The following is a 57,671-nucleotide window of genomic DNA, read 5'->3' as shown; positions in this document are numbered from 1 at the left end:
ATAGAGAATCAGCGCGTCCAAATCGTTCGCCGACAAATGGGAAGTCTTTCCGTGGGTGTCCTTGATCACCTGGATGTTGTTCGCGGCCAGCGCGGGATTGATCTGTCCACCGGTCACGAGCGGGATGAGATTGCTCGTTCCCAGTTGATCGATCTGCGCACGACCATCCGGGTTTGTGACAAAGGGACTGTCGAGGCTGACCAGGATCTCTCCTTTGGCATCGCCGGCCAGGGCGCCCGAGCTATCGGCGAAGCTGATCGGGACCTGGGTGGGCAGGACCACCGCGGGCCCGCCGAGGAAGCTGGTTGCCGTTGGCCGGCTGTGATCGGTCCGGACAGTCCGGAAATTAAAGCCGCGTTCACCGGGCGCGAGCAGAGGCGAATCTGGCGTGAGCAAAACTTCACGCAGCGTGTGGGCCGCGCCGTAGTGCAAATATTTCGGGACCGCATCCCAAACCGCGCGGAGATGTTTGGTGTTCCGGCTGCTGAAATTCTGCGGCGTCCCGACATCCTGGGGTGGCGCGAACGGTTCGAAAAAGTAATCGTTGCCAGGCCGGAAGAAAGGGCCTTCCCCGTCCACGGTATCTTCGCTGATCACGCCCGGTTCATGAATGTTGTAGTCCTGGAAAGTGTCGTCCAGGATCCCGTTCGTAAATTTGTTCCCGTTGTGATGGCAATCCGCGCAGCCGGCGCCGCCCTGTGAGACTTTGCCGGTAAAGATCTGCCGGCCCCGCTCGACTTTCGCCGCCTCCGAAGAGCTCGGAACTTGCGCAAGAGGATTCGGGAAGAGCCGGGTTTCGTTCTGCGACCAGAGAATTTGGAGGTATGCCAGTTCGTTGTAACCGACCTTGAAAGCCTTTCCATTCAACTCCGGCCGGCCGATTGCCCGCGAGTTCTCTTCTGTCTTGCGCAAAACATAATCCTCCCGCGCGTGCATCCGCTCCGCCATGTCGGTCTGCGGGAAAAGCGGAGTGGGCGCGCGTTCACCGAGCAGCACTTCGCCATTGCAAGCCGAGGCGTAGGCCATGAAATCGTTATTCAAACCCTCGTACCATTCCGGCCAGTTATCGGAGATGTCTTTGTTTTGCGGGCAAACTTTGACGCCGCCCACCGCGTTCGCGGCCACATTCCATTGGCAGCCATCCTGCCGGCCATCCCAATGACAAAAGCCGCAGGATTTTTGCGCGTCGAACCCGCCGGGAGTCACGCCGGCGACCGGTCCGTCATCGGCATACGCAGAAGAGAAGAACCAGCGCAGCCCCACTTCTTCATCGGTCGCGAATAATCCGGAGCCATTCCCGCCCCTCGATGGGTCAGGGGTGCTTGGCGTAACCCCGACCGCCAGATAACCCTGGCGAGAAAGGACCCCGTTTTGGTCCACGCTCAGAAAGGAAATGTCCTCCGTCTGCAAATGGGCCGCGTAAACCGTCCGGCCATCAGGAGAGACTTCAATGCCTTCCGGGGTAATGCCACCGGTGAACTCGAATCCGAGCGGCGTTAGAATTCCGGACACATCCGCCGGGGCTTGATTGATCCGAAAAACTTCGACCTTGTCCGAGTGGATCATGGTGACGAAAAGCAGTCCGTTTCTGACCGTCATCTGTTCCGGCCCGCTTCCGCGAATGATCTTCTGCGCCTCGGTATGGTCGTGCAGGTCCACGATTTGCCCGGGAGTGACGAGCTGCGAGAAATCCCGGCCCTTGTCGACGTAGCGAAAGATAAACCGGTTCGTCTGGGTATCGAAGATGTTTAGCTCGCTGCCGATGTCGTCGAACGTTGTCGCCTTGGTCGCATCGCTCATCACCGGCGTGTAGCCAAGGGGCTGGCCATTATTTCTGATGGCCACGCCGTTCACGATGGTCGGCACTCCATGTCCGGTCTCTTTCTCATTCAGCACCGTGTTTGTTTCCTGGCCGGACACGATCCCCCAGCGACCACTGATCTTTACGTCCGTGGCCAGACCGCCCACGTTCAGGTTGCCGATCAGCGTGTTGGCGTCGTTCGCGACATTGATCGCGGCGATGGTGTGCCCGAGCGTGTTCGCCACGTAAAGGGTCCGTCCATCCGCGCTCAAATCCAGATCACGCGGATTCGCTCGCTCAAGCTCCGTCATTCCCGTTGGGATCTCGGCGATTTGAGTAAACCGCGGACCCGCATCGATGCGAAAAGCGCGCACCTGATCCTTGAACCGGTCCGTCAGGTAGAGCCGGGTTCCGTTGCTGTTGAAGATCGCTTTCTCTCCGTAGGTGCCGGTGGGAAAATCGCCGAGGACGGTATCGGTGCCGGTGTCGATGACCGAGGCGAAATTGCCATATTGATTCAGGACAACGGCGTAAGGCCGCGGATAAATCGCCGGGTTGAGCGGAGAGATTTTCACGCTGATCGGGCGCAGACCGGCGGCCACTCCGGGCGGCCGCAGATCGATCCACTTCAGCACGCGGCGGGTGGCGGTATCGACCACGGAAACCCGCCAGTCGGGATATCCTTCGCGGCCAGGCAGTGCGACGTAAAGTTTAGTCCCGTCGGGAGTCAAAGCGATGGAGCGAGGTTGACTCCGGAACGGCTGCTCGCGATTCGGCCAGAGCTGACTGCCACTGTGGACCTGCGGATTATTCGGATCGATTCGGGTGCCGGGATCGGGCCGGCCGTTAATATAATCCGCGCCGAACATGATCTTGGTGAACCGCTGCATTCCGCCGCGTTCTCCGGCCGCTTCGGGCCCCACGATTTCCTTCACCGGATCGCTGGTCGGTCCGGTGATGACGCGGCCCCGCGAATCCGCTTTGACCGCGGTCGTGAAGAAACGCAATGCCAGCGGCGCTTCGGCGCTGGTGGAAAGGACCTGCATGGTGAACGGAGCCGAAAGTTGCGGGCGGGAAGGGGTCGCAGCTCGGGATTTGGAAACCGACACCCAGATCAACGGACAAAGGGCGAGAGTGATTGCTGCACCGATGAGGGGCCACGTGGTTCTCTTTGGCTTCGTCATACCCGCGGAAAATAGGGAGCCGACTAAGCACGCGCGAGCAGTGAAATGTAACGGAGTTGTTACCTTGCCGGCGGAGGTGGGCGCATCCCATTATCCTTTCAGGCGCGCCCGCCTTTCGCTAAATCTTCCGTATGAAAACAGCCCTGTTCGCCTTCCTCTTTGCCGCTGCCACCGCGTTCTGCGCGGAACCCGCTTCCGGCCCGATCAAGATCGGAGCGTTCAGCTTTGTCGTGCCCGAAGGCTGGAGACAGGTGACGCCGTCGTCGCCGATGCGGAAAGCGCAGCTCGAGATCGCCCGCGGTCCTGCGAAAGCGGAGGTGACGTTCTTCCAGTTTGGCGGCAGCGAAGGCGGTTCAGCGGCGGACAACGTCGCCCGGTGGTTCGCCCAGTTCCCCGGCAGCGATGACAAACACATCACCGAGCAGGCCCAGGTCGGGGCGGTGAAAATCACTTTCGCCATGACCGAGGGAACGTTTAGCAGCGGCATGCCCGGTGGACCCACCACCCCGATGGAGGCTTACGCGCTGTGCGGCGCCATCCTGGAAAGCGTGGACGGCAATGTTTTCATAAAAATGACCGGCCCGAATGCCGTCGTGAAAGAATCAACCGAGGCGTTCAAGAAAATGGTTTCAGAAGCCGCGAAAGGCGCCGGGCCGAAAGCTTAAACGAATTCAATTCCCTAAAATCAAAACCCTAATTCCCATGAAACATCTCGTAACTCTGTTGGTGGCGATGACCATCGCCGTGCTGACGGCCAGTGCCGCGGCGGCAAGTTCAATCGGGCAGGCGCTCGCCGACCTCGAATCTCACATCAAATGGAGCGCGGTGGACGAGGCCTGGAAAGGCCTGCGGCCAGACTGGGTCCGAGCTACGGCGGCCTGTGACGAAGCGGCCTGTGTCGCGGCTCAGATGCTGAAGCTGGAACAGAACGTGAAGTGGAAAGCGGTGGATACAGCCTGGCGCGACCGAAGGGCCGGCTGGGTCAACGACTGCAAAGGCGCAATCACGGACAAGGCGGTAGCCAAACTGTTGCTGGAATTCGAAGCGAACGTCCGCTGGCGCGCGGTCGACGAGGAATGGAAAACCCGCCGGGAAAGCTGGGTTACCGAGCTGAAAGCCGACTAATTCAAATCCGTCCTGCTCCCCAGACCCTGGCCGCCCCAGCTCACGGTTATTTCTCCGAAAGAAGTTCCTGGAACCGCGGATCGTTTCGCAGCGGTATCCAGGCGGGGTCGAGCCGGAGCAAAGCGGGCGTTAAGACGATCTGCTCTGGTCCGATGTATTTCGTCGAAAGCAGGCGCCGCAAATCGGCGATCGCCGCGTCGTTTTCACCGAAACGCGCTTTGACCCGCGCGAACGCTTCGTCGAACGAAGCGCCAACCACGGCATCGACCGAGGGCCGAAGCGCGATCGCTTTTTGCGCCGCGGAAAAGGCCGGGTCTTTCTCTCCCAGCCCGGCCAGGGCTAAGGCCAGATACAAATGGGCTTCGGCGGAGGCGGGCTGCGCTTCGAGAACTTTCATGAGTTCCGCGCGAGCAGTTTCATAAGCAGCGCGCGCCCCCGTCGCATCGCCCGCCAGTTCCTTGGCGAAGCCGAGTTGATAGCGATATTTGCCCGCGAAAAAGCCGGCCGGCGCCGGGGGGTGGGCGAATGCATTTTCGATCAATTTGATTGCCTCGGCGTGCAGGCCCGCAATCAAGGGGAGCCGCAATTGAATCTCGAAGATGTAATCGGTGCTCGGTGATGGCGGCACGGAACGCATCGCCTTTTCGGCCGCTTCCAGGTTTCCCTCCGCCAGGTTGAGCCGTGCGAGCCCGGCGAGAACCTGCGGGTTTTCCGGGGCAAGGCCGAGAAGCCGGTCGACGATCGTGTGCGCATCCGCGAACCGTTTCAGGGCGAAATAAGTAATGCCGAGTTGGGAAAGCACCGGGACACTCTGGGGATCGAGCCGCGCCGCCTGTTCCTGATGCGCGACCGCCTCTGCCCAGAGCGCTTTTCGGCGTTCGATGAGGCTAAGGGCCACGAGCGTGTCCGTGTTATTCGGCAGGCGGGCCAGCGCTTCCTTGAAAGCGGCTGCGGCCGCGTCGTAATCGCGTGAGATCATGTATTCGAAATAGCCGCTCGCCAGGAAGGTTTCGCCCGTGCCGGGCGCCAACTCGCGCGCTTTCTCCGCGGCCAGCTTCGCTTTTTCCACGCGCGCCGGGGTGCGGTCGTAGCTGGCCCAATACATGCGGCTGTGCGCGACCGAAGCGCGGGCCCAGGCCTGGGCGAACTTCGGATCGAGGCGGACCGCCGCGTCGAAGTAGTCCGCCGCGCTCGTAAAGGCTTCGACACTCTCCCGATTGCTCGCCACGACGGCGAGCCCGCGGAGATAGGCATCGTAGGCCGCCGGGTTTTCCGTTGCTTTCGTCGCGATGGCCACCTTTTCCAGGCCGGTCAATTTCGCCCGCAACGAATCGGCGACGCGTTGGGCGACCTCGCTTTCCACCGCGAAAAGATCGGTAACGGTGCGATCGAAAGTTTCGGCCCAGAGATGGGTGTCGGTCTCCGCGTTGATCAATTGCACGTTGATCCGGACGCGGTCGCCGGACTTTTGGACACTTCCCTCGAGAATATGCGCGACACCAAGTTCCTTCGCGATCGCCGTCAGATTTTCCGGCGTGCTTTTGTAGCGTAAGGTGGAAGTGCGCGAGATCACCTTGAGCTCACCGATGTTGGCGAGCCGCGTCAGGATTTCGTCCTGGATTCCTTCCGCGAAATAAGCATTGGCCTTGTCTTCGCTCAACGACGCGAACGGCAGAACGGCGATTGATTTGCCGCCGGTCTCCCCGCGCTGCTCCGGACCGGTCATTCCGAAGAATCTTTGACGCAAATTCGGGCCGCCAAGGAAAAGCCAGGCGACGATTGCAAGGACGACAATGATCGGCACGATCCATCCAAGGCGCTTCCGGGCGGGAACGCCCTGGCCGCCGACGCTGACGGTTCGTTTTATTCCCTCGGGAGTCATTTCGAAGGCCCAGGCGAGGACCAGCGCAATCGGGAACCCAAGCAACACGAGAACGACGACGAGCCGCATTGCCCAGGCCGGGATTTGCAAGACCGGAAAGGTCGATGTTGCCACCTGGATGACGAGCCAGCCGACGGCGGCGTACCCGACGGCGGCCTTGTAAACGTTCCGCCGCCTCAGTTCGGAAAAGAAATTACGCGGATCCATGGGGCGCCCTTTGTCTTAAATCAGCGGGCCAAGATAGCGACCCATGATCACGACGTCGTGTTCGACGCTGTCCACTTTTGCGACCCGCGGCAGAACTCCCCAGCGTTCGAAGCCGGCTTGTTCGAAGAGACGCAGGCTTGCCTCATTGTGGGCGAAAATGCTCCCGACCAGCGCGCTCAAGGCCAGGCTGGGCGCCCGCGCGATGGCCAACTCGAGAAGAATCCGCCCCACGCCGGCGCGACGGAATTGCTCGTGCACGTAGACGCCGATTTCCGCAGTGCCGCGGTAAGCGCTTCGTTTCTTGAACGGTTGGAAGCTGAGCCAACCGGCCACGCGACCATTCTTCTCCGCGATCCACAACGGATGGGTGCCGGACGAATGCTCGCGAAACCACGGCAGCTGTTGTTCGACCGAAACTTCCTCGAGCTGCGCGGTGGCAATCCGGCCGCGGATGGCGGCGTTGTAGATTTCGACAATCGCGGGGAGATCCGTTTCCGCCGCATCGCGGATGATCACGTCCTGGAGCGGCGCGCGGTGACCGTCGACCGGCCTTTGATCTGCAACGGCGGCGGTCATGAAACCGCCCCTAGACAGCGATGGCCTTGGTTTCGAAGAAAATGTTTTCGAACGTCGGCTGGAATGCGCGCCCCTTGGTTTCGCCGATCCGGAACCGGACACTGATTTCAGTCTGCGCGGCGCAATGCACTTCGACGTCGTTTCGTCCGCGCTCCGCGAGCATGGCGCGGATCGCGCCGGCCGCCAGTTCGGGTGTGTTGCAATCCCGGCTGAGGTGGCCGAGCACGACCCGTTCGAGTTTCCCGCTCAACAACTGTTCGATGACGGTGGCGGCCGCCTTATTCGAAAGATGACCGTGGCGCGACTGGATCCGTTGTTTCACCGGCCAGGGCCGATGCGGATCGTCCTGCAACAGCTTCTCGTCATGGTTGGTCTCGATCACGAGGGTGTGCACTTTGCGCAACCGTTCGACCACCATCTTGGTCGCGTAACCGAGATCGGTAATGAACCCGAGCGAGCTTTCACCGGAGTGGAATGCGTACCCGACCGGGTCGACCGCATCGTGCGGGACGGCAAAAGTTTGGACATGGATATCGCAGATGGTGAATTCCGCGCCGGTCTGGAAAAGCCGCCAGTTCCGGTGTTCGCCCAGCGAACCGCACCGGACTGCTTCGGCGGTGAGCGAATTGCAATAGATCGGGACATGAAATTTCCGGCAGAGCACTTCGAGACCACAAACGTGATCGCCATGCTCGTGGGTGAGGAGGACACCATCGAGTTGCGCGGGGGTGATTCCGCATTGGGCAAGGCGCAGGACGATCTGGCGGGCGCTCAATCCGCCGTCGACCAGGAGACGGCAATGATCGGTGGCGACGAGGGCGGCGTTTCCGGCGCTGCCGCTGCCGAGCATGGTCAAGGTGAACACGCTTTGATTAGTAACGGACAGAGCTTCGTTTCACAAATCGGAAATGATTTTCGCGCGGAAAAAGCGCGCGCGCGTCGCTGATTACTCCAGTAACCCGGCGATTTTCGTATTCATCAACGCGAGAATGCGCTGCTTCTTCGCGCCGTAATCGAGAGAACGAAAAGCGCGGATCTCATCGAGCCGCCGCATGCCGTTGAGGGTATCGAGAAAGTTCGTGTAAGTCGCCGCCAGTTCCGTCGTCTCGAGATAACGTCCCCGGAGATTGGCGGACTGAAACGCACCCGGATCCTCCGAAGCGAAAAGGTGAAAGCGCAGCCAACGCCGGTCGGTTCGCGAAACCTTTTGCGTCTTCCGGAAAAAAGCGACGAAAAGGAGGAGGACCAGATACGTATCCACGCGGGCCTGGAGCTCGAGGTTGCGCGCGAAATCTTCCGAGGCGATCTCGCGCTCTCCCTTCTTGAACTGCAACGCCGCGTGCAAAGCGTGGTTGATCTCTTCCACGAAAGCGATGAGCGACCGGATGTTGCGATCGCTCAGGCCAGCGCGCGGATCGTGGCGCTCGAGCTGTTCGATCAGCCACCGGGAATAATAAATCCCGACGTAAAGCTGATCGTCGGCGCGACGAAGAAACGTCCGGGCGAGCTCGCTCAGTTCGCGCGCATTCGCGCCCGCCAGGCGGGAAAGCTGCGCGCAGCGGCGCGAATCGATCAGGCAATCCTCGAGGTTGATCCCGACCTGGGCGTAAGTGCGCTCGAACAGCTTTTGGATTTGGCTGAACAGGGTTTCGTTCATTGGTAGGGACAGCGCGCTGCGCTGTCCGATTCGCGCCACCAGGTCGGACGCCGCAGCGCGGCGTCCCTACCAAAGCGAAAGAGCGTCTCGTTCATCGCGGAAGATCACAAATGCAGCGCGGCGCTGTCGTCGTCCAAGTTGAGAATCGAATCCGAGAGCCGGTTCAAGGCACAGCGGACTTCGCGAAAGCGATCGGCCAGATTTTCGTAAACATCGCTCAGCTCGCACCGGCGCGCGGTCGCGTGCGAGGCGACAAGCTGGTAGTTCGTCCGCCCGACCTGCTCGTAAAAGGCGAGGTCGGGCGCGCCGCGAAGACTGCGCCGTTGCGTGTTCTCGTGGAAAATTCCGCTCAGGAAGAGGGAGTAATTGCCGACGTGCGCCCGGAGCAGAAACGCCTGCTCCGAGGTGGCGCGGGTCAGCGCGATCAACATGTCGGAAACGTATTGCCGCCCGGCCTCGTCGCTCATGTGGGGCGCCTGCAAACCGCTGACGCGCGAAAATGTTTCCAGAAGCGAGGCGACATAATCGCACAGTTTGCGGTCCGTGATTCCGGCGTCGCGCAGAACGTGGCGGGCGAGCACGTAGAAATAAAAGTGGGACGAGATCCGGAGCTGATCGGCGTTGGAAAGGATCGCATCCACCAGGCGCGGATGATCGAGCACTGCATCGCGGGTTTCGGCGTCGCTGAGGAGATCGACGAGGGAGACATGGTCCGTCTGGGACCGGGAAAGGGTGCGCACGACAAAATCAAAATCCGCCGCCGTGAAGCGCGCCCGACAATTCGCCTGGATCATCGGGAACCCATCATGAGCATCAGCAATGCCGTGTTCAAGCCTGCATCCTTCCGCGTCCCGCAAACCGATCGCGCTTTAGCTCCATCCCGATAGGAAGCAGGATGCGCCAAGTTCTTTCGTTCGACATCCAACTAGTCCACATGCCGGCGCGTATTTTGCTAGGCGAATATTCCACATTGGACGAATTGTATTGACATGTCGTCTAACTAGTCCACTCTCGCAATATGGCACGACCCGATCTTGATCCGCTCACACAACTTTCTGATGACATCGTTCGACTCGCTCGGCTGGCGCTGACGGGCCGAGCGCAGGATGTGCAAATGTTTGTGCGACGCCTGGCCCGTCGATATCAGGCAACGCTTCCAGGATTAGCGACTCCCCTAACCGCTCTAATGCGCGAAGTCCCTTCGCGCGAATCTCCGCTCCGCCGCGATCACGCTGCAGCGATCCCGGTCGATGTAGATTCTCGATTCCAGCTTCTCAGGTTTGAGCACACAACCGAGCTAGAATTGGAACCGATATTTCGTCCATCTATTCAACATGCCCTAACTCACCTGGTACAAGAAAGGAAGCATAGCGCACGATTAGACACGGCTGGGCTTTCCGCCACGCGGTCGGTCCTTTTTACTGGGCCGCCCGGTGTCGGCAAAACACTAGCTGCTCGCTGGTTGGCATCTCAGCTAAGAAAGCCACTTCTCACCTTAGATTTGTCAGCAGTGATGAGCAGCTACTTGGGGCGCACGGGTAGCAACGTTCGTCATGTCCTCGACTACGCCAAAGGAGCTGATGCCATTTTGTTTCTCGACGAATTCGACGCAGTCGCAAAGCGCCGGGATGATGCGGCAGAGATCGGTGAACTAAAGCGCCTCGTAACTGTTCTTCTGCAAGAAATAGACGACTGGCCGCCATCGGGATTATTACTTGCTGCGACGAACCACCCAAACTTGCTCGATCCCGCTGTGTGGCGCCGCTTCGAGATGGTTTTGGACTTTCCGCTGCCAACGAAGGAAGAAGCTGCCGCGGCGATACGGCAATGGCTGCCGACTGTTAATGAAACGCTCATTCTGGCGCTGGGCGCAGCCTTTGCCGGAAGATCGTTTAGCGACGCAGAAAGAGAGATCATGTTTCTTCGACGCACTGCAGCGATGCGAGATGAAGCGATTGATGAACACGTGAAGGCTCTAATTGCCTCGCATATGTCCAATTTAAGGCGATCCGATCGCCAGGATATTGCAGTTCAACTTGTGCGTAGTGGAATCACATCGCAACGCGAGGCGCGGACACTTACTGGTGTTAGTAGAGACACCATTCGTAAAGCAGGCCGTGCTCCCGCGAAACCTCGACCCGTATTAAGCAATGCCAGATAAGATCAATTTTCTTCTCGGACACGGAGAACGGTTAACCAAAAAAATATCGGCGCCTCCTACGAATCCAGACAAGGCCCAACCATATTCCTTCGAGGAAGCGAGGGGTCGGCTTGCTCCCATGTTAGTGGCCTCGGCAGCAACAATTAGAAGATTACCTCAATTGGCATGTCCGAGGGACGAGGCGGTCGCCATCTTGCGCATGCATCCCGAGTTTGTCGCCAAAAGCTATTTTCCAGGGCGGCTACTTCAAGACGTTGGTCTGGAGGCCATCGGAAGTCGTCCTACGCGCGCGAGACCAGCAAAGTGGACGCGAAAAGGCGAACCGGACGTCGTTGAAACCACCGATCTTTTCGTTGCCGCCCCGCGCGCTGTTTTCGAACGGTGGGCGCACAGTTTGCCCGAATGGGGTGAACAACAGGTGTCCGCTCCTGACCTCTCACACATCGAAGCAATTCGACCGCAGGAGTCAACGGATCGAATTCAGCCGATCAACACCACGGACGAGCGCATATTCTTGGAGGTTGTCCTTCATGCTTCTGCCGACCGCCGCTCCGAATTCATCATTGAGGCATTTGAAGCGTGGCTGAAGTCGCTTGATTCCATGCCTTTGATCGACCGGCGATTGCACGTTGGTGGACTATGTTTTTTGCCCGTTTCCGCACCGACCGAGAAGTTGTCAGCCATTGCGGAATTCACCTTCATCCGCACCGTTCGCCAAATGCCGCGACTTCGTATGTTGAAGCCGCCAATTATCCGAACTGTACGGCCGCGAAGATCGTGTCAGTTGCCGACGGCCAACGCACTTAGTGCAACATCAAGCGTGGCAATTTTTGATGGCGGCATGTCCCCGACGTCACCTCTGACAAAGTGGATCACGCCGGTGGATCCCCCAGGAATTGGTCCAAGTGTTCCAGAGTATCTGGAGCACGGGCACCAAGTATCATCAGCTTTGCTCTTCGGTGGAATCGACGTCACTGGTAAGCCTGAGATACCATTTTCTACGGCTACTCATTACCGCGTCCTGGATTCAGATTCGCCTTCAGATCCGCTAGAACTATATGACGTACTTCAGCGAATCCGAAATGTGTTAGGGAGTCAACGCTACGACTTCATTAACCTGAGTATCGGTCCAGAGTTGCCGATTGAGGATACGGATGTGCACGCTTGGACGGCTTTTCTTGATGAACACCTTGAAGACGGAAATGTGCTTGCAGCAATTGCTGTTGGAAACGGAGGGGAAAACGACCGGGAGACTGGAAACGCACGCATTCAAGTTCCCTCGGATAGCGTGAACGGTCTTGCGATTGGGGCATGTGACTCGCCATCGATTGGCTGGTCACGCGCATTGTACAGTTCCTTCGGGCCCGGAAGGAGTCCGGGTATGGTTAAGCCGGATTGCGTAGATTTCGGCGGGTCCGAGAGCGAGCCATTTAACGTAGTTGATAGCACCGACCCTACGCGGTTGGATGTAACCATGGGTACTAGCTTCGCTACGCCTGCAGCATTACGGACGGCGATTGGTATCAGGAGCTACCTCGGACCCATCATGACCCCCTTGGCTCTAAAGGCGTTGCTGATTCACTGCACCGAATGCGACACTGACGATCGCACTGAATGTGGCTGGGGACGGGTCGCTCAAAGTATTGAAGACCACATTATTTGCCCAGATGGAACAGCCCGTATCATCTATCAGGGCGAACTCACCCCAGCTCAGTTTTTGCGTGCGCAGATACCGGTCCCCACTTCAGAAATGAAAGGCAAGGTAGGTATTCGCGCGACGTTTTGTTACGCAACCCGAACCGATCCTGAGCATCCCGGAAATTACACGCGCAGCGGTTTGGATGTGAAATTCCGACCCCATGATCAACGTTTTACAGTTCGACCCGGAGCGGATGTTGCGCCGGGCCAGCCTGACAGCAAACCGTTCTTCCAGCTGCGAGAGTTCTCGAACGAAAGCGAACTACGCCGGGATGCGCACAAATGGGAAACCACTCTTCATCGGGCGAAATTTTTTAAGCCTCAAAGTCTGCGCAATCCCGTCTTCGATATTCACTATGTCGCGCGAGAAGGCGGCGCTCCCGTTAACGTAGCGCAGAAGATACGCTATGCTCTCGTTGTGACCGTTTCGGCTCCGAAGACCGCGGACCTGTATGACAATATCAGACGACGGTATTCAACAATCCTCGTCCCGCTTCGCCCGGTGATCTCGGTTCCTCTCTACGTTTGATCGACGTCTTTAAGAATAGGCGCGGCCAACCTGTTCTGGGTGCACTTTTGATTCTAGGCTTGCGAGAATATCCATCTTGTTCAAGGCGGGTCGTCTACCATACGATCACCGACAGATGATCTGGATTCGCGTTTTGATGGCAGCTGTTTTTTTCATTCTCCTCAGCGCGCACCTGTTTGGGAATGGCGGTGCATGGCAGACCGGGGTGCCGCTCACCGGCAACGGCGCGGCCAGCGACCAAAAGAAAACGACCAACGTCACGATCGAGGATGAGAAACTGACGATCGATCTCCATCAGGAATTCGCGGCGGTGGAAGTCCGTTACCGGATGAAGAACACCGGCGGCCAGGTGGAGCAGGATTTCGTTTTTCCGGTGGAACGCTGGGCCGAATCAGATTCGGGCGAAGGAGGCGATACCCCGACCGATCTGGAGGGTTACGCGATCAAGGCGGACGGGACCGATCTGAAGGTCGAAAACGTGGACGCGAAGGGCGAAAAACCGAAAGCGGAAAAGGATCCGAGCTGGGGCGATTTCCCGCCCGGGAGACGGCTCTGGAAGAAGTCGAGCATCCCGTTCACCCAGGGTCAGACCCGGGAAATTCTGATTCGGTATCGCTCGCCTTACGCGGCGAACCAGAGCTCCGTCTCAGACGATTCGCATTCGGCCGCGCTCTATTTTCGTTATTCGCTCTCGCCGGCTGCGACCTGGAAAGGGCCGATCGGGAAAGGAAAAATCACGGTCAATTATCTTCACCCACGCCCGGAAGAAATTTCGATCGCGAAACCGAAGGACCGATTCAGGAAAGTGACCGACACCCAGTTCGTCTGGGAATTCCAGAACCTGAAGCCAACCCTGGCGGACGACATGAAGATTATCGTCCATCCCGAGTACAACACCTATCCGGCGCACGGCGAATTCCAGGTGAACTACGAAGACCAGAAATTCCGGGCCGAGTACGTCATCGAAAAAAACCGCTACTTCGTTCAGCACAGCGACTACGACGCGGTGGCGAGCTCGACCCGCAAACCGCTCCCGGCGCCGACGCCCGACCCTGGCAAGAAGGAATCGGACGACGCGGAAGCGGAGAGCGAGCGCACGTTCGAGGTCGAACACATCAAGGGCATGTCCTCCGGCACGTGGGCGGAAGGCGTGGAGGGCGATGGGATCGGCGAAAACATTACGCTCACGGTGCACAAACCGAAGCCGCTCGACGCGATCATGATCATGCCGGGATACAAGGCTTACGACGCCACGCTCTGGGCGAAAAACAATCGCGTGGCTGAACTGGAGGTCACGTTGAACGGCGAACACACCTTTACCGTGGCGATCCCGGATGAACCATTCAGCGCGCTCTATCCGATCCCGGTCCGCGGTTACACCAAACCGGTCAGCAGCGTGAAGCTGGTCATCAAGAAAGTGCACGCCGGGACGAGCGGCGACACCTGCATCTCGCACGTCGAGCTGCGAACGATCCTTTCCCAAAAACCGAAGATCCAAGGCGCCCGGTGAACTGGCGTTGGCTCGGGATTGCGCTGTTTGCCGCCACCTCGCGGTGGGCCGGGGCGGGGCCGATCACGCTTCCCATTTATTTCGAGGACAACCACGCCGGGTCGTTCTACTGGCTGGCCGGTCAGCTCGATCTCGACGAGGAACACACGCTCGTTCATTTCGACGCGCACACCGATGCGTCCGGGATTTTCGATTCGGATCAAATTCGGGAACGCCTGCGCCGGGTAGGTTCGCTGGAGGAACGGCGGGAGCTCCTGGAACGCTGGCGAAAGAAAGGCGCGGTCCAATGCTTCAACTGGATCGAGCCGCTCATGCCGGCGCCGGTCTCCAACGTGCTTTGGGTGCGGCGGAACGGGACCAGCGAAAATGAAGCGCGCGAACAACTCGATGGGCACCTCGAAGCGGCCCCGCGTGTGGCCGGTTCGTTTCGCGACCGTTACCGCGTCGTTGAGTTGGATCGTCTCCGCGCCCAGCTGAAGGATGCGCCGCCGGTCATCGTCACGATCGACCTCGATTATTTTGCGGACGTGCCAGCGAATCGGCGCGCCGCGGAATTCGAGCGGGTTTGGAGGTTCGTGGTGGAATGCAAAAATCTGCGCGCGGTCACCATCGCCATTTCCCGGCCTTACCTGAAAAGCGACGAACAGGCGGACGACCTGGTGCGCCTGGCGCTGGCGGCTTCTTTATCGTTACCGACGGCGACGATTCAATTCGAGCCGTTCACCAGCGTCGCGAACGATCGGTCGTTGCGCGCGCGGGAATTTCAAAGGCGAAAGGAGGAAATCCCGGCCTTCCGTCTCGCGAACGCATCAAAAGAATTGCGCGCTCTTCTCCTTGCGAACCGTAACCGGATCGCGGTGCGGACAATGCCGGACCTCTGGGACCAGCAGCTCGAGGCATGGGAGAAGGAGACGCCGGTTGTTCGACTCGCGGTCAAAGATCATGAGCCGTCGACCGATCGGATTTGGCGGGTTCCAGCGGGCGAAGGGACCGAAATCGAAGTTGAAACGGACGCGGCGATTTCGCGGATCGAATGGGTCGCGCTCGTGCCGGAATACAAGCGGTGCAACCTGACCGACGACGGTTCGGACAAGAGCCGATTCGCAGTCGGGGCGCCGCCGCGACCGAGGTGGCGCGAGGTCCGGTTGCCGGGAACGGAGCGGACGATTTCTCTCGCCGTCGCCTGGAGGGCGATGGCTACAGAAGACTTTGGCGCGGTGAGACTAAAAGCGCACGTGGAGATGGACGGCCACCTCCGGGAAACTCCGCCGATCGAGGTGCGGCGGTTCGCAGGTTCCGGTTTTCGCGCGGCAATTACAGAACAATTTGGGTTGCCGTATCTTTTCGGGAGCGGGGAACTGCGAGCGGGCGGCGAGACCGGCCCTGAGACCGGGTTCGGCGCGGATTGCGCGAACTTCGTCGTCTACGCTTTGCGCCGGCAAGGCTATCCGGCGGCCTGGTCCAATCCGAAGCAATTGCAGAAATATCTCGAACCAGTCGCCCGGAATGTCCGGCCCGGGCAAGGAAAGGTCGACTCGTCGGCACTCGAAAACGGCTTAATCGTTCACCTGGGAAGTCACGTCGCGGTGGTGATGGAAGATCGGCCGCCGCTCGGTGTTCTGGATAGCGGCGACCGGGTCGCGCATCAACTGGAAGGAATCCCGGAGATCCTGTCGTTAGGTCGACTCCTCGCCTCGCGCAAGGCGGACCGGTTCGATCTTTGGCAGGTCCCGAAGAAGCGCGAACAAATCGACCTGTTGGTGGGTGGTGACGTGATGCTGGGCCGCGGGGTGGGGGACGAGATCGCGCGCGGCGCGGATCCACTCGACGGGGTTCGGGCCCTGTTCGATCAGGCCTTCACGAGGATTGTTAATCTGGAGTGCGTGGTTTCCGACAAGGGAACAGCGATTGCCGGAAAACGTTATTGCTTCCGAGCGCCGCTCGAGGCCATGCGAGTCCTGACGGCCGCAGGGATTAGCGGCGTCAGTCTGGCGAACAATCATGCCGGCGACTTCGGACCAGAGGGATTACGGGATGCGATTGCTCGCCTGCAGGCGAACAACGTGTCCGTGATCGGAGCGAACGGACCGGAGATTTACAAGACGCGGACTGGCCTGAACGCCGCGGTCATCGCGCTCGACGATACGAACGACGAGAACGCCCTCGATCGAGATCGCGTTGCGGCTGTGATCGTGGAAGCGCGGCGGCGGGCCTCATTCGTTTTGGTTTTCATGCATTGGGGTGAGGAAAACAGCGACGGGGTGACCGGGCGGCAACGTGAGCTGGCCCGGTGCTTGATCGATCACGGTGCGGACGCGATCGCCGGGAGTCATTCGCATTGTCTCCAGCCGTTCGACGCTTATCGCGGCCGGCCCATCCTCTATTCGTTAGGCAACCTCGTCTTCGACGGCGCCCCGACGTTGCCGAGCTGGAACCGAGGACAGCTTCTGGCTTTCGATCTGGGCGGAGTCCGTCCTTCCTTTCAGCTGGTCCCGGTGCAGCTCGACGCCCGCGGCTTCCCGCAAATCCCGGAATCCGAGACCAAGGAGCGGCGGTTTACAAACCGCCGAACGAAAACAGACGGCGGTGTGGACAGCGCCGCTCCTTGATTACTGCTGCGACGCCGAGAAAATTTTCGCCACCGCAGGTCCTGCTTTCTCGCGCAGCCGCGTGCAGGGCGCTTCAAAGAAACGGTAGAGCAGCGCGCTGAGCAAAATCGAGCCGCCTATCTGGAGGGCGAAAGAAAAAAGCGCCTTAGGCAACCGCATCGGCGCGTCGGGCCCGAGTCCTGCGCGGGTGACGAGGAGGAAAACCGGGAGGTGGACCAGGTAAAGACTGTAAGACCAAAGCGCGATCTTCCGCACACTCATGCTGGCGAAATTTTCCGCCGCCAGTCTCAGGGCCGACGCCCAGGGAAGGAGCAGAGCGAACCCGAGCGAGACGAGCGTGAACCGAAACGTTCGCGCAAAAAAATTGTCGTCGCCAAAGGCGAGATGGCCGTTCTCGAATTTCCACAGGGTGGCGTACATGGCGATGAGCAGGATCGAACCGCAGAGAGCACAGAGGAACGCAGAGCGAAGCCAGGTTCTTTCGAAACGGATGGATAACCACGCCGCGATCATGCCGATCATCAGGGCGTCGAACCGGTAGATGACGACCATGCGCATTTGTTCGGACCAGGTCACATCCGGCGCGCCGGCCCCTAGGGTGCGCGCGGTGGTGGAAAAGGCGAAGAAGGCGAAAGCAGCGGAGAGAAAAACGGCGTCAAACCGTTTCGTGAATTTCAGTCCGAGCCAGAGCGCGGCCGGGAAGAGGAGGTAAAACCATTCTTCGATCGCGAGGCTCCATGATTCCGGAAAGAACGTCATCCGGAATGCGGTCAGGTTCCGAAGGAAAAATCCGTGCCCGAGCGCTTCGCCGAGCCCGACATCGTGCGCCCGAAACGCTCGCTCGAAGAGAACATTGACGGCGAGAAAAAGAAAAAAGAGGGGCAACGTTCGGAACCAGCGGCGGACATAGAAAACCGCGACCGCCCCGTCCTGGCCCAACCCCGCGCCCTGCCCGATCAGAATCCGGCCGATCAGGAAGCCGCTGAGGACGAAAAACAGTTCCACGCCGTAAAAGCCGCCGTGGCCGAAGACCCCGAGGGGTTCGCCGAAGTGCGGGTAGAGCACGACGAAACCGTGGGCGCAGATCACCATCATGATGGCCGCGGCCCGGAGAAGATCGAGGCCGAAAACACGGCCGGTGGCGCTCACGATTTTCAATTCTTTTTCCGATGCCCCACCATCTCGCTCTCCCAGGTTCTTCGGTCGACCCGGGTGAGGTTCTTCTCCAGTCCGCGCCGAAGGAGCGGCCGATGTGGAATATCGACGAGATACTCGGCGATGAACCAGACCCCTTTCTCCGCTGTCATCCAGCCCCGGCGATCGAACCGGGCCAGGTCCACCGGTTGGGAATAGCGCCGCAGAGTGCGTTCGCCGCGCAGGTTGAAGTAAGTGTGGAAATAACTGAGGGCCAATTCGCGCAAGGTCCGATAGACCGGTTCGCGATACCGGCAGCCGGAAAAATTCGATTTCGCGATCGCACCCCAATGCCCGTGGATTTTGAAGAGGGCCAGGACATGATCGGTGTCCTGGTCGGCCTCGAGATCGAGGAGCAAAGGCGGAAATCCGAGGACGCGGAGTGCGGCGGCCGCGAAGATCGCCCCTTCAAGGCAATGCGCCGTCTTCTCGTGCAGGACCTTTCGCGGAGACCAGGCGGTCCCCGCGAGGTGATACGGGATCTCGTCGAGGAAACGCTGGATGCCCGCAGGCGTTTTAAGGGCCCGCAGCTGGCGAAGTTCAGCAGCAGTGAAATCGGTGGAAGTCGGCATCGGAGAATGGTGAGCGGGACAAAGCTGTCTTCAGCGCCGGGCGGCGTCGCGACGTCGACATTTGGCTCGGGAAGGTTTTCTCACGTCAGCGGGTAACCTGAAGCACCTATTGCATCACGTGGGTTGTGTTACACCACGGACCGGGAAAACGCAGCGGAATAAATGATCCGGCGGCTGTTCCGGGTTGCGCGTCAGTCAGGTTTTTGTTTTGCTGGGCGGCGTCGGGAATCGCATGCCCTCCACTGTTACCTTCCCCGGGGTTTTTATCGAAGAAGTAAGCAGCGGCGTGCACCCGATCGAGGGTATCCCGACAGCGACGACCGCATTTGTTGGTTGGGCGCGGAAAGGGCCGCGGAATAAGCCGACCAAAATTGTCAGCTTTGACCACTACGAGCGGATCTTCGGTGGCCTCTGGCGGTTCAGCACGATGAGCTACGCGGTGCGGCATCTTCCTCAACGGCGGCTCGGAAGCGACGCGAGAAGCGGGGTCTGGAAGGCGCCCGCCGGTTTGGAAGCTTCGGCCAGCGGAGTAACAGGCGGCGATCGTCGGGACTGAGGCGGAAAATGAGGCGTTGAATCCGCTCCGCATCAATTGTCTCCGGAGTATTGCCGGCTCGGCCGCGGTGGTTTGGGGAGCGCGAACGCTCGCCGGAACGGACAGCTCGATGACGGAATGGAAATACATTCCGGTCCGCCGGACGGCGAGATTCGGCTGAACGCAGGCGCGTTCATGCACAAGCTCTTTCGGCAGGGCGCCTTCCAGGGCCAGACCCCGACCGAGGCTTACTTCGTGAAGTGCGACCAAACGACGACCACGCAGGACGATATCAACGCCGGCGTGGTCAATATCGTGGTCGGCTTCGCGCCGCTTAACGAGCCGAGTTCGTCGTGATCAAGCTCCAGCAGTTGACCGGACAGACGGCCACCTGATTGTGGCGGAAGGGGTGGGATTCGAACCCACGGTGAGTTTAACCCCACGCTCGATTTCGAGTCGAGTGCCTTAAACCGGACTCAGCCACCCTTCCTTCGGCACGCCGGTCACCCGGCGTTCGCAACCGCCATTATGGGGTGGGCGATTGCGTTTGTAAACCGCGTCTCAGAACCCGCGGAGCGGCGGTATTTGATCATTCCGGGTCTAGCCGTTAACCGCTGATTTTCAGGGCCTCGGACATGCGAGGAGCATGAGCGTTTCTCGGCGGCCATGGAATGAAACATCTGTTGAAGACAGACATCGAATAATCCGGGTCAGTACTCGATTTTCGGATCCGGTTCGATAAATGCCCGGATCGACCCGGGTATCGCGACAGCGCTTTTGCGCGCTTCGGTCGAACGCCGCATTAAGCGTCAGTCGCCTTTAACGCAACGCGATATCATCGTTGAAGCTCTATCCGACTGACTGAAAAAACACGGACATCTCAATTGGCATCGTTCGAGGAGCGTAATATCCCCAAAAAACGACAGACGCCGTCTACAAATCCGCTTTTCTGAAAGTTGCTTGACCAAAGACTCTAACTTTGTGAACGATTATGGGTTGTTCCCCATATGTACAGGACGCGAAGTAATCCCTTTTCGATGATCGCAGCCGCAACTGCGGCAAGCGCCATTGGTTTGTTTTTGGGCCTCTGGGGCGATCCGAAATGTAGAAGCGTCCCGCTCGCATTGTCGTTCGCCCTTCTGAGATCGTCTCCAGCAAGCACCGATCAAATTTTGACTTTCCTTGCTGCTCGTCAAACCGAAGGATAACAGAGGATTATGTCTCAAATTGGTCCAGCAACTCCCAGATTCCAACCAACTACCAGCCTAGACAGAAGCAACGAGAGTTTTCAGGGCGTCCTCTTTGCGGATTTTGATTTTCTCGAGGAGCAACAGCCGATCTCGTTTTTTCGGGGCGACTTCCGCCGGGCTAAAATTGACAACGTTCGTTTTTGGAAAAGCGATTTTAATCGAGCCGATTTCATCGATGCTTTTATACGCTTATCGCAGTTTGAAAACTGCCGATTCGGAACGGATTTTTTGAATACCTACTTCGATGAAGTTCACTTTTCACGCAATGATTCCGACACGTGTACACTTACAGATTGCGTTTATGAGAATTGCACGTTCTCATACGAAACCATAATTAACTCAACACTAAGCGCTTGCCGCTACAGGAATTGTGTCTTCGACAGCTGCGATCTTCGCACGAATACTGCCGACACGTTAGCCTTCACGAAATGCACGTTCCGTAATGTTGACTTCTCGAATATGACAGCGACGAATTTTCAATTTGCTGACTGCCAATTCGAGAATGTTCGCCTGGATCCAGATTATCTGGGAACATACTTATTCAAGGGCTCAGCGCCTGAAAACATTCATCTTACATATCGCGGCGAAACGTTACAACTGAATGCGGAGTATCTTTCATCCCTTGAAGTCCTGATGGATTCCTATGCAGCTGCGACGCGTTACTATGAGGTCTTTAATTGCGCCGTACTGTACAATTATCTAGCCCAGCGAGGTAAGGCCTTACTGCCGCTATTTCGTGGGGTAATCCATTCTATTAACAGCGAACCGCCATTCATCAGGAAGAACTCGGCCGAACGCATAATAGGTCTCCTTAGCTTCTATGCCGACAGCCCTGCTGTCGCTACAAATGAGTTATTCGCATTAGTAAGTGCCTTAGATGACATTGATCTGGAAGAAATATCTCTAGTGGACCGTCTGCAAATCGAAAGCAAAGTGTCATTTCTCAAGAATTGGATACAGGCAATTCTCTTGCAATGGCAATCGCCACGACCACCTGAAGCAGGGGCTTTGTATTTTGAACTGACTATTGAAGAGTGGGATCGCGAAAGGGTCAAAACCTCTTTGGAGGGCTTCTTCCAAGACCAGGCAATGGAAGCGGCCGGACTGGTGGTACTCGGCGAAAGACATGGTTCGTTAATCCTCGAATGTATTGGACACGGCGCCACCGTCTTTGCCCTAGCCATTTGCCTGCGTGAAGTATCGTCAACATTAGTCCGCATCGTTCTCGAGTTCCAATTGTCGGCGAAGTATGTTGGCCTTTTGCGAGACGCATCTACGGTAAAGGATGTCGCAAGACTTCACAAGGAAATCCGTCCTTTGTTGACCCCTCCTTCCGCACGGTCTTATGAGAACGCTCGAAAACTAGCGGAATGCATCAAGGAGCTCCGGATCTTCAGTGAGAGCACGATTAAGGGGGATTAGAAATGCCGACACATCATTCATAAGATTGATGCGTACACCAAAATGATTTCTCCCGTAGTAGGAAAAGTGCTCTGAAGGGAGCACATAAAGCCCGTGCTCCCAAAGAAGGCGCTTAACGATGCGCTTGGTGTTGGCGTTCTCGATGCGGCGGTGTTTATGGCATAGCATTGTAAAGTGGCCGCTATTTGAGGAATATGTGTAGAAGGCTGTCCCGAGGAGGCTGGACTGGAGCGATGCGAAATTGGCTTCGATACGAAGGCGGTTACCTTCCATGTAAGCCACTATGCCCGTTTGATTGTTGGGATCATAGAGTGCCTTGAGAACAGATAATTGGGTGGAACAGAAGCCACCCGACATGCGCGAAGCCAAATCGTGAATTAAATTGGTGACGTTGCTTGATGCAACGACCGCCGCATGTTTCATTCCGTTCAGAAATAGCCGCTTCGGTGGAGACTCAATGTAGATAAACCGCTCCAAGCTGGATAAAGCAGACAGTTTTGCGGCGTCAAGTAGTCGCGTCGGCGGCCTGTGCCAGAAAAGCCCTCCGAGCGCGTAGTCACACAGGAGCCATATGTGATGCTCATTACAGATCGCAGAAAGGCCGCTATAAGCCGAAATGTCATGCTCAATACCGGCGCTGTAGACCGGATCGGTTAGGATGATTGCATCGATTTGTTGCCATTCCACTGCTCGGCGAATCGCCTTAAGGTCGAGGAAAAAGGCCTCTTCATCAAGAAGGTGATGATAGATGACGCTAGAGCCAAATGAATCCAGCGTTTCGATGACAGAATAATAGGTCGGAGTAATTACCAAGAAACGATTGACCCCCAGCCGCTTCAGCGCGTGAAGGCTAAGGTAAAGCGCGTTTGTGGCGTTCAGTGTTACCGCGATATTTCGCGGCTGAAGATTTACATTTCCGCTTCGGGCAAGCAGGCCCAGAAAGCACGAGATTTCTTCGGTGAGATCTTCACCATACGCATAGTCTGAGAAGGCACGAGCGGATGTCGTTGTCGCAGATGCTATGATGTTGCCCAACAGGCTTTGGTTGCCAGGATCAGAATCCCAGTTCGAGACGAAGACGGGCGGGCGACCGACTCGCTCAACATAGTTTCTCACATCGTCCAGCTGCCAGTCGCTTGAGTAAATATGGATAATCCTCTGTTATCCTTCAGTGATTTCTCACCGATCGGGCTCCTGGCCAGCGGCGCGGGCCATCCAACAATGAAAGGGAGAGGTACAGTCGAGAAACTCGCTTCCGTTGCCACTTAACGCCAGCCGGCGGCTACCGAATCGCCCCCTGCATTTCTCGCTTGACACGGAAAATGCGAATGTCCATCATCAACGTTGGCTGCAAACCTGTTACTCCGAAGGATCCTCCCGTCCCGTGTTAGCCTTTTCAACTGTTCGCTATTCCAAAAAATATACCTCGCTCTTAGCGTTCAATCCAAGGAGCGAAGGATAACTAAAAATTATTCTTCATGTCAGTTCGAGAGACGAAGGGTTTTTTGGGGCTGGAATTGACGAGCGAGTGGTGGCTTCAGAATCACTTTCGCGCAAAACTGCCTCGCCGCTTTCAGCAGCTATCCAATCTGCCGATCGGTGCGGGGGATCGTATCCTTGATCTTTGTTGTGGCCCTGGGCACTACGCCGAGTACTACGCTCAGATGGTCGGCACAACGGGAACGGTCCACGCCGTAGACAAAGATCCCGCTCTCATTGACGCTGCTGAATCAAGGCAACGACAACTTCTCCTCGGAGACAATATTCGATATTTTTGTGCAGATGTGGGTCAAGTTCAATCGATAATCGGCAACGAACGCTACGACGTAATTCTCTTCTTCAACTGCCTATCGTATTTCAGAGACCCCAAGAGCACCATCCACCAATATCTTGCTCTTCTTCGGCAAGGAGGTCGCTTAATCCTTAAGGACTCAGACTTTGGACACCTTCTCATCTCGCCCCTCGACGCTGGCTTGCTGCATCGCGTCGTCGAGGCAGCGCAAGAGTCTCCCCCGTTGAGTTTTGACAATTTCCTTGGTCGTCGTCTGCCTGCGTTAGCCGCGTCGCTTGGTATGTCGTCCTCCAGAATCGAGATCTGGTCCTATCCAATGCATAGTCCTCTCTCTTCGGCGGAACATTTCTATGTATCCGAGAATCTCATGAGTTTGATGCGCCAAGGCCAAAAACTGCTTAGCACCGACGATGTACGGCGCTGGACAACGATGTTCTCGCCAGATAGTGCCGACGCATTATTTTTGAGGACAGACTTCCTGTTCTTGATGCACGAAATACTTACAATTAATGTGCTGTGACCGACCGTGTTAGGCGACGGCGGTCCTTATCTTATCGATGAATGGATAGAAGGTCGGTGAACGAAAACGCCTAACTACTCTCTTCGTCCTACGGTTCAGAAAGTCGGCGAAAGGCTTCAATAGAGATTTCGCAAACGCGGAGATTCCAGGCACAAGCCCGCAATAACCTACTACGTCTGAGAGAAAATTCGTGAAGTACGTGACATCAATTGACGCGGGAAGATCACGAATGGTTTCTGCCATGATTGTTTCGAAGGCACTATCAATCGTCTCGAATGCCTTGAAACCCTCGAGAAGTTGGATTCTCCATAACACTTTCGAGCACGCCTCTAGATAAGTATGGTAGTGTTCCCGGAATATCTGCCAATCTCCATTACGAAGTTGGATCAACCGGTTGCAAGGTAGGTTGATCAGCCGATAATACTCGTCCTTTGTCACGAACCGAAGTAGAAATGCCTGGAAATATTCCGGGGAGAGCAGGATTGAGGCCAAGGCTTGGGACGCATCCCCTTCTTTTGGAATAGCGCGAAACACATTCAGCCGAAGCCGAGGTATTTCATAGGTTGCGATTGGATAGTATCGTTCCGCTGCGTAGTCAATCCAAGCGTCGAAGTACGTTTCATGGACTTGCTTCCTCAGCGCCGGATTCAGATCTGCTAATTGAGGAAAAAATTCAAGTGTGCCCAAATAGCCGGCGCGGTCGTGGACTGAGCACGAGAGACTCTCGATGCGCCGCCACTCCTCTGGATGTTGAGATCTCTCGGAGCGCATTCTGAGTCTCTTGAGGAAGGTATCAATGAAATCTTCTTCCCCGGACGATTCCTCCCGCACTAAGAGTTCGCCAGCGGAAATTGTTTGGCGCAGCTGATGAACTATGTCCGCTTCTTTCAATTCCGGTCGGTAGATTCGGGAGTAGTCAACTTGGTTTTGCAGCATGTCACCTGAGCCGCGTGTCCCCCAGCCACAAAAGATGATGACGCCCGACTCGCAAAAGGTACTAAACAGGCGATCAGCGATAACTTCGAGGACAATCGCGCGTGTCGTATAATTCGTAAAATTCAGCAAGTTGCCTGTCATTATTACGATATGGTCGAAGTAAAGCGAGAGCAGACGCAGATTGCGAAGGTGATAGCGGCGCTCCACTTCGAGTGGCCATAAGGCGTCTTCTCCAGTCGGTACTGCGTAGACTGGATTCATGTTGCTGAGCTCATCGTAGAACACGCTCCTTTGAGTTAGGCCCCATTTGACGAGCGACTCTCGCATTTCAAATACGATAATTTTTAGTTATCCTTCAGTTGCATCAGTATGGTGTCTGAGCAGCGACCCAAGCAGGCGGCGGGGATGGCGGTCATTGAGGATTTGCCGCTGCGATTTATCGTTAACGTGTGCGTAAATCGTTGTCGTAACGATCGAACTGTGGCCCAGAAAGGACTGGATGAAGCGAAGATCGACACCCTGCTCAAGGAGCATTGTGGCGACGGTGTGTCGGAACATGTGAGGCGTGATTTTCTCGAGTCCCGCGGCTTTGGCGTGTCGTTTCAACGCCATCCGGATCGATTGCTCCGAAAGCCGTCGTCCGAAACGGTTCGCGAAGAAATATGCGGTTTCTGCACGTTCCGTCCGCAGATTGGCGACGTAAGCGGCCAAGGCAGACTGCACTTCCTGATCGCAGATGGGGATAAAACGCTCTTTGTTTCCCTTGCCACGAATTAGCACAGCGCTCCGTTCGAGATCCACTGTTGAAACTCGAAGATTTGAGATTTCTGAAACCCGCATCCCCGAGGAAAATAGCAGTTCGAACAGCGCCACATCACGGATTGCCAAGTCGCGAGATTGATCGCTCCTTAGATGCAAGCTCCTTTTCCGGTAAAGTTGCTGGAAAAATGCTCGCAGGGCTCCAAAGCTCATGGTTCGAGGCAGGAGGCGTCCAAGCCGAATATCGAGCCGTATGCTACGCGTCGGGTTCGACTCGATGTGTTCTTCGCGCTCCAGAAATCCGAAAAACGATTTTACAGATGCGAGCTTTCGTCGCTGGGTTCGTGGGCTGTAATGATGGAGGCTCTGAGCGTATTCACGCACGACGGAACGATGGATCGTCGAGACGTCAGTTGTCGGAGTCTTCGCGAGCGTGAACCGTGCAAATTGCGCCAGATCAAGTCTATACGCTTTTGTTGTATGTCCGCTGAAGTTCCTTTCGAATTCGCAGTGATTGAGAAAGAGAGCAATACAGTCGTGTAAGGTTTGCATGGTGCGCTTTTTGACGTGTCGTGCTATTGCGTGACAAGCGATGAATTGCCCCGGTGGATCCAATCGCGTTCTGCGACGAGCCATCAGGGGAGGCGAAGGGCTGAAAAAGCACGAACAACCGAACAGAGAGGTCCGCGATTTTATACGGCCGATTTATGCGGTCGGGGATCAAACTTGCGCATAACAGCGCAACGCCATGAAAACGGAAGCGCTCCAACGACGGCGGTTTTCCATGGTGCGGGAGCGATTTGCAAAGCAGTGCGAAACTGCGCAAACGCCGTTTTGCAATTTCGAGTCGAGTGCCTTAAACCGGACTCAGCCACCCTTCCCCAGGTCTGTGTTGCGACTTGCCGGCGATTCGCAACGGGCATTATGCGGCGGGCGGCTGGGTTTGTAAACTGGCCGCGAATCGACCAAAACGTGGGGCCAAATGAGGGTCGGCAGCCGCGCTTAACTGCCTCAAAGGAAAGGCCTAAAAATGTTACAATTTTCGACTTGCCGCCGGCCGCCAGAGCACTCCATCTTGTATATCCGCCATGACAACTCCGCTAGTAATGGTTGTTGGATGTAGTTCGCTCTCATTCACAACTTATTAGCTGGGCTGTTCACTATTATTCTCCGTCTATTCCCAAACTCCGCTCGACCTGCCGCCATGATCCAACTCAAACCCGGTCTCACACCATCCTCGCTCAATCGCCCTCACAAATCCTCGGTTCGGACCAAAAATCGCGTGAGCAAAAAGAAGAATAAAGGGCTGCGCTTCGAGCGCGTCTTCAGCGACGCCGACGCGGCGCCGTTCGAGCAGATCGATTGGGAACGGCGCACGGCGGAGATCACCGACGACAGCGGCAAGGTGATTTTCAAGCAGGAGAACATCGAGGTGCCGAAAGGCTGGAGCGCGCTCGCGACCAAGATCGCGGTCTCGAAATATTTCTACGGCGACATCGCGAACGGGACCGATCCGCACCAGGGCGGCCGGGAAACCTCGGTGCGGCAACTGGTCCATCGGGTGACGCGAACGATCGCGGACTGGGGAATCTCCGATGGCTATTTCGCCAATGCGGAAGCCGCCGAGGTTTTTTACGATGAGCTGACCTGGCTTTGTGTGAATCAGCACGGCGCTTTCAATTCGCCGGTCTGGTTCAATGTCGGCCTGCATCACCAGTACGGCGTGGGCCGGGATGGCGGGCCCGGCAATTATTTCTACAACCGCACGACCGGCCAGGCGGAGCGGGCCGCGACCCAGTACGAATATCCGCAGGGGAGCGCCTGCTTCATCCAGAGCGTGGCCGACACGATGGAAGACATTATGCGCCTGGCGATGAGCGAGGCGATGCTCTTCAAATACGGCAGCGGCACCGGCAGCGATCTTTCCCCGCTGCGGAGCACGCGGGAAAAGCTGAGCGGCGGCGGGAAGCCGAGCGGGCCGCTATCGTTCCTGAAAGTTTACGATCAGGTAGCGAACGTGGTGAAGAGCGGCGGCAAAACCCGGCGCGCGGCGAAGATGAACACGCTTAAGGATTGGCATCCGGACATCGAAGAGTTCATCGACGCCAAGCAAAAGGAAGAGAAGAAAGCGTGGGCCCTGATCGAGCAGGGATACGACGGCAGTTACAACGGCGACGCTTACGGCTCAGTCATGTATCAGAACGAAAATCTGAGCGTCCGGGTGAGCGACGAGTTCATGGACGCGGCGGTGGAAGGCCGCGAATGGTGGACGAAGCGGGTGCGCGACGGGAAACCGTGCGAACGGAAGGAAGCGCGCTCGTTACTGCGGAAGATCGCGGAAGGAACCTACATCTGCGGCGATCCCGGGATGCAATTCGATTCCACCATCCACAAATGGCATACCTGCAAGGGAACCGACCGGCAGCATTCCACGAATCCCTGCTCGGAATATCTCTTCCTCGACAACACGGCGTGCAATCTCGCCTCGTTGAACCTGATGAAATTCAAGGGAGAAGACGGCGTCTTCGACGTCGATCGTTTCAAGGCCGCCGCGAGGGTTTTCATCACGGCGCAGGAAATCCTGGTCGACAACGCGAGTTACCCGATCAAGGAGATTGCGGAGAACTCGCACATTTTCCGCACCCTCGGCCTCGGCTACGCGAACCTCGGCTCGCTGATCATGAGTTACGGCTACGGCTACGACAGCGTGGAAGGCCGCGCCATCTGCGGAGCGATTACCTCAATCATGACCGGCGAAGCCTACGAGCAGAGCGCCCGGATCGCGCGCGCCATGGGACCATTCCCCGGATATCGCGATGCGCGTTGCAGCGGGGTGTCGAAGCCAGTCGCGAAAAACAACGTCGCGCCGATGCAGGAAGTGATTGAGCTCCATCGCTCCGCCGTGAGCGAGATCGCGGCGAACGAGGAATTCGCCTATCTGAAAGAAGAAGCGGCGAAGGTCTGGGACAGCGCCGCTGAGTTGGGCAAAAAATACGGATACCGCAACGCGCAGGTCACCGTCCTCGCGCCGACCGGCACGATCAGTTTCCTGATGGATTGCGACACGACGGGAATCGAGCCCGACATCGCCCTGGTGAAATACAAATTGCTGGCCGGCGGCGGGATGCTGAAAATCGTCAACCAAACCGTCACGCCGGCGCTGGAAAAGCTCGGTTACAATTCCGAAGAGATTGAGCGGATCATCGCGCACATCGACGCGTTCGACACGATCGAAGACGTGACCGACACCGACGGCTCGGCCATTACCTCCGGGTTAAAGCCGGAGCACCTCGCAATTTTCGATTGCGCGTTCAAGGCTTACAAAGGGCAGCGCAGTCTCGGTTACATGGCGCATCTGCGAATGATGGCGGCGGCGCAGCCGTTCCTGAGCGGCGCGATTTCCAAGACGGTGAATATGCCCGAGACCGCGAGCGTCGAGGAGATCATGAACACCTACATCGAGGGATGGCGCCTCGGCCTGAAAGCGATCGCGATTTATCGCGACGGCTCGAAGCGGTCCGCGCCATTGAACACGCGCAAGACCAAGGACATGGGCGGCACGAGCGCGGAGATTTCGCTCGACGTCTCAGTGGAGCCAGTCGAATTGCAGAAGCGAATTCTGGAACTCGAGGCCGAGATCGGAATGTTGCGCAGCCGGATGAACCAGCCAGTGCGGCATCGGATGCAGGACACCCGGATGTCGTTGACCCACCGGTTCGAGATTGCGGGCCACGAAGGCTACATCACGGTCGGTCTCTACGAAGACGGCCAGCCAGGCGAACTCTTCATTACGATGGCGAAGGAAGGAAGCACCATCGGTGGATTGATGGACACCGTCGGGACGTTGACGTCGATCGCGCTCCAGTACTGCGTCCCGCTGGAAAGCCTGGTGAAGAAGTTCGCCTATCAGCGATTTGAGCCGAGCGGGTTCACGAAAAATCCGGATATCCGGAACGCGACCAGCATCACCGATTACGTTTTCCGCTGGCTCGGCTGCCAGTTCATCAAGGGCTACAAGGAAGCGACTTCACCGTCGCGCAGCCAGGCGGAATTGCCGATGAAAGAGATCAGCGACATGGAAAAGAAGGCGGTGAACCGCCCTGTCTCGGATCTTCCCCGGACCGCCGACAAAGACCTGATCGATGTCGTGGCGGGTCACATCCCGAACGAGGGGAGTCCGCACGTCGCGACCAACGGCCACACGCACGCCGACCGCGTCGCCGAGGCGCTCGGCAACATGTTCATGGACATCACCTGCTCTCATTGCGGCAGCAACAAGGTCGTGCGCGCGGGCGCCTGCGGCGTTTGCACCGAGTGCGGGACGAGCCAGGGCTGCAGTTAGGCTGCGGAAGGTATGCCTCTTCAGGGGGTGGACCCCGTTACCAGCATTGCGATGGAGTTGATCCCTGAACGTTATCTTGAGGACCTTAGTCATCGTCGGACGGTCCGCCTCAGGCCCCGAAGGCTAGCTAGTTACAACTCCCTGAAGAATGTCTTGAATCGAGGCCGGGTGATCTGCAAGATGGGTGGATGAAAGAGTTCCCTCCTCGCTTTCCCGCTGCCCTCATCGCGTTCCCGTTCTCGTTAATTGCATTCGCCAGGGTCGCGGCTCTTGCCGGCGGTTGCAGAGATGCTTTCACGCCCTTGACCGAGCCTCTCGTCACCCGTTCTTGACGGAGGATCAGTCTTACACTTTCCGCCGCCCATGCTTGAAGATTATGCGGCCTTGTTCGGCATGCTCAGCACGATTGTGACGTTCGTGACTCTGATTATCCGCCTCCCGTGAGTATTCGCACGTTTGAGTCAACCGCTCGGACGAGAGGTGCCGGGTGAAAACACTGCTTCTGTTGGGATTCACTCTGAGCCTCGACAGCTTTCGGGTCTCGCTCGGCCTGGGGGCGATCAAGTTACGTCGCATCCCGCATGCTCAAATCGCCCTCGCGTTCGGGCTGTGCGATGCGTTAGCCCCTCTGGTCGGGCTGTTGCTTGGCAAGTTGCTCGTCAAATATACGGGCGCATGGGTTGAATCGCTCGGCCCGCTCGTGCTCTGCGCGTATGGAGTTTACGTCATCTACGTGGCGCGGCTCTGCGAGGGAAAAGAAGCGCAGGAAGAAACCCGCTGGATCGTATTCGGCCTTCCGCTCTCGATGAGTCTAGACAATCTAATCGCGGGGGCGAGTCTGGGGATGATTGGTTTTCCGTTGTTGCTTTCGGTCGCAGTGGTCGGCGCGATGAGCGCGTTGATGTCCCTGGCCGGTCTGTGGCTGGGAAGCATCAGCGTCAGCTTTCTCGAGATTAAAACGGACTTGCTCGGCGGCATGGGGCTCATCCTGATTGGGCTTACGCTTGCCCTCAATAAGTGAGGAGCGAGTTACTGTTTGTTAGAGGAGATCCCTGCGAGGGGCCGGGCGAGACAGCAGCCCGTGGGATGGCCGCCCTGCCCGCGGGGGAGATGCGCTGCCTTTACCTTGATTCTTACGGGCTGGAACGGAAGTCCTTCGCAGCCCGCGTCGCGCTTACGGCTGACAGCCGTCGAGGATCCATTGTCCGAAGAGTTGAATCTGATCCTCGGTGAGAGGGTCGAAAGGCGGCGGCGGCATCGGGCCGTAGGTGGCTGCGTTAGCCAGACGGTTGTTGATGATTGAGGCGTTAGCCTTCACCTGCTCGTAGTTGGTCAGGTCAAAGCGCCACATCATTTGCCCTCTGAATTGATTGAACAGGGGCTGGATGTCATTGCTGAAAGAAACAGCCATTATCGTCCTCCTCATTTTCGTTTGTCATTTTCGGCCTCATTGCCGGTAAGATACGCGCGGTCATCGCGATTATTGCCGCGCGCTCGTTGGGGTTGATTGCGGCGGCAAGCCGTAAATTTTCAGCAGGCCGCCCCCTTCTCTCCCGAAGACCAGCGCGCCCGCTACGACGAAATTCTTCCAGATGGCGGGACCGAGGCAGAAGCCGTAACCGCCGTTGTAGCCGTCAGTCTGCATACCGAGGTCGTCGTACCAGAGCAGGGTGCCGTCGCTGACGGCGAAAGCGTAGATGGCGATCTTGCTCGTCGTGGCGAAGACTACGTCGTTGACGACGGCCGGCGAACTGATGCCGCTCTCGCCCGCCGTCGTGTACATCCCCACCGGCGTGTTGATGTTCGGGTCGGTGAACGAGGTGTTGACGTAGCGCTGCGGGTCGCCGTCGTCGAGTGGCCAGGCGTCCCGGAATTGGTTTGTCCGGGGGTCAATCTTCGAGAGGTCGATGGCCCGCATGAAGGGCGTGGAGTTGTAGTCGATGCCGGGGGCCTGCGAGTGGTAGTTCGGCCCGCCCATGCCGAAGAAGATGCGCGGCGAGATCGTCTGCGGATTGTCGCCCGAGCCGGGGTAGACGGCGGGCGTGTTGAAAACGCCCGAATAGTTTTCGTTCGGTATCTGGTTGGAGACCGCGTTGGGAATTTGCGGGTTGATGCTGCTGTCGGTCACAGGGTCCGGGTGCGGGTCGACGGTCGCGATCCACTTCTCGGGCGTCGGCGGGTTGTGATACGGGAGGAGTTGGCGCTGCGCGAGCAGGTCGAGGCTTATGGGGTCGAGCACGAAGAAGCTGCCGTTCTTGCAGCCCAAGCCGACGGCCTTCTGGACGGCGTTCCCGTTGTCCCACATGAAGATGATGGGCGCGCCGCCCACGTCGATGTCAATGTCGGAGGGGCGGTAGTTGCTCTCGGGCGGCACCTGAAAGAAGGCTTGGAACTGGCCTGTGTCGGCGTCGAGCGCGAGCACGCCGTTCGAATAGCCGGGGCTCGGCAGCTCGGGCTTGAAGGCGGGCGCCGTCCCCTGGTAGTTCCAGCCCGGCCAGTTGGCGTTGGGCTCGGGCGCCTGGTTGCCGGTCGGGCAATAGATGCGGTTGAGGTCCGAGTCGTAGGCGATTGCGCCCCACACCGAGCAGCCCATCTGTTTGGTGGGCGGATTGTTGGCTGCCGTGTACTGCGGCGGCAGCGTGCCCACGTCCACGGCCGCGGCGGGCAGGAAGTTCGGCAGGTTGTCGCACCCGGCGTCGAACTTGTTGGTGCAGTAAATCCAGTTGACGTTGCCCGTGGCCGTGTCGAGGCAGAAGACGAAGCTGTAGAGCTGTGGGTTCTCACCCTCGCCGCAGCCGACGAAGAGCTTCGACCCGTCGGCCGAGAGGACGGGCGACGACCAGACGACGGCGGCCGGCGCGCCGCCTGCGACGCCCGCGTTGTTCGTGATGGGCTGGTTGTGGGCGGGGTCGGCCAGCCGCAGGTCTGTGACCCAGACCGGTTGCAGCGTATCTTCGTCGAGGCAGTAGAGCTTGCCGTTGAAGGCGCCGAAGTAGACGCGGCCGTAGGCGACCGCCGGTGTGCAGCCCATCCCCGTGAAGCTGTGGATGTCGCGCGTGTCGGTGCCAAGGTTCCAGGCGAAGGTCTGGACGATTGAGCCCGTCGTTATGTCTATCTTATGCAAGGCCCCGCCGTTGCCGCTGCCGTCCGGCGCGTTTTGGTAGTTCGCAAGGCCGACGTAGACGAAGCCGTTCGAGACGGCGGGCACGGAGAGCACTGGGCCTTCGAGCGGCAGCGTGAAGAGAGTATTAAACGGCGGCTGGACAGTGCCCTTCTGGGTGTTGACGTTGGTGCTGTTGATGGCGCTGTCCGAGACGTAGCCCGTGTGTGCAGGGTCGCCGTGATACATCCACCAGCCCGTGGGTGGTTGACCCGCAGGCTTGGCCGTTGGTGCTGCCGACGCAGCCGTTGGAGTCGCCGTCAGGGCAGCGGGGGCGGCCGAGGCCGCCTCCGGTTGAGGGGGCCTTTGGCCCGTGCGCAGCGAGATTTCGGTCTTCTTATCCATCGTGTGCCCTCCGGTTAAGGCCCCAGCTAAAGTCCGACTGGCCCGCCCTGTAGTGGCAGCTCATGCAACTGTTGCCGCCCGCCCCGGCCGCGTCGTTCTGGTCTTGGAAGTAGGTCTCCATCGTCGTGTTGACCGCGCCGTTGACGGGGAAGGCAGCGCCCGCGTCGCGCGGGTAGACGCCGCCGTTTTGCATCAAGACGAAGCTGTCGAGCCCGGGGTTGAAGGGCCACTGCGTCACGACTAACTCGTAGTACTGCCAGACCGTCCCCTTCAGGAGTTGCTGGTAGTAGGCGTTGAAGTCGCGCGTGGAGGCTCCCTGCGGGGTGTCGGGTATAGGGTTGACGCGCGTCACCTGCACGGGCGTACCCGGCGAAGGCTGCACGGCGGGCGCTGGCTGCACGGACGTCGCGACTGCCGGTTTGTAGTCGTAGCCGTTGGGCGTGGCGGGCGTGGCCGTGCCGTTGTTGAAGGAGTAGCCGTTGGGCGGCGGCTGCCGCGTCGGCGTCACGCCAGCGTCCGCGGGCACGTTGTCCACCTGCTCGAAGGTGGACCAGACCCACTCGGTGAACGGGGAGACTTTGTGCGCGATGTGGAGGCCGACGAGCAGCACGGTAGTCTGCGTGCAGCTCTGCTTCAGCGGGTCGTAAATCTGCGCGGTCGTCGAGTAGTAGCGGGTCGCGTCGTCCTTGTCCGTCTTGATGCGCCACGCCGCCTTGACCATGATCGAGCCGAGCGTGCTCGGCGGCGAGCTCCCAGGCATCTGCAAGCCCTTCGGCACGTTCTCCGCGGGCATGAGGTTCTTCAGCAGGTAGAGCCACGAGGACGGCTTGCCGTCATCCCCGCGGATGAAGTTGTACTGGGCCTCGTCATAGCGTATGTCGTAGTAGACGAAGTTGCCGCGCTGGTCGATGAGCGGGAAGGAGAACGCCTGCGAGGTCTGCATCAGCGGCGTGTTCCCCTTGGAGAGAAAGGCGAGCGTCTTCTGGCCGGGCTGCCCGCCGGGGCAGGGGGCGACGGCCATGTCCGTCGAGTTCCACGGCGTCGGCCTTTGCCCCATCTGGCCGAACAACTCGAAGGAGTCTTTGTAGGTGCCCCACACGAGGGGCGTCCCCGGCGCGGCCTTGAGGAAAACGTCCGGGTTGCCGGGTTGGTTCGGGACGCCGCGCGAACCGGTCGCCGCAGGCCAGTTTAGCGCGATGAATGATTGCCATGAGAAGTAGTCGAAGTCGGGGCGTATCTGCACGGGCGAATTAATCTGTTGGGGCAAAGGGACGGAAAGAGGGATGTTGCCGCTCAGGCTCGCGGGCGGCAACTCCGGCGGAAAGGCCGGCGGCCAGGGCGGTATAACCACCTGCGAGACAGCAGCGGTGGGCGATGGGGTCCCACTATCGTTGTTCGCATTATTTGTCGGTGTTGGCCGTCGTTGGCAGCTACCATTAATGAGAGTAACGAAAGCAACCGCGGCGATGACGACAAGGGCCCTGTTATGTCGAGTCAGACTGTAGCCCATAGTTCGCTCCTTAATTTGCCTTTCACGGTAGGGGTAGGGGTAGGGGTGAATCGGGGTTGATCCGCTGTGCGGCGGAATGGTCGAGGCATCTTGTTTGATGCGCCGCGGCGAAGTCAAGGGTTAACATGAAGAGGCACGCATTTTTGACGTTGAACCGGCATCCATAACGGCAAAATCGGCGCGCATTTTCTTTCGCCCCAGCCTGCCACCAAATCTGCCTCCATTGACGAGGGGGCGCCCCAGACGTACCGTTCCAGCTTCATGGACAAACAGGAACCGGCACATCCGCACAGCAGCCGCGCCATTGAGGCAATCGTCGGTGTCTGGAGACTAGTCTCCGCCGACAATTGGGACTCGGCGGCGAACAGCTGGACGCCCTACGTCTTCGGCAATCCGCCGAGCGGTTATTTCTTCTTCGACCCCACGGGCCACGCATCGGTGCAGATCATGACGACACCGCCCGTCGCCATCGCCAGCCCCGACAATCCGACGCCGGCCGAGGCGCTCGATATCTTCAACAATTACATTGGCTATTACGGCACTTACACGCTCGACGCCGGCAACATCCATGTTCTTGTCGAAGGCGCCTGGGATCCCTCGCAGGTTGGCACGGACCAGGTGCGGCCTTACGAGCTGTGCGGCGACACGATGATTATCGGCGACCAAGTCACCTATCGGCGCACGCTGCAGCGGGTCGTGGGGGCGACGCATCCGTCTTTCTCGTCCGCGTAGCCACGACGACGAGCCCGGCCTTGTTCGGTAACCACGTCTTGATCAGTGGCGATCTCCAAAGTTGAGCCGGCATCTAATCGTTCGAAAACCTGCGGCGGCCAATGATCCAGAAGAACCCTGCGATCGCGATAACCAGGATAAACATGAGGACGGTATTTTGAAACTGGCTGGCCGAGGCGCCGGCGACAGCGTAGAGAAAGGCCGGCGGGAGCGAGCCGGCGAGCGCGGCCAGGATCGTTCGACTCCATCCCATCGGTGACGCGCCGGCCATGATCGCCACCGTCTCGGCTAGTAACGGAACCGGGCGCGTTATGATGATGGCGAGCGAGCCCCAGCGTTTGAGAAGCCGGTCGGCCCGCTCTCGTTCTTCTGCGCTCACCAGGCGATTCAACAACGGCCCGCCGCGCCGCCCGATCCAGAATCCGAAGACAGCGGCGCCAGTGCTCCCAGCCAGCGACAGTAGCGTGCCGACCCAGACGCCAAAAAGCGCGCCGTGCGCGGCCATGACCAGACTGGACGGGACCGGCAGCAGGACGTCGGCGATGAGCAGCCCGACTCCGAGCACTGCGGCCCAGAGACCGCCGTGATTCAACCACGGTGTGGGATCGACCAGGATCGGGACGCCGAGATATTCCACGAGAAAAAAAAGCGCGAGGAAAAACGCGACCATTCCGCCCATCACAGTCAAATAACGTTTCATTTCATTTTCTCCCAAGATAGGGAGCGTTCATAACCGTAGCCGGAACTCCACCCCGAAAGTGCGCGGCGGTGCCGGAGTGCCGACACCCGCGTAGGTAATTTTCTGCGTAAAGAAACGGGTGTCCGAGATGTTATCGCAATGGACAGAAACGCCGAAGCGGTTGTCTTCGTATCCGACGCGGAGGTTGCCCTGGGCATGGGGGCCTTCCCTCATTTCTGCGGTATTCGCCTCGTCGTAAAATGTCTGGCCACTCGCCATCACTTCGGCCTGGGCAAAGATGCTCCGATAACTGTAGCGCACCTCAAAACTTGCGGTCCAATTGGGCGCGAATGGCGTTTGGTTACCGCGGTAGCTCGCATCCGTGAAAGGATCGCGATATTCGCGGAATTCGCTATGGGTATATCCCGCCGCGGCCCGCAACTGGAGGCCGTTTACCGGCCGCGCGTTTATTTCCATCTCACCCCCCCAGGCGAGGACCGATGGCGCGTTGAACACTGTAATGTCGGGTGGCACCGCCGGGCGTTCGACCTGGTAATCTTCTATGCGATTAACGAATCCGGCCCACCGCACCTCCAGCCGGTGATCGAAGAAATCGCCGCGCACTCCTGCTTCATTCGACCAAACGCGCTCGCGATCGAAGCTGGCCAGCCGCGGATCGGTCTCGAAGTAGGAAAACCCGCTGTTTTTGTAGCCATAGGTGGAAACGAAATACACGCTGGTTTCCTCGGAGCAACGATAGGCGAGTGCGATTCTGGGTTGCACGTTCCATGCGGCGCGGGTCGAATCGAAAGCTGTAGCCGGGGCCACAGACAATTGCCGCCGGCGCGTGATCGACTCGGTATCGTAGGCCAGCCGCATCCCGCCGGTTAACTCAAAAGCCTGGCCAAAGCGGCGGGTAGCGCGGCCAAAAATAGCGAGCTCAAATTCGTCGTCTTCGAATTTGATTTCCTTCAGCAATCCCGGAAGCGCAAAAAGTTCGGTGCCGTTACTTAGCACCTGGTCGGTGAACAGCCCCACCCGATACCTCCAGGGAGCGTCATTTGCGGTGGACTCGAAACGTATCTCCTGGGCGACCTGCCTCTGCTCCAACTGGATCTTGCCTCGAACGATCGGCGCCGGCGAATAATCCAGGTCGGCCTCGTACGGATCCAGGGTCCAGTCCCGATGACTGGTAATGAAGGTCAGGCGCCCTGCCTCGACCCGGTGAGAGATGGTGAGCGATTCGACGTTGCCTTGGATGTCCGTCCGTCCGTCGAAATCAAACGCCACCCGGAAGGGATCGGGTGCGAAGACCGGCACGAATCTTTGCACTCCATCGCGAGCGCGGTGGATTTCGGCGGAGAAGACAAAATCCCAATCCTCGGCGGGAGTCATCCGGAAAGTCCCGCGGGCAAAGCCATGCTCCTGGAAATCGGGACGTGTGCCCAGGAATACGTTCTCAAGAAAACCATCGCGGCTCAGATAGCTGCCTTCGATCTTGGCCAGGATCTGGTCGTTCGCGACCGGTCCAGCCAGCAAGAGTTTCACGTTAGCTGAGTCGTAGCTGCCGACTGTGGCCGCGACTACTCTCTGCGGAACTGTTCCGGGCGCGACCGTGGTTATCTCGACAACTCCCGCCTCGGAGTTCTTCCCAAAAAAGTCTCCCTGTGGGCCGCGGAACACGGTGACTTGCTCCAGCTCTCCCAGCTCCGTGAAGTTCGTGGACGTGCTTGAGCTAGGAACGCCGTCCAGATAAAGAGTGACCGCTTGTTTGCTGAAGTTCGGCGTGTTGCCCAGGCCGCGAATACTATAAACGTCCAAATAAGAGTTTGCTCCCGCGGCATTAATAGTTGCATTCGGAACACGCTGGATGGCCGCTGCGAGCTTATCCTGGGAGGTCAGTTCGTCGCCTTCCAGATCGGTCCGGGGCACGCTTTCGATCCAATCCCTGCCGTAAACAAAAACGGGCTCAGATGTTGCCTGCTGTCCGAACGCTCGCGAAACGGCGATGGCCAAAAGCACCGCGCAGCACGCCCGGGCCTTGCCAAGGTTTTGCCAATTAGTCGCGGGATCTCGGCGGGCCAATGATTCGGAGCGGCTGGAGAGCGGCGCCTGTAGATTCGTCCGGGGTGAAGTTGCGCGGGGAATCATTGTTCCAGTCGCCGTCCTCCAGTTGAGGAGAGGAATGCAACCGCGGGTGATGCTGAGGAACCGGGCAAAACATGCAAGTAAATTTCGGCAGATTGGTCATACCCGTGGAAACATCCCGATTCTGAACTTGGGTTGGGTCTAAACTCGATTATTGTCTGGCGGCCGAACTCGCTGATCATGCAACTGGAAATCTTCACGCTTTGTGATGCGGCGACGGAACACGCTGGGAAGCTGAACATCATCGGGACGTTCGACTCATTGCGTGCGTTTGAAGCGCCGGTGGCTCATCCGCAATGCGCCATTGCCGGCCGGCTGCGGTTCGAAGCGATCGAGGAGGGCGATCACAGGGTAAGCCTGACGTTTGCGGATGAAGACGGGAACATCGTCATGCCCAAGTTCGACTCCACCCTGGCGGTAAATTTTCAAGCCGGACAGCGCACGGTTACTTCCCATTTTGTCATGGTGATCCAGCAGATCCGTCTGCCGAAGTTTGGTGAATACACGATCGACCTGGCGGTCGACGGGCGGCAGTTGGGATCGATTCCCCTTTACGTGACGCAAGTAGAGCGGCCGGCGCAACCCGGGTAACGCGCCGCGCTACGGCGTCCATCAACTCGGGCGCGTTTTTCAGCTCGCGGACGGCGCCGCGCGCCGTCCCTACCAAAAAATATCGGTTGTCAGAGGGGCCGGCATCCACGATTTAGTCACGCCGCAATTGAGCCGGGCTCTTGCAGCAACCCCCGTTTCCAAAAGGAACGGGCCGGCGTTAACTTTCACAGCGATTGACGATTGGAGTTTATGAACGAAGCGGAGATTCAGCGGCAGAAGGAGATCAAGGAGGCAGAGGAGCTTCTTTTTACGGGACCACAGGCGCTCGGGTTCGCGAAAGGGTTGTTCCTCGGCCGTTTCGTTTCCGATTGGGCGATGCCTTATCCGCGGATCGCGGCGACGCAGCAGGCGGAACTGGACAAATCGCTCATCGAGATCCGGGAGTTTTTGGATCAACAGCTGGACCCCGTTGCGATCGATCGCTCGGCTGACATTCCGCGCCACATTATCGACGGCTTGGCTCACATCGGGGTCCTCGGGATGACGGCTCCGAAGGAATATGGCGGCCGGGGATTTTCCCAAAGAGCTTACTGCAAGATGTTGGAAGAAATCGGCGCCCGCTGCGCCTCGACCTCGGTTTTCACGAATGCGCATCACTCGATCGGGATCCGGGCGTTGCTCCTGTTCGGGACGCGCGAACAGAAACAGCGCTGGCTGCCGCCGCTGGTTACGGGCGAGCAACTGGCCGCCTTCGCGCTGACGGAAGAGCAGGCTGGTTCCGACGCGGCGAATGTTCAGACAACGGCGACGCCGAGCCCGGACGGTTCGCACTATATTTTGAATGGCGAAAAGCGTTACATCACGAACGCCTCGATCGCGCACGTGCTGACCGTCATGGCGCGGACGCCGGTGCCGGGTTCGGACAAGACGGCGATCACGGCGTTTCTCGTAACTCCGGATATGCCGGGCTTCACAATGCTCGAGCCGCGGATGGAGAAACTCGGCATCAAAGGCACGGCCACAGGGCGTTTCGCCTTGCGCGACGTGGCGGTGCCGAAGGAGAATATCCTGGGCCCGATCGGGAAGGGCCTGAAGGTCGCACTCACCGTCCTCGATTTTGGCCGGACAACCTTCGGCGCCTGTTGCACAGGCGCGGCGCGGAGTTGTCTGCAACTGGCGGTGGACCACGCGAACAAGCGCCGCCAATTCAAAAAGACGCTGGGCGATTTCGACCTGGTGAAGAAAAAGATCGGGCGGATGGCGGCCGATCTTTACGCCATGGAAGCGATGACGGCGGTGACGGCGTCGCTGATCGATCGCGGGCTCGAGGATTACATGATCGAGACGGCGATGCTCAAAGTGTTCACGACAGAACGACTCTGGGAAGCGGTCAACGACGCGTTCCAGATTTATGGCGGCTCGGCTTACTTCACCGATCTGCCGCTCGAACGGATGTTGCGCGACGCGCGGATCAACCAGATCGGCGAAGGCAGTAACGAAGTGTTGACCTCATTCATCGCGCTCGTCGGGATGCGGGGACCCGGCATGGAGTTCAAGGAAATTTACGACACGATGTTCAATCCTTCGCGCGGTTTGGGCAAGGCCTGGAGCGCGGGAATGAACCGACTCGGCGCGGCGGTGAAAATCCCGAACGTGCCAGTAAAGAGCGAGAGCCTGCGCTCGCAGGCCGCCCAACTCGGGCGTTTGATCTGGCGTTTCAATTTGAGCGTGAACAAAGCGCTTATTAAATACCGCGAACCGGTCATGGACATGCAGCTGATCCAGGAACGAATTGCGGGCGTGGCGATGGAAATGTTCGCGTCGGCCTGCGTGCTTAGCCGGCTGGATTCTCAGTTGCAGGGTGTCTCTCAAAACGGCGCCTCAAGCCCGGAGAGCCGCCGAGCGGCCGAGCTTTTCCTTCGCCAATCGTTCCACCGGATTCGCCGTTTCCTGGCGGAATTGACCGATAATGATGACGAGGCCCTCCTGGCCACGGCCAATTCGGTTCTGGGCAAAAGCGAGCCGCGGGCGGGGTTGAACGGGAAATAAGCGCCTCTGCCTGGCGGGGTTGACGGTTGGCGGCCAGGGCCCGGGTTGAGTCAACCCTCTGGCCTAATTCTAGCTCTAACCGAGGCATGCACCTCGCGGAGCTGGAACCTGCCGCGCCTGATCGAATCGATCTGGGACGCAAGCGGCTGCTCATTTTCATCGTCGCTTACAACGCGCAAACGACGATCGAAAAAGTCCTGAGCCGTATCCCGCCCAGCCTTCAAAGTGCGGAGGTCGAGGTCCTGATCATCGACGATTCGTCCACGGACAACACTTTCCTGAACGGGCTGCGCTACCAGCGGCGGAATTCAGCCTTCAAAATCACCGTCCTCCGCACCCCGGAAAATCAGGGTTACGGCGGAAACCAGAAGCTCGGTTATCGCTATGCGATCGACAACGGCTTCGACATCGTCGCCCTGATCCATGGGGACGGGCAATACGCTCCGGAGAAACTGCCAGCGTTGCTTGGCCCGTTGGTGCAGGGCGAAGCCGACGCCGTTTTTGGCTCCCGCATGATCGACAAGAAGGCGGCGCGCCAGGGTGGGATGCCCGCTTACAAATGGGTCGGCAACCAGATTCTGACGACGTTCCAAAACCGGATGCTGAGGACCGCGCTGTCGGAATTCCATTCAGGTTACCGGCTCTATTCCACCGCGGCTCTCGCCCAGATTCCGTTCGAGAAGAACACCAACGACTTCCATTTCGACACCGAGATCATTGTTCAGCTGGTGATGAAAAATCTGCGGATCTGTGAACTGCCGATCCCGACTTATTACGGCGACGAGATTTGCCACGTCAATGGGATGAAGTACGCCTGGGACGTCTTTCGGACGATGCTCCGCGCGAAATTCCACGAGATGAACCTGCTCTTCGACCGCAAGTTCGACGTGCATCCGCCGGAGGAAAATTACGATCTCAAGCTTGGCTATCCGTCCTCACATTCGGCGGCCATCGAGGCGGCACGCCCGAACAATCGCGTTCTCGATATCGGTTGCGGCCAGGGCTATGTCGCCCGTGAGTTTGCGGCCAAGGGATGCCAGGTGACCGGCATGGACCAGTACATTCCGGATTCCCCGAACGCAGCTGGCCTCGATTTCATTCGGTGGAACCTCGATCGAACCGAGTTTCCCGTGAATGTCTCCGGGTTCGACCAGATCATGATGCTCGACATTATCGAGCACCTGAAAGAGCCGGAAAAATTCATGGACGAGCTGCGTTTCGCGGCGGTCTGCAAACGGCCGGAGGTGATCATCACGACGGCTAACATCGGGTTTTTCGTGACGCGCCTGATGCTTTTCTTCGGGCAATTCAACTACGGGAAGAAAGGCATTTTGGACGCGACTCACACGCGTCTCTTTACCTTCCGGTCGTTGGGCGCGCTCCTGGACCAATCCGGTTACAAAATTCTTGAGGTGCGCGGGATCCCGGCGCCGTTCCCGAAAGCTATCGGCGACAATTTCGTGTCTCGTTTTCTTCTCCGCTTGAACCAGGGACTCATTGCCGTCAGCAAAGGGCTGTTTTCCTATCAAATCTTTGTCCGGGCGGAGGCAAAGCCGACGGTGCAAAACCTGTTGACTGAGACGATCGATTCCAGCGATCAACTTCGGCAATCGGTCCTCGAGATCGCCTGCTAAGGCGTTCGCTTTTCCCGCTACTTCAGAATCAGAAGAGCGCGCAGCAATCCGGCTGTGACCAGCTCGTAGAGGTCGTGCTGGACGAAGAAGATGTAATACTGGCGCAAGTCGATGGCGCAGAGGAGCAAGATCACGATCGCCAGAATCAGGCCTCTGCGCCGGCCGAGAAAGCCTGCTAGATCACCCAGGCAGGTGACGGCGAGAAAACGGAGCGGCATGTCCCACATGTTGGTGTAACGCAGGTTCATGCCGTAGGGGATGTTGCACATGAGGGCGTAGGTCGCGACCACGAAGGTGACCAGGTAAAGGGCGGCTTTGTTCTCCAGCTTGAGTCGAACGATGGCACCCCACGCCAGGAGCAAGATGACGGGGCTGGCGAGCAATAGATCGACAAGATATCGGTACCACGGTCCGTCCCCGGTCGCGATGGCGTAAGGCAAAACGGATGCTTTCGCGGCGAGGAGCCGGTAGGTGAGAATGAAGGTTTGGGCGCTGCCGCAGAGGAAAATAAGGCCGACCAAGCCAGCGAGCGGACCGGCAACCGCGACCAAAAGCAGGCTGCGCGTGACCGTGCCGAAACGGAGCCAGCGGTTCATGCCGATCAGGGCCAGTAATCCGACGTAGGCGAAGAGAGCGTTCTCTTTCGTCAGCACCATGAGGGCAAGGCACACGCCGAAAAGAGAAAGTCTCACCGCATCATTGGGCCGCCGCAGGTTCTCCCACAAACACCAAACGCATAACGTGGCCCAGAAGGCGAAGAAGCCGTCAATGAGGGCATGTTGCGCCATGTGGATCTGGGTCGGGGCGCAAGCCATCAAAGCGAGCACGGCCAGGCCCATCGCCGTTCCAGCCAGGCGCCAGGCAAAGGCGGCCGCGGCAAAAAACAGCAGAATACTGAATAGACAGGAAACATGATGGAGAGCCGCGAGCGCTTCCGCACCGGTCACCTGGTGCCAGAGATAAGCAGAAAAAATGTAGAGGAAACGGGTCGGAGGCAGGATGGCGGCGGGCAGTTTTTCCTGGCGCTCTACGTAATGCTCGGCGAACTCCGGGTAGCTTCCGAGGCCGTAGGAAATCAGATTATTGACGTAGCCGCGGTAAAGTCCTTCATCGTATCCGATCCCTTTAAAACCGGCGGAGGGATAAACTCGCAGGCCGATTCCGGCGAGGCCGATGAGAGCGACCGCGATTAGAGAAACGAGGCTGAACCGTGAGGAATGTGGTGATTCGGTCTCGTTATTCACTGATCGCGACGGGTTGAATTGCCTTCAAACTGAGGAAACGAAAATGCGGCTTCTGCCGCCGGGCATTCAAGCCAAACGCGACCAAGCCAACCAGAAGGGTTAGCCACGGAATCAGGGCCCAATGCGCGCAGATGGCGCTCAGTTTGTTTGAAGCGTGGGCAAAATACCAAGGGAAACCGCCTGAAGTGATCGTGTACAAGGCGAAGAGAAAGACCGAACTGCCGGCGACCAGAAATCCGTAAAACGTCGGGGAGAGAAAGAGAACAAAGGGCGCCAGCCAGACGAGGTATTGAGCCGCTACTCCGGGCGAGACGACGAAGAAAATCATCCACGCATATCCGATTGAGGGGAACAGGGCGGGCGCGGGCAGTTTTCGCCGCCGCCAGGCGAGAATCAGGATGCTGAGAACGACGGCGACTTTCAGAACCATCATGATCGCATTCTGTAACGCAGAAAGGTTGAAGAACGAAGTCTTGTTGAATTCGTCCAGCCCGGTCATCCGGAGACAGTAGGTTAATCCCCAAACTCCCCAAAAGCTGCCATAAGCGAGCACGTTCCTGGCGAACATGACTGGCGATTTTAGCAACGGTTCGAGGCAAAAGATAAGCGAACTTACGAGCAACGAACCCAGAAACAGGCACGCCTGGCGCCGCTCGATCCAGAAGAAGAAAAAGATGGGGAGGAGGAGCAGGGGAATTATTTTCACCTGGCAGGCGACGGCGAGGAAAAGTCCGCAGAGCGCCGGACGGCCATCGACGGCCATGATCGTGGCAACGAGAAGGAAGAGCACCAGAAAGGGGTCAGTGTTGCCATGAAATCCGGTGATCATGATCGACACCGGACTGGCGGCAAAGAGGAAGAGGGCCCAGCGGGGCCGGCGTAGATCGGGCTGCTTTCGAGCAACCGAAAGGACGAGGATCACGACAGCGAAATCGGCAAGGATGCCGGGGAGCCGAAGAAAAAAGGGAAAGGTAAGGCCGTTTTGTTGCCAGAATGCCTGTTGTTCGAGCCGGGCCAGCCCCCCCAAAAAATAACCGACAAGCGGAGGGTGATTAAACAGGATGCTGTGTTCGTAGAGCCAGGTCAGGCCGTGGGCGTCGACTGCCTTCGCAAATTGGTAGAAAGCAAGGACGTCGTTGGTTCCCAAACTGGTCAAGGCGATGGCAACCTTGAGGAGGGAGGCCACCACCGCCACCGCGATGATCGGGCCCGAACGAAAAGCCGTAGCGTCCTCGACGCGAGCACCGTCGAGAGGCAGAGGCTGGGACTCAATCGGGCGCAGCGACATGCGGCGAGAGTCTAGCATTTCCCAGGCGAAGACAATGCCCCCGGGAGCCGCAGGGGGACGCTGGCACCGGATTTGCTCAGATTTAGGGAGAAAATGACCCTGTCCGTCATCATTCCCTGCTTCAACGAACGCCGCACGATCCGAATGATCGTGGAGAAGGTGAAGGCCGTCGTCGCCGCCGGGACGGAAATCATCATCGTGGATGACGCCTCGACCGATGGGACCGACGCAATCGTCGATAAATTGGCCCTCGAGGGGATCGTAGTGGTGCATCACCGGGTCAATCGGGGCAAAGGCGCCGCGATGGAGACCGGTTTCCGGCACGCCACCGGAGATATCGTTCTGGTGCAGGACGCCGACCTCGAATACGACCCAAGAGATTACGCCGAATTGCTCAGCCCGATTGAGAATGGGGAAGCGGATGTAGTTTTTGGCTCCCGTTTCATGGGTGGCCGCCCCCACCGGGTGGTTTATTTCTGGCACATGGTTGGAAATCGAATTTTGACCCTGCTTTCGAATATCTTCACGAACATCAACCTGAGTGACATGGAGACGGGCTACAAAGTCTTTCGCAGAGATGCTCTTAAGGATTTGTGCATTGAAGAGGCGCGATTCGGTTTCGAACCGGAGATCACGGCTAAGCTGGCCCAGCGCCGCTGCCGATTCTACGAAGTTGGAATTTCTTATTACGGGCGGACCTACGAAGAGGGGAAGAAGATCGGGTGGCGCGACGGAGTCCGTGCTCTTTACGCGATCCTGAAGTATAACCTCTGGAAACGCGAAGCCTATGTCTTCCAAGCCAGCGCCACTTCAGCCCTCCCGACTCTCGAGTCCCATTTCCCAATTCCAGTATCGAGGACATGACATCCTCGATCTGCTGAAGGACGCCCGGCATTACAATCGCTGGTTGGTTGACCAGGTCGTTGCCGCGAAGCCGCCGCAAGCTGCAGAAATAGTCGATCTCGGTGCCGGCCGGGGCACATTCGCCAAAGCTCTTCGCGAGCGGGGCTGGGAAGTGACCTGTGTAGAGCCCGACCCGGAAAATCAAGTCGCGCTCCGCGAAGAAGGTTTTCCGGTCCAGGCCGGGATGGAAGAGCGCGATCCGGAGTCGTGCGATTACGTTTACACTTTGAACGTGCTCGAGCACGTGCCCGACGACGAAGCGCTCGTCCGCATCGTCTTCTCGCGACTGCGGAAGGGGAACCGTTTTTTTATCTTTGTGCCGGCATTCCCGATCCTGTGGTCGTCTCTGGACGACCATGTCGAACACCAACGGCGCTATCGCCGCGCCCCGATGGTCGCGATGCTTCGCCGGGCCGGGTTTGTCGTGGAGCGGTCGCGGTATGCAGATTGCCTGGGTTTCTTTGCTGCCCTGTTATTTGGACGAAGTGCCGACGCCAAAATTTCGCCGCGCAGTGTCTGGGTTTACGACCGGTTACTCTTCCCGGTGAGCAGGTTCCTCGATCCGATCCTGGGCCATTTTTTCGGGAAGAACCTCGCGGTTCTATGCCGCAAGCCCTAGTTTCCCGGGTCTCGCTCAAAACCGGCAGACGACGATAGGTGTCTGGTCAGGGTCGCCTCTGATTTCGGTCCGGGTCCCGCACATTTCGCGTTCAACATTGCCGATCCATTGCTGGCGTGGTCCGGAACTGTCCGCCGAGAAAATCGCGAGCCGGGTCGGCGCCATCTTCTTCGCGGCGTCCGTCAGTTTTCGCGCTTCGGCCGGATCGAGAAATTCTCTCGAGATAGGGACAATCCGGAGGTTCGGAAAGCGTTTCGCGCGGTAGACCTCAAGCGCTGTCCCGGGATTACCCCACTGCGCATCGGTAAAGATAATTCCGGGCCCTCTCTCCTTTTCCAGCATCGCCACGATTTCTTTTACGCCAAAGCCGGTTGACCAGCTCTTGAGGTAATTGGCGCGAGCCCATGCTGACCTTCGGTTGATGTAATCCCCCGCGGAAATGCTCATCCGGATGTCCTGGTAGCCCCAAAAGCCGAAGGTAAGCACCGCGCAAAGCAGTAGCGCCCGGCGAAGCAGCTCTCCCTTCCTCGTCTGGGTGAATTGACCGACGAGGACAATCATTCTCGCCAGGAGAGGCAAGAGTGCCGTGATCACGGCGGTGTTGAAGAGATATTCGTTAAAGCCGCGGAGTAGAAATGTGATTCCAATTCCGCCCACCACGCACATGATGAGAAGGGTCAGTTCCGCAAGATTCCTTCTCCGGAGTGCGAACCAACAAGAAACGCAAAAGAGCGCGACTGCGATCCAGGAATAGAACGAGCCGATGTAGTCGGCGACCAGGACCAAATTCGCGCGCCAAGTATCGATGGGGAGATTGAACAGCTCTCGAAGCGACAAGACCCAGCGGCTATTAAAGTGCTCCCGGGCGGCGTTGAACTCCGACGGAAGCACTGCATTCGCAGCAAGGCGGCAACAAACAATCACCGCGATAATCAGGAGGACATTCCTGGCGAACTCCCTCCAGTTCCGCTCGCCGCCAGATTGTCTTGTGGATTTGTCTTCCTTCGTAACGTCTTCCCTGTCCCGCAATCGCGCGAAGGGCAGGAAAATCGAGACAACCAGGAGCAAGAACCCCGACTGTTTGAAGAGAAGAAGTGCCGTTCCCAATAATGTTGCGACCAGCGCCCAAACCCAAGCCGGCTTGCCTGGCTTGATTAGTTTCAAGACCGCCCAATAAAACAGTGGCGCCGCCGAAAACAGGAAAGTCTCCGCCGTGAACTGGTTGTTGTGGAACAGCACAGTGGGGCAAAGCACGTAAAGAAACGCGGCAAAAACGCCCTCCCTTTCGCTGAACAGCTCCTTCGAGAAGAAGTAGGAACCGAAAAGTCCCGCGATTGAGGCGAGGCACGCAACAAGGCGGCCGGCGACGAGAGGATCGTTTCCCCATCCGACGAACGGCGCCGCCATCCAATATTGAAGCGGTGGTTTCCAGTCGGTGAACTCGCCGTTCATCGAGACGAATTTATTCTTTTCCCAATCTTCGTGAATTTTCTGGGAATACTGCAGGTAAATGGCCTCGTCGTTGAAGATGGGAAAGGCAGTCAGGGTTAAAAGACGGGTGAAAAGGAAAAGCCCGAGCGCGACGAAGAGTGCTGTGCGCCACCGATCCGCGATCAGCCCTGGCCGGGTCACGGTAGTTGAAGCTCGTAAAGGTAAGGGGCGCGCTGGACGAACTTGAAACGCTGCTGAAGCTGATTCAGGACTCCGGCATCCGCTTCGCCCACAAAAGTGGAATCGAGAAAAATCGGGGTGCCGGAAGCGGCCTGGGCGACGAGTGCGTCCAGTTGTTCGCTGGCGACAAATTTGACGGCCTCAACCGCTCCACCGCGGAGCAGAGCCCCCAGCCGGCTATTGCGCCAGTCGAGCCGGGAAGGATTGGGAAGATCGACGCGCTGCCTAACCAGTAATTTCGAGGCGTACTCCACGTATCGCGAAATCGGCACAATCCGTCGTGACGATCCATGCCCCGCCAGGCGTTCCAGGTATACCGGCTCAATTGCGGAAATAACGATCGCATTGTCCGGGGTGTGCGCCCGGACTCGCTCCGCAGCCAGCCGGCGATGCGGCACGGGCTCGGGCACGGCAATTCGAGATCCAATGGCAAGCAGGAGCAACGCAGGCAACAACCACTTCAGGAGCAGCGTTGTGCGGGGACGGAATAGCAAACCCAACATTCCACCTGCCAGCACCGCGGCGCCCGCAAACATGGGGATGTGGAAACGGTCGCCGGGAAAAAAGTAAAAAAGATGAAAGAGCAGGATCGGCCCCGTGGTAAGAACGAGAAACGTCAGTCCATCCTGAAAAGTCCGGCCAGAGGATGCGAGGGCGGCGCGTTCCCGTTTTCGCACGATGAGCCAGGCGACAATTCCGACGGCCAAAAGATATGGAAACACCGAATGCCCGAGCAGCCACAGATTCATTTTAAGATAGGAAAACGAAAATATGAGCGACGGATAATCCATCGGTATCGAGGCCCAAAATTTGTAACCATTGCGCAAAGGCGATCCGAAGGTGGTCGCGTTGTAGGCGAGGGTGACGGCGGCCGCGACGACCATCGGCAAGAGCAAAACGACGGTAGCGCGAATAAACTTCTGCCGGGCGCGGAGGATTTCGAGCAGGAAGGGAAAAAGCATCGCGGCAAAAACCGGCCGGAACAGCGTCGCGAACGCGATAAGGGCGCCCGCCCCAAAATAGAGTGAGATCGATTGGGGACCTGCTCGAAGCCGTAGATAAAGGAGGCAGGTGGCGAGCATCAGGGCGGTTCCCGGCACGTCCGTCATCACCTGAGTCGCCCACATCCCGTATGAGGGGAGGAGGAGGACGGCGAGCCCCGCCAGGATCCCGCCTGCGGCGGCCCCGAGACGCTTACCTATTGCCCAGGCAAAGCCGACGCCCGCCACGGCCATCAGCGTTACCGGGAGGATGGCATTACCGGGGTCATGGCCGAACAATACGTAAGCCGGCAAAATGGCGAGCACCGGAAACCAGGGCGGATACCGGGGCGGCAGCGGCCGTCCTTCCACGATGATCTTGTAGTCACCGGTCTCGAGGAATTGGAGCGGTGCGAGGGCATATTCGACTGTATCCGGCGGGACCTCGAGGTTCGACGCGCTGTACGGGGTGCGGTAGAGCCAGACCGTGGCAATTAGGAGCAGAAGGAGCAGGGGAGCCCACTCTGTCAGCTTGCCGCGCGAGAAGGAATTATGGCTGGGAACGTCGTTCAATATCTTCCTTGAGCTGGCGATATTCAGTTCGATCGGGTTCACGCTCCAAGGCATGAGCCAAAGCAATTCTGGCACCTTCCAGGTTGCCGAGGGCAAGTTCGGCCCTGGCCAGCAGGAAATGGGTTTTGCCGTTTTTTGGTTCCTGCTCCAACGCCTTAAGAAAGTAAACTTTTGCCTCCGCCGGACGGTGATCGTCCAGCGCTATCACACCAAGGTTATTCAAGGCGCTCTTGTGCGCCGGGTCGATCCGCAGCGCCGCCTGATAGAACGAGATTGCCTCGGTTTGATTGCCCTGCGCGAGGCGGAGGTTTCCCAGAGCCAGGTTTGTTTCGGGATTGTCGGGGACATAGAAGCGGGCGCGCTGCAATTGCTCTTCCGCGCGCTTGAAGTCGCCGGATTCGAGGGCCTGCCGGCCCAAATCATAAGGCTGGACGGCCCAGAGCGTGGGATCGTTTCGTGGAAGGGTTATCACGAGAGCGGCGCCGGCCAGCACGATAAGGTAAGATGCAATGCGCTGGTAGCGCCCGAGCGCGAAGCCCTCCCATAGATCTTTTAACCCGCAGACGGCCAGAACGAGAAGTCCGGGGACAACGGCCAGGCGATAACGTTCGGTGACGAAGACTGGAAGGACCGCGGCCATGTGGAGGAGAATGGCGGCAGCTATCCAGCGGGTGGCGGGGCGCGCGCGCAAGGAGAAGAAAAGTCCCGGTATGGCCAGGGCCGCCACGATCGCGAAGTGCGGGCCCGGGAAGAGGACGCGGTTCTCACACAAGTTCGCGATCACGCTCAAATCATCATATTCGAATCCATTCCAAAAGTTCCCGATCTTGCGTGCCATCAGTTTCACCCAGGCGCCGGTATTGCTGGAGATGTAGGCCCGGGCCTTCGCCGACCAGAATTGAGAGACTTCGGAGCGCTTCAAGGTCCTTCCCGCAGCCGATTCGGCCTGGTCAATCGAATCGCGCAGCATGTTGGCTTGCCCGGCATGCAATCCGGGAAAATGAGGATAACCGGTAGCCTCGGGATTATTGCCGAGCCAGAAATTGATTCCTCCGTGCGCGGAAAGAAAGACCGGATCGCGAGCGACAAAACAATTGTGAAGCCAGCATGGTGAAGTCCCGGCCCCGATGCCGGTCAGAAAGAGGGCAATCGCCGCCAGGCGCACCGGCAGGGGCGACGGGGCTGTAGCCGAAGCGCGCGCCTTGGACAGGAGAGCGGCGAAAACCAGCGGGATGAGGAAAAGAATGGTCGCAACCGCCATTGCCGTAACCCCAATGATAATTCCAAGGCCGAAAAAGCCCCAGGGGGAGGGCGCTTGGTCTCTCTTGATGATCTGCCAAACCACGAACCAGAAGGCAAAGACGAACCAAGACGTCGGCATCAGAATGACCGAATAGGCCTGGGCCGGAACGAAGAAAGCCCAGCCAGCGGCGGCCAGGAGGCCAGCCACTGAGGCCGGTTCCCAGATCGTTGGTCGGCTCGCCGGGCCGCCGGCCTCGTTTTCGTCCGGTTTCGCGGGGCCCACCGCCCGGACCGTGATTTTGAAAATCAGGGTGGCAGTCCCCGCGTCAAGGCAGGCCTGAAGGAAGCCGGGAACAAAAGGGCTGTAACCGAGGACTTTGTAAAGGAACGCGAGGAGATACGCGTAGAGGGGAAGGCCGTAAAAGGCGAGGTGATCGGTCAGCCGGCCATGGGAGATCTGTTGCGCCCATTGATCGTAGAAATGCATGTCGCTGCCGCTCGGCAGCAGGAAGGGGGATGAGGTCAGGCGGAGCAGGGCGATTAGCCGGAGCAGAAAGACAAAGGCGAAGACGCCGTGAGTGAGCCGAAGCGAAGCAGACAGGACCCTCCGGAGAATAGGCGCCTTGGGCATGTCACTCCGCCCCGAATGCCGCCGCCCCGCCCTGGGAAGGGAGTCCAGAAATTGTAAAAAGCGGAGTCATTGGCACCAACGCTGCTTTATCGAGGCGCATATCCGCGGTCGGTATCGTGGATCGCAGTCAAACAAACAAGAGATAAAAAGAAAGCAAACAACATGTTAAACAAACTCAACAAACGCCGCGGGGGTTTCACCCTCGTGGAAATCATGATCGTAGTGGCGATCATCGCTTTGCTGGCGGCGATTGCGGTGCCCGGGTTCCTCCGTGCTCGTAAGCGCTCACAGGCAAGCCGCATTATCAACGATCTGCGCCTGATCGACTCCGCCGTCGACCAATACGCAATCGAAACCAACCGCTCCAGCGGCTTTTCCGTCAACACGGTCGACTGGACCAACTACCTCAAGGCCGGAACGGTCCTCTATTTGACCGGCAAAGACATCCTGGGCAACTCGTACGGCCGCCAGGGAGTCGACTCCCTGCCGAAGGTCCCAACCGCCAGTTACAATGCGTTGTCCGATGTGACCGACTCAACGTTCTGGTCGCCTTACAACTAAGAATCTGACGATTCATTCTCCTGTCATTGTCGCGTAGCGGGAGTGGCAGGGAATGAGTTGTGAGAACAAGACTAAATAGTCCTGCCACTCGCTTCTCGCACTAGATAATAACAAACAAGAAAGACTCCTTAGTATGTTAAGAAAACTCACGACGAAACGCGCCGGCTTTACGCTGGTGGAAATCATGATCGTGGTGGCAATCATCGCATTGCTGGCCGCGATCGCAGTCCCTGGATTCCTTCGCGCTCGCAAGCGCTCCCAGGCTTCCAAGATCATCAACGATCTTCGTCTGGTTGACGCAGCGGTCGACCAGTATGCCATCGAGCGTGGCAAGAAAACCGATGATGCGGTCTTGGTCACCGATTGGACGGCATACGTGAAGAAGGACACCAACCTCTACCTGACTGGTAAGGACCTTCTCGGCCATGACTTCGGCGACCAAACCGTCGATACCATTCCGAAAGTGCCGCAAGCCTCCTTTGACGTGTTGTCAGATGTGGCTGATGCCACCTTCTGGTCCCCGTACTCGCCCTAAGCGCCGGCGACTTGAAATGTTAAGAGCGTCCTTTCGGAAACGGAAGGGCGCTCTTGCGCTTTAATAGTTCCTGCACTCGCTCGGGATGAACACTCAACACCCACACCCAGCCACTGCTTCTCCGCAAAGATCGCGCTCGTTGAGCCGCGTTTTCGCCCGTTACCTCCGCGCCGATTGGCTGCATTATACAATCGTTTTTGTCGTCGGATTTCTGGTCCGGGCCCGCGGCCTGACCGGCCAACGGATCTGGGACGACCAGTACCTTTCGTTGGCGAATCCTTTTATCAAGAGCCCTCTCCTGATCCTGGAAAGCTTTCGACATTACCTTTTTCTGGAGTCGTATTCCAGCCATTACCGTCCCGTTCAGAATATCTCCTACCTCTTCGATTACTTCTTTTGGAACACCGACCCGTACGGCTACCATCTCACTAACGTTTTGCTCCACGCGGGCAGCGGAGTGTTGCTCTATTTTCTGCTCCGAAAACTGTTAACGTCCCTCTGGCTGCGCGACACGCCGGTCGCCGTTCGTGAGCGTCTTCAAAAGCGGGTGCCGGGATTTTCCATCGCCGCTTTCTTCATCGCGTTGCTTTGGAGTGTCCACCCTGTGCACAGTGCGGCGGTCGATTACATTTCCGGTCGCGCTGACAGCCTGGCTTTCCTCTTGGCCGCCGCGGGATGGCTATTTGTCTTCCGGGGACGGGCTGGCAAAAAAGCGGCCACCCGCTGGATATGGTTTGGCGCGGCGGCGTTTTCCGGTTTGCTGGCGCTTCTATCCCGGGAAATCGCGTGTGTGTGGCTGGCTCTTTTCCTTGGGCACATTTTCTTTGTGGAGAAAAATCTGAACCGGCGCGCGCGGCTTGCCGCGGTCGCAGTGTGCGTTTTACTCGTGGCGATCTATGCGGGAATGCGGCAACTGCCGGTGGCTCGTTCTCACCCAGCGACCACGGGCTCGGGTGCTGCGGTCCAAATGACTTTGATGGCCCGCTCGCTTGGCGATTACACCCGGCTCATGTTCTTTCCGAGCAACTTGCACATGGAGCGGACCATCCTGGACGCAACCGGTTTCCGGGATAATGCCAGTTGGCGTAACGCCATTGGGACTGAATATCTTTCTCTGCTCGGCCTGGGCGCGCTCGCCGCGCTGATCGGCGGTTGTTTGCACCGCGGGAAAGGCCAGAGCCTTCGAATTTTCGGCGCGGTTTGGTTCTTCGCCGGTTACCTTCCGATCTCTAACCTTATCCCGCTGAACGCGACGGTTGCGGAACATTGGCTCTATTTGCCAAGCGTTGGCTTCCTGATTTTTCTCGGGGGATGCGTGGTCGAACTGCCGCCCCGTTTTCGACGAACTTCCATTGCCTTCGCCTGCCTGGCGCTGATCGGTTTGAGCGCTCGAAGCCTGGTTCGAAGCACCGACTGGGCCGATGAAGAGACGTTTTATACCCGCACGATCGCGGCCGGCGGGTCAAGTACGCGCGCGGCGGTGAATCTGGCCGAGGTGTATTCGAGCAAGGGCAATTTGAAAGGGGCGGAGCGGGTTTTCCGGCGGGTGCTTGAACTGACGCCTGATTATCCGATGGCCCGCAACAATCTTGCTAATTTGCTTCACAAACAGGGCCGAAAGGCCGAGGCGGAAGCGTTGTTCGATTCATCGGCCAAAGCCGCCGTAGAGACCCGCAAGGATTATCCCGGCACCTGGGTGGCCGCGATCAATCTCGCTCATCTCAAGCGGGCCGAAGGCGATCTAGCCGGGACGCTAAAAATACTTGAGCAAGCGCGGCGAGATTATCCGGAGACGTGGGAAGTTATCCGTTTTCAGGCCGATGTCCTTCGGACCAGCCAGGAGCCGGAGGCTGCGATGCAATTAGTAAAAGATTTTGCGGGGAAGAACTGGTGGCACTACGAAGCTTCGGTCGCTCTCGGCCGTTTGTATGCGGAGGAGGGGGATGCGGAAAACGCCGCCGCGGCCTGGCGACATGCCAGCTGGCTGGACGTGCACGATGCCGAGTCGCTCAACCTGATTGCAGGAATGCGTCTCCGGCAAAATCGCCTCGAGGAAGCGTTCAAGATTCAGCAGCGCGCCATCGCCCGGCAACCGGATCAGCCCCGACAGTATCGGATGCTCTCGGATATTCTCACAAAAATGGGCCGGGCCGACGAAGCGCGCGCAGCCCTCGCCCAGGTCACGCAGATGGAGTCGTTCGCGCACTCCCAGCCGCAGATTAATTGAGGTCGGGCGCCTTCCGGTGTTCGCCGAGTTGAGTTTTCGAAGATGAACGAACCCGAGTGTTCACTTGGCAGGAAAACGGTGCTCGGCCGGCTGCTCCGTTATACCGAGCAGCAGTGGATTCGTTGTCTCCTGCTTTTGGGCTTTGGGGTCGCCGCCCGTTTCCCTGCCCTCCAGGGGCAATGGATCTGGGACGATAATTCCCTCGTCCGAGACAATCCCTTAATCAGGAGCCCGCTCCTGATTCTGGAAAGCTTCCGCCATTTTCTTTCCTCGGAATCCGCGCACTATCGGCCAATCCAGACCATTTCGTATTCGTTCGATTATCTTGTCTGGAACGCAGACATCTACGGGTATCACCTGTCCAATCTCTTCTGGCATGTCGGCAGCGGGATTCTGCTTTATTTCTTGCTGCTAAGGTTGCTCGAGCCATTCCAGAAACGTTGGTCTGAGCGGGAAACGGGCGCCGGGATACCCGATGAAAGCAGGTTCTTATCGGCCGCCGCTTTCCTCGTTGCGTTGCTTTGGATTGTTCATCCCGTGCATAGCGCAGCGGTCGACTACATTTCCGGTCGGGCGGATAGCCTGGCTTTCTTCTTCGCCTGCAGCGCCTGGCTACTTTTCCTGCGTGCCCGGAGCGCTCGATCTTTTTCATTTCGCGCCCTAGGCAACATCACGGCCGCCCTCCTGGCTTTCGTCGCGCTTTGCTCCCGGGAAAGCGCTTGCATTTGGATGCTGCTCTTTCTTTTTCATCTGTTCGCTTTCGACCGATTCTCCACCCGGGGCGCCAAGGCTCTTGTTCTGGCAATCTGTCTTGGACTCGTGGCGGCCTATGCAGGTTTGCGGCAGTTGCCCTCAAGGAATTCTTCCAGTCCGGCGGGTGCGATCGATTCGCCAACGCCGGGCCGCGCTTTGCTGATGGTCCGTGCGCTAGGTGATTATGGGCGACTCATGCTGGTTCCTTCGAATCTCCATGTGGAACGCACGCTTCTCTCGCCCGCGGACATCGGGCCGAGTGAAGGTTGGCGGCAAGCCATTCAAAGGGAATATCTGTCGCTGATTGGGATCCTGACGGCTACCGCCCTGTTGTATGGCGCCTTGCGTAAAGGAAAGGCGCAAGGCATCCGCGCGCTCGGGGCCATCTGGTTTGTGCTCGCCTTCCTGCCCATCTCAAACCTCTTCGAGCTTAACGCGACCGTTGCGGAGCATTGGCTTTACTTGCCGAGCGTTGGTTTCCTCCTCTTCATCCTGGGCTGCTGTCCGGAATTGCCGGCGCGGGGGCGACAAATCCTGCTGGGCACCGCCTGTGCGGCGGTTCTGGCGTTGAGCGCTCGCAGCTTCGTCCGAAGCGGCGATTGGATGAGCCCGGAAATCTTTTATCGTCATTCTTTGCGCGCGGGCTCGGCGAAAACCCGCATGGCTTTGAATCTCGGCCAGATCTATGCAGGCCGCGGAGACTACGCAAAGGCCGAACCTCTCCTTCGGAAAGTCGTCGAGATGAGCCCTAATTACCCGATGGGCTGGAATGCGCTCGGGCACCTGCTCGTCAGCGAGGGGAAACAAAAAGAAGCAGAGGAAATCTTTGCTCGCGCGATCGCGCTGGGCCAGCGCGCGGGGCATGATCAACCACGAACCTGGATCGCGGCGCTGAATGTCGCTTCCATGCATTACAGCCAGAAGGACGTCCCGGATGCGCTCATGGTTCTGGACAAAGCTCGCGCCGATTACCCCGGCACCTGGGCCTTGATTAGTTTTGAAGCCGAGATGTTGAGGGAATCGAATGCTCCGGACGCTGCGCTGCCGTTCGTTAAGGAGTTCGCGGATGCGAATTGGTGGCATGCGGGCGCCTTCCTTGCCCTTGGCCAACTGTACGCGGACAAGGGCGACGTCGAAAAAGCAGAAGCAGCGTTTCGGCACGCGAGCCGGCTGGATGTTCACGACGTGGAATCGCTCAATCGAATCGCGCTCCTGGACGTGCGGCAAAACCGTCTCCAGGATGCGTACGAAGTTCAGCAGCGCGCTATTTCGCGCCAGCCCGACCATCCGCGGCAATACCTCCTGCTCTCCGATATTCTCGAAAGGATGGGCCGGACGGATGAGGCGCGGGCCGCGCTTGCCCAGGTCCACCTT

43 protein-coding genes and 1 tRNA gene (2 of these 44 cut by a window edge) are annotated in these 57,671 nt (G+C 58.3%); 22 read left to right on the top strand and 22 right to left on the bottom strand.

Translation table 11 applies throughout. From position 1 onward, the window contains the following. Positions 1-2,985 carry the 5' portion of a beta-propeller fold lactonase family protein gene (locus VJU77_05815; GenBank protein HKP02865.1) on the bottom strand. It extends 1,269 nt beyond the left edge of the window, so the window shows 2,985 of its 4,254 coding nt (coding positions 1-2,985); the start codon lies at positions 2,983-2,985; its stop codon lies beyond the left edge, outside the window. A gap of 131 nt (positions 2,986-3,116) precedes the next feature. Between VJU77_05815 and VJU77_05810 the strand changes: the two genes are divergently transcribed. Together VJU77_05810 and VJU77_05805 are read left to right on the top strand one after the other, a co-directional pair. Next, positions 3,117-3,650, top strand: a complete 534-nt coding sequence (locus VJU77_05810) for a hypothetical protein (GenBank protein ID HKP02864.1) — start codon at positions 3,117-3,119, stop codon at positions 3,648-3,650. A gap of 37 nt (positions 3,651-3,687) precedes the next feature. Continuing rightward, positions 3,688-4,110 (top strand): hypothetical protein, encoded by a 423-nt coding sequence (locus VJU77_05805; protein HKP02863.1) that lies wholly within the window; start codon positions 3,688-3,690, stop codon positions 4,108-4,110. A 46-nt stretch (positions 4,111-4,156) separates the two neighbouring features. Here VJU77_05805 and VJU77_05800 read toward each other — a convergent pair whose 3' ends face one another. From VJU77_05800 to VJU77_05780, 5 genes are all read right to left on the bottom strand, one after another. Then, positions 4,157-6,199, bottom strand: a complete 2,043-nt coding sequence (locus VJU77_05800) for a tetratricopeptide repeat protein (protein HKP02862.1) — start codon at positions 6,197-6,199, stop codon at positions 4,157-4,159. A 15-nt stretch (positions 6,200-6,214) separates the two neighbouring features. Further along, positions 6,215-6,775 (bottom strand): GNAT family N-acetyltransferase, encoded by a 561-nt coding sequence (locus VJU77_05795; GenBank protein ID HKP02861.1) that lies wholly within the window; start codon positions 6,773-6,775, stop codon positions 6,215-6,217. Between the two features lie 10 nt (positions 6,776-6,785). Next, positions 6,786-7,640, bottom strand: coding sequence for an MBL fold metallo-hydrolase (locus VJU77_05790; GenBank protein ID HKP02860.1), 855 nt, complete (start codon positions 7,638-7,640; stop codon positions 6,786-6,788). Positions 7,641-7,721: 81 nt separating this feature from the next. Beyond that, positions 7,722-8,432, bottom strand: a complete 711-nt coding sequence (locus VJU77_05785; protein HKP02859.1) for a hypothetical protein — start codon at positions 8,430-8,432, stop codon at positions 7,722-7,724. 104 nt (positions 8,433-8,536) lie between these two features. Next, positions 8,537-9,226: a hypothetical protein gene (locus tag VJU77_05780; GenBank protein ID HKP02858.1), complete on the bottom strand. Its 690-nt coding sequence runs from the start codon at positions 9,224-9,226 to the stop codon at positions 8,537-8,539. A gap of 224 nt (positions 9,227-9,450) precedes the next feature. Between VJU77_05780 and VJU77_05775 the strand changes: the two genes are divergently transcribed. From VJU77_05775 to VJU77_05760, 4 genes are all read left to right on the top strand, one after another. Further along, positions 9,451-10,593, top strand: a complete 1,143-nt coding sequence (locus tag VJU77_05775) for an ATP-binding protein (GenBank protein ID HKP02857.1) — start codon at positions 9,451-9,453, stop codon at positions 10,591-10,593. Positions 10,594-10,792: 199 nt separating this feature from the next. Continuing rightward, positions 10,793-12,820, top strand: coding sequence for a S8 family peptidase (locus VJU77_05770; protein ID HKP02856.1), 2,028 nt, complete (start codon positions 10,793-10,795; stop codon positions 12,818-12,820). 115 nt (positions 12,821-12,935) lie between these two features. Beyond that, positions 12,936-14,330, top strand: a complete 1,395-nt coding sequence (locus VJU77_05765; GenBank protein HKP02855.1) for a hypothetical protein — start codon at positions 12,936-12,938, stop codon at positions 14,328-14,330. Then, entirely contained in the window at positions 14,327-16,939 is a 2,613-nt protein-coding gene (locus tag VJU77_05760) for a CapA family protein (GenBank protein ID HKP02854.1), read from the top strand. Before VJU77_05765 ends, VJU77_05760 begins: the two co-directional genes overlap by 4 nt. Here the strand turns inward: VJU77_05760 and VJU77_05755 are convergent, their stop codons facing one another. Continuing rightward, on the bottom strand, positions 16,940-18,088 hold the full coding sequence (locus VJU77_05755; protein ID HKP02853.1) for an acyltransferase: 1,149 nt from the start codon (positions 18,086-18,088) through the stop codon (positions 16,940-16,942). Positions 18,089-18,093: 5 nt separating this feature from the next. Continuing rightward, positions 18,094-18,705: a hypothetical protein gene (locus tag VJU77_05750; GenBank protein HKP02852.1), complete on the bottom strand. Its 612-nt coding sequence runs from the start codon at positions 18,703-18,705 to the stop codon at positions 18,094-18,096. Positions 18,706-18,937: 232 nt separating this feature from the next. On the opposite strand from VJU77_05750, the gene VJU77_05745 reads away from it, so the two are divergent. Together VJU77_05745 and VJU77_05740 are read left to right on the top strand one after the other, a co-directional pair. Continuing rightward, a complete protein-coding gene (locus tag VJU77_05745) occupies positions 18,938-19,261 on the top strand; it encodes a hypothetical protein (GenBank protein ID HKP02851.1) in 324 nt (107 codons plus the stop codon). A 117-nt stretch (positions 19,262-19,378) separates the two neighbouring features. After that, complete coding sequence (locus VJU77_05740) at positions 19,379-19,597, top strand: hypothetical protein (protein HKP02850.1); 219 nt, start codon at positions 19,379-19,381, stop codon at positions 19,595-19,597. A gap of 41 nt (positions 19,598-19,638) precedes the next feature. On the opposite strand, the gene VJU77_05735 is transcribed toward VJU77_05740, so the two are convergent. Continuing rightward, positions 19,639-19,730 (bottom strand) — tRNA-Ser (locus tag VJU77_05735). Positions 19,731-20,457: 727 nt separating this feature from the next. Between VJU77_05735 and VJU77_05730 the strand changes: the two genes are divergently transcribed. After that, positions 20,458-21,912 (top strand): pentapeptide repeat-containing protein, encoded by a 1,455-nt coding sequence (locus tag VJU77_05730; GenBank protein HKP02849.1) that lies wholly within the window; start codon positions 20,458-20,460, stop codon positions 21,910-21,912. On the opposite strand, the gene VJU77_05725 is transcribed toward VJU77_05730, so the two are convergent. Beyond that, the gene (locus VJU77_05725; protein ID HKP02848.1) at positions 21,853-22,947 is read right to left on the bottom strand and encodes a pyridoxal phosphate-dependent aminotransferase; all 1,095 of its coding nucleotides are present in this window, start codon (positions 22,945-22,947) and stop codon (positions 21,853-21,855) included. The genes VJU77_05730 and VJU77_05725 overlap by 60 nt on opposite strands. A gap of 443 nt (positions 22,948-23,390) precedes the next feature. Here VJU77_05725 and VJU77_05720 point away from each other — a divergent pair, with 443 nt between their 5' ends. Then, positions 23,391-24,224 carry a methyltransferase domain-containing protein gene (locus VJU77_05720; GenBank protein HKP02847.1) on the top strand — a complete coding sequence of 278 codons (834 nt, stop codon included), beginning with the start codon at positions 23,391-23,393 and terminating at the stop codon, positions 24,222-24,224. A 9-nt stretch (positions 24,225-24,233) separates the two neighbouring features. Here VJU77_05720 and VJU77_05715 read toward each other — a convergent pair whose 3' ends face one another. Then, positions 24,234-25,421, bottom strand: coding sequence for a hypothetical protein (locus tag VJU77_05715; GenBank protein ID HKP02846.1), 1,188 nt, complete (start codon positions 25,419-25,421; stop codon positions 24,234-24,236). Positions 25,422-25,508: 87 nt separating this feature from the next. Then, positions 25,509-26,471 (bottom strand): tyrosine-type recombinase/integrase, encoded by a 963-nt coding sequence (locus VJU77_05710; protein HKP02845.1) that lies wholly within the window; start codon positions 26,469-26,471, stop codon positions 25,509-25,511. Positions 26,472-27,123: 652 nt separating this feature from the next. On the opposite strand from VJU77_05710, the gene VJU77_05705 reads away from it, so the two are divergent. Both VJU77_05705 and VJU77_05700 read left to right on the top strand, forming a co-directional pair. Continuing rightward, complete coding sequence (locus VJU77_05705) at positions 27,124-30,261, top strand: vitamin B12-dependent ribonucleotide reductase (GenBank protein ID HKP02844.1); 3,138 nt, start codon at positions 27,124-27,126, stop codon at positions 30,259-30,261. Positions 30,262-30,748: 487 nt separating this feature from the next. Then, positions 30,749-31,282 (top strand): manganese efflux pump, encoded by a 534-nt coding sequence (locus VJU77_05700; protein HKP02843.1) that lies wholly within the window; start codon positions 30,749-30,751, stop codon positions 31,280-31,282. A gap of 153 nt (positions 31,283-31,435) precedes the next feature. On the opposite strand, the gene VJU77_05695 is transcribed toward VJU77_05700, so the two are convergent. The 3 genes from VJU77_05695 to VJU77_05685 form a co-directional block, all read right to left on the bottom strand. After that, positions 31,436-31,672 carry a hypothetical protein gene (locus VJU77_05695; GenBank protein HKP02842.1) on the bottom strand — a complete coding sequence of 79 codons (237 nt, stop codon included), beginning with the start codon at positions 31,670-31,672 and terminating at the stop codon, positions 31,436-31,438. Positions 31,673-31,741: 69 nt separating this feature from the next. Continuing rightward, complete coding sequence (locus tag VJU77_05690) at positions 31,742-33,766, bottom strand: PQQ-binding-like beta-propeller repeat protein (GenBank protein ID HKP02841.1); 2,025 nt, start codon at positions 33,764-33,766, stop codon at positions 31,742-31,744. After that, positions 33,759-35,009, bottom strand: a complete 1,251-nt coding sequence (locus tag VJU77_05685; protein HKP02840.1) for a hypothetical protein — start codon at positions 35,007-35,009, stop codon at positions 33,759-33,761. The genes VJU77_05690 and VJU77_05685 overlap by 8 nt, the downstream gene beginning before the upstream one ends. Before the next feature lie 528 nt (positions 35,010-35,537). On the opposite strand from VJU77_05685, the gene VJU77_05680 reads away from it, so the two are divergent. Next, entirely contained in the window at positions 35,538-36,008 is a 471-nt protein-coding gene (locus VJU77_05680; protein ID HKP02839.1) for a lipocalin-like domain-containing protein, read from the top strand. Positions 36,009-36,081: 73 nt separating this feature from the next. Here VJU77_05680 and VJU77_05675 read toward each other — a convergent pair whose 3' ends face one another. Continuing rightward, positions 36,082-36,708, bottom strand: coding sequence for a VTT domain-containing protein (locus VJU77_05675; protein ID HKP02838.1), 627 nt, complete (start codon positions 36,706-36,708; stop codon positions 36,082-36,084). A 27-nt stretch (positions 36,709-36,735) separates the two neighbouring features. Continuing rightward, complete coding sequence (locus tag VJU77_05670) at positions 36,736-38,838, bottom strand: TonB-dependent receptor (GenBank protein ID HKP02837.1); 2,103 nt, start codon at positions 38,836-38,838, stop codon at positions 36,736-36,738. Between the two features lie 177 nt (positions 38,839-39,015). On the opposite strand from VJU77_05670, the gene VJU77_05665 reads away from it, so the two are divergent. From VJU77_05665 to VJU77_05655, 3 genes are all read left to right on the top strand, one after another. Then, entirely contained in the window at positions 39,016-39,426 is a 411-nt protein-coding gene (locus tag VJU77_05665; GenBank protein ID HKP02836.1) for a hypothetical protein, read from the top strand. 210 nt (positions 39,427-39,636) lie between these two features. Further along, positions 39,637-41,436: an acyl-CoA dehydrogenase family protein gene (locus VJU77_05660; GenBank protein HKP02835.1), complete on the top strand. Its 1,800-nt coding sequence runs from the start codon at positions 39,637-39,639 to the stop codon at positions 41,434-41,436. Between the two features lie 86 nt (positions 41,437-41,522). Further along, positions 41,523-43,070, top strand: coding sequence for a bifunctional glycosyltransferase/class I SAM-dependent methyltransferase (locus tag VJU77_05655; GenBank protein HKP02834.1), 1,548 nt, complete (start codon positions 41,523-41,525; stop codon positions 43,068-43,070). Between the two features lie 17 nt (positions 43,071-43,087). Here VJU77_05655 and VJU77_05650 read toward each other — a convergent pair whose 3' ends face one another. Both VJU77_05650 and VJU77_05645 read right to left on the bottom strand, forming a co-directional pair. Next, complete coding sequence (locus VJU77_05650) at positions 43,088-44,314, bottom strand: phospholipid carrier-dependent glycosyltransferase (protein ID HKP02833.1); 1,227 nt, start codon at positions 44,312-44,314, stop codon at positions 43,088-43,090. Beyond that, positions 44,307-45,602 carry a hypothetical protein gene (locus tag VJU77_05645; protein HKP02832.1) on the bottom strand — a complete coding sequence of 432 codons (1,296 nt, stop codon included), beginning with the start codon at positions 45,600-45,602 and terminating at the stop codon, positions 44,307-44,309. The genes VJU77_05650 and VJU77_05645 overlap by 8 nt, the downstream gene beginning before the upstream one ends. A gap of 93 nt (positions 45,603-45,695) precedes the next feature. Here VJU77_05645 and VJU77_05640 point away from each other — a divergent pair, with 93 nt between their 5' ends. Together VJU77_05640 and VJU77_05635 are read left to right on the top strand one after the other, a co-directional pair. Then, on the top strand, positions 45,696-46,466 hold the full coding sequence (locus VJU77_05640; protein HKP02831.1) for a glycosyltransferase family 2 protein: 771 nt from the start codon (positions 45,696-45,698) through the stop codon (positions 46,464-46,466). Continuing rightward, positions 46,390-47,124, top strand: a complete 735-nt coding sequence (locus tag VJU77_05635) for a class I SAM-dependent methyltransferase (GenBank protein HKP02830.1) — start codon at positions 46,390-46,392, stop codon at positions 47,122-47,124. The genes VJU77_05640 and VJU77_05635 overlap by 77 nt, the downstream gene beginning before the upstream one ends. Positions 47,125-47,139: 15 nt before the next feature. On the opposite strand, the gene VJU77_05630 is transcribed toward VJU77_05635, so the two are convergent. From VJU77_05630 to VJU77_05620, 3 genes are read right to left on the bottom strand one after another with little or no spacing between them, the layout of a single operon-like run. Next, positions 47,140-48,756: a glycosyltransferase family 39 protein gene (locus tag VJU77_05630; GenBank protein ID HKP02829.1), complete on the bottom strand. Its 1,617-nt coding sequence runs from the start codon at positions 48,754-48,756 to the stop codon at positions 47,140-47,142. After that, a complete protein-coding gene (locus VJU77_05625) occupies positions 48,753-50,348 on the bottom strand; it encodes a glycosyltransferase family 39 protein (GenBank protein ID HKP02828.1) in 1,596 nt (531 codons plus the stop codon). Before VJU77_05625 ends, VJU77_05630 begins: the two co-directional genes overlap by 4 nt. After that, positions 50,326-52,221: a tetratricopeptide repeat protein gene (locus VJU77_05620; protein ID HKP02827.1), complete on the bottom strand. Its 1,896-nt coding sequence runs from the start codon at positions 52,219-52,221 to the stop codon at positions 50,326-50,328. Before VJU77_05620 ends, VJU77_05625 begins: the two co-directional genes overlap by 23 nt. 162 nt (positions 52,222-52,383) lie before the next feature. On the opposite strand from VJU77_05620, the gene VJU77_05615 reads away from it, so the two are divergent. The 4 genes from VJU77_05615 to VJU77_05600 form a co-directional block, all read left to right on the top strand. Then, complete coding sequence (locus VJU77_05615; GenBank protein HKP02826.1) at positions 52,384-52,782, top strand: prepilin-type N-terminal cleavage/methylation domain-containing protein; 399 nt, start codon at positions 52,384-52,386, stop codon at positions 52,780-52,782. A gap of 133 nt (positions 52,783-52,915) precedes the next feature. Next, positions 52,916-53,317, top strand: coding sequence for a prepilin-type N-terminal cleavage/methylation domain-containing protein (locus VJU77_05610; protein ID HKP02825.1), 402 nt, complete (start codon positions 52,916-52,918; stop codon positions 53,315-53,317). Positions 53,318-53,456: 139 nt separating this feature from the next. Further along, positions 53,457-55,544, top strand: coding sequence for a tetratricopeptide repeat protein (locus tag VJU77_05605; protein ID HKP02824.1), 2,088 nt, complete (start codon positions 53,457-53,459; stop codon positions 55,542-55,544). A gap of 42 nt (positions 55,545-55,586) precedes the next feature. Continuing rightward, positions 55,587-57,671: the 5' portion of a tetratricopeptide repeat protein gene (locus VJU77_05600; GenBank protein HKP02823.1), read on the top strand. Its footprint extends 57 nt past the window's final position; the window shows 2,085 of its 2,142 coding nt (coding positions 1-2,085); its start codon is at positions 55,587-55,589; the stop codon falls past the right edge of the window.

It is taken from the genome of Chthoniobacterales bacterium, from assembly GCA_035274845.1.
In the GTDB taxonomy this organism is placed as follows: domain Bacteria; phylum Verrucomicrobiota; class Verrucomicrobiia; order Chthoniobacterales; family UBA10450; genus AV80.
This window is presented reverse-complemented; position numbering and strand designations above follow the sequence as displayed.

Bases quoted from the DNA above. Each gene is read 5' to 3' on its own strand.
- VJU77_05785 (HKP02859.1), bottom strand. From the start codon at position 8,432: ATGAACGAAACCCTGTTCAGCCAAATCCAAAAGCTGTTCGAGCGCACT.
- VJU77_05805 (HKP02863.1), top strand. From the start codon at position 3,688: ATGAAACATCTCGTAACTCTGTTGGTGGCGATGACCATCGCCGTGCTG.
- VJU77_05765 (HKP02855.1), top strand. From the start codon at position 12,936: ATGATCTGGATTCGCGTTTTGATGGCAGCTGTTTTTTTCATTCTCCTC.
- VJU77_05800 (HKP02862.1), bottom strand. From the start codon at position 6,199: ATGGATCCGCGTAATTTCTTTTCCGAACTGAGGCGGCGGAACGTTTAC.
- VJU77_05715 (HKP02846.1), bottom strand. From the start codon at position 25,421: ATGAATCCAGTCTACGCAGTACCGACTGGAGAAGACGCCTTATGGCCA.
- VJU77_05720 (HKP02847.1), top strand. From the start codon at position 23,391: ATGTCAGTTCGAGAGACGAAGGGTTTTTTGGGGCTGGAATTGACGAGC.
- VJU77_05740 (HKP02850.1), top strand. From the start codon at position 19,379: ATGGAAATACATTCCGGTCCGCCGGACGGCGAGATTCGGCTGAACGCA.
- VJU77_05780 (HKP02858.1), bottom strand. From the start codon at position 9,226: ATGATCCAGGCGAATTGTCGGGCGCGCTTCACGGCGGCGGATTTTGAT.
- VJU77_05730 (HKP02849.1), top strand. From the start codon at position 20,458: ATGTCTCAAATTGGTCCAGCAACTCCCAGATTCCAACCAACTACCAGC.
- VJU77_05645 (HKP02832.1), bottom strand. From the start codon at position 45,602: ATGTCGCTGCGCCCGATTGAGTCCCAGCCTCTGCCTCTCGACGGTGCT.
- VJU77_05710 (HKP02845.1), bottom strand. From the start codon at position 26,471: ATGCAAACCTTACACGACTGTATTGCTCTCTTTCTCAATCACTGCGAA.
- VJU77_05635 (HKP02830.1), top strand. From the start codon at position 46,390: ATGTCTTCCAAGCCAGCGCCACTTCAGCCCTCCCGACTCTCGAGTCCC.
- VJU77_05695 (HKP02842.1), bottom strand. From the start codon at position 31,672: ATGGCTGTTTCTTTCAGCAATGACATCCAGCCCCTGTTCAATCAATTC.
- VJU77_05615 (HKP02826.1), top strand. From the start codon at position 52,384: ATGTTAAACAAACTCAACAAACGCCGCGGGGGTTTCACCCTCGTGGAA.
- VJU77_05620 (HKP02827.1), bottom strand. From the start codon at position 52,221: ATGCCCAAGGCGCCTATTCTCCGGAGGGTCCTGTCTGCTTCGCTTCGG.
- VJU77_05670 (HKP02837.1), bottom strand. From the start codon at position 38,838: ATGATTCCCCGCGCAACTTCACCCCGGACGAATCTACAGGCGCCGCTC.
- VJU77_05680 (HKP02839.1), top strand. From the start codon at position 35,538: ATGGACAAACAGGAACCGGCACATCCGCACAGCAGCCGCGCCATTGAG.
- VJU77_05705 (HKP02844.1), top strand. From the start codon at position 27,124: ATGATCCAACTCAAACCCGGTCTCACACCATCCTCGCTCAATCGCCCT.
- VJU77_05745 (HKP02851.1), top strand. From the start codon at position 18,938: ATGCCCTCCACTGTTACCTTCCCCGGGGTTTTTATCGAAGAAGTAAGC.
- VJU77_05675 (HKP02838.1), bottom strand. From the start codon at position 36,708: ATGAAACGTTATTTGACTGTGATGGGCGGAATGGTCGCGTTTTTCCTC.
- VJU77_05770 (HKP02856.1), top strand. From the start codon at position 10,793: ATGCATCCCGAGTTTGTCGCCAAAAGCTATTTTCCAGGGCGGCTACTT.
- VJU77_05795 (HKP02861.1), bottom strand. From the start codon at position 6,775: ATGACCGCCGCCGTTGCAGATCAAAGGCCGGTCGACGGTCACCGCGCG.
- VJU77_05810 (HKP02864.1), top strand. From the start codon at position 3,117: ATGAAAACAGCCCTGTTCGCCTTCCTCTTTGCCGCTGCCACCGCGTTC.
- VJU77_05610 (HKP02825.1), top strand. From the start codon at position 52,916: ATGTTAAGAAAACTCACGACGAAACGCGCCGGCTTTACGCTGGTGGAA.
- VJU77_05640 (HKP02831.1), top strand. From the start codon at position 45,696: ATGACCCTGTCCGTCATCATTCCCTGCTTCAACGAACGCCGCACGATC.
- VJU77_05665 (HKP02836.1), top strand. From the start codon at position 39,016: ATGCAACTGGAAATCTTCACGCTTTGTGATGCGGCGACGGAACACGCT.
- VJU77_05775 (HKP02857.1), top strand. From the start codon at position 9,451: ATGGCACGACCCGATCTTGATCCGCTCACACAACTTTCTGATGACATC.
- VJU77_05655 (HKP02834.1), top strand. From the start codon at position 41,523: ATGCACCTCGCGGAGCTGGAACCTGCCGCGCCTGATCGAATCGATCTG.
- VJU77_05690 (HKP02841.1), bottom strand. From the start codon at position 33,766: ATGGATAAGAAGACCGAAATCTCGCTGCGCACGGGCCAAAGGCCCCCT.
- VJU77_05750 (HKP02852.1), bottom strand. From the start codon at position 18,705: ATGCCGACTTCCACCGATTTCACTGCTGCTGAACTTCGCCAGCTGCGG.
- VJU77_05660 (HKP02835.1), top strand. From the start codon at position 39,637: ATGAACGAAGCGGAGATTCAGCGGCAGAAGGAGATCAAGGAGGCAGAG.